This window comes from Gemmatimonadales bacterium, assembly GCA_036500345.1.
In the GTDB taxonomy this organism is placed as follows: domain Bacteria; phylum Gemmatimonadota; class Gemmatimonadetes; order Gemmatimonadales; family GWC2-71-9; genus Palsa-1233.
Map to the genome: position 1 here is coordinate 57672 of DASYCE010000011.1, position 57671 is coordinate 115342.

General features: G+C 65.8%; 45 protein-coding genes (2 of these 45 cut by a window edge). 22 read left to right on the forward strand and 23 right to left on the reverse strand.

The window, feature by feature from the left end; translation table 11 throughout:
* On the forward strand, positions 1-2261 hold the 3' portion of the coding sequence (locus VGM20_05795) for a protein kinase (protein ID HEY4100369.1). It extends 268 nt beyond the left edge of the window; 2261 of the gene's 2529 nt are visible here — the last part of the coding sequence; the start codon falls outside the window, past its left edge; the stop codon is at positions 2259-2261.
* Positions 2262-2453: 192 nt separating this feature from the next.
* On the opposite strand, the gene VGM20_05800 is transcribed toward VGM20_05795, so the two are convergent.
* Together VGM20_05800 and VGM20_05805 are read right to left on the reverse strand one after the other, a co-directional pair.
* Positions 2454-3029 carry a hypothetical protein gene (locus VGM20_05800; GenBank protein HEY4100370.1) on the reverse strand — a complete coding sequence of 192 codons (576 nt, stop codon included), beginning with the start codon at positions 3027-3029 and terminating at the stop codon, positions 2454-2456.
* 28 nt (positions 3030-3057) lie between these two features.
* Entirely contained in the window at positions 3058-3486 is a 429-nt protein-coding gene (locus tag VGM20_05805; protein ID HEY4100371.1) for a hypothetical protein, read from the reverse strand.
* A gap of 180 nt (positions 3487-3666) precedes the next feature.
* Here VGM20_05805 and nadA point away from each other — a divergent pair, with 180 nt between their 5' ends.
* The 5 genes from nadA (at position 3667) to VGM20_05830 (ending at position 8717) form a co-directional block, all read left to right on the forward strand.
* On the forward strand, positions 3667-4668 hold the full coding sequence (gene nadA / locus VGM20_05810) for a quinolinate synthase NadA (protein ID HEY4100372.1): 1002 nt from the start codon (positions 3667-3669) through the stop codon (positions 4666-4668).
* The gene (gene nadC / locus VGM20_05815; protein ID HEY4100373.1) at positions 4665-5543 is read left to right on the forward strand and encodes a carboxylating nicotinate-nucleotide diphosphorylase; all 879 of its coding nucleotides are present in this window, start codon (positions 4665-4667) and stop codon (positions 5541-5543) included. The genes nadA and nadC overlap by 4 nt, the downstream gene beginning before the upstream one ends.
* Positions 5544-5617: 74 nt before the next feature.
* Positions 5618-6172 (forward strand): hypothetical protein, encoded by a 555-nt coding sequence (locus VGM20_05820; GenBank protein HEY4100374.1) that lies wholly within the window; start codon positions 5618-5620, stop codon positions 6170-6172.
* Positions 6173-6235: 63 nt separating this feature from the next.
* Entirely contained in the window at positions 6236-6811 is a 576-nt protein-coding gene (locus tag VGM20_05825; GenBank protein HEY4100375.1) for a hypothetical protein, read from the forward strand.
* 58 nt (positions 6812-6869) lie between these two features.
* Positions 6870-8717, forward strand: coding sequence for a hypothetical protein (locus VGM20_05830; protein ID HEY4100376.1), 1848 nt, complete (start codon positions 6870-6872; stop codon positions 8715-8717).
* 25 nt (positions 8718-8742) lie between these two features.
* On the opposite strand, the gene VGM20_05835 is transcribed toward VGM20_05830, so the two are convergent.
* Positions 8743-9153 (reverse strand): bleomycin resistance family protein, encoded by a 411-nt coding sequence (locus VGM20_05835; GenBank protein HEY4100377.1) that lies wholly within the window; start codon positions 9151-9153, stop codon positions 8743-8745.
* A gap of 128 nt (positions 9154-9281) precedes the next feature.
* Here VGM20_05835 and VGM20_05840 point away from each other — a divergent pair, with 128 nt between their 5' ends.
* Positions 9282-12719 carry a hypothetical protein gene (locus VGM20_05840; protein ID HEY4100378.1) on the forward strand — a complete coding sequence of 1146 codons (3438 nt, stop codon included), beginning with the start codon at positions 9282-9284 and terminating at the stop codon, positions 12717-12719.
* 53 nt (positions 12720-12772) lie between these two features.
* On the opposite strand, the gene VGM20_05845 is transcribed toward VGM20_05840, so the two are convergent.
* Positions 12773-15454: an ABC transporter permease gene (locus VGM20_05845; protein HEY4100379.1), complete on the reverse strand. Its 2682-nt coding sequence runs from the start codon at positions 15452-15454 to the stop codon at positions 12773-12775.
* A gap of 155 nt (positions 15455-15609) precedes the next feature.
* Here VGM20_05845 and VGM20_05850 point away from each other — a divergent pair, with 155 nt between their 5' ends.
* Both VGM20_05850 and VGM20_05855 read left to right on the forward strand, forming a co-directional pair.
* Entirely contained in the window at positions 15610-17313 is a 1704-nt protein-coding gene (locus VGM20_05850; GenBank protein ID HEY4100380.1) for a M28 family peptidase, read from the forward strand.
* Positions 17314-17384: 71 nt separating this feature from the next.
* Positions 17385-18089, forward strand: coding sequence for an isoprenylcysteine carboxylmethyltransferase family protein (locus VGM20_05855; GenBank protein HEY4100381.1), 705 nt, complete (start codon positions 17385-17387; stop codon positions 18087-18089).
* 119 nt (positions 18090-18208) lie between these two features.
* Here the strand turns inward: VGM20_05855 and aroH are convergent, their stop codons facing one another.
* From aroH to VGM20_05895, 8 genes are all read right to left on the reverse strand, one after another.
* Positions 18209-18610: a chorismate mutase gene (gene aroH / locus VGM20_05860; protein ID HEY4100382.1), complete on the reverse strand. Its 402-nt coding sequence runs from the start codon at positions 18608-18610 to the stop codon at positions 18209-18211.
* A complete protein-coding gene (locus tag VGM20_05865) occupies positions 18607-19158 on the reverse strand; it encodes a prephenate dehydratase domain-containing protein (GenBank protein ID HEY4100383.1) in 552 nt (183 codons plus the stop codon). The genes aroH and VGM20_05865 overlap by 4 nt, the downstream gene beginning before the upstream one ends.
* Positions 19159-19401: 243 nt before the next feature.
* Entirely contained in the window at positions 19402-19800 is a 399-nt protein-coding gene (locus tag VGM20_05870; GenBank protein ID HEY4100384.1) for a hypothetical protein, read from the reverse strand.
* A gap of 59 nt (positions 19801-19859) precedes the next feature.
* Complete coding sequence (locus VGM20_05875) at positions 19860-20243, reverse strand: VOC family protein (GenBank protein HEY4100385.1); 384 nt, start codon at positions 20241-20243, stop codon at positions 19860-19862.
* Positions 20244-20294: 51 nt separating this feature from the next.
* Positions 20295-20846 (reverse strand): DUF4199 domain-containing protein, encoded by a 552-nt coding sequence (locus VGM20_05880; protein ID HEY4100386.1) that lies wholly within the window; start codon positions 20844-20846, stop codon positions 20295-20297.
* A gap of 120 nt (positions 20847-20966) precedes the next feature.
* On the reverse strand, positions 20967-21419 hold the full coding sequence (locus VGM20_05885) for a LuxR C-terminal-related transcriptional regulator (GenBank protein ID HEY4100387.1): 453 nt from the start codon (positions 21417-21419) through the stop codon (positions 20967-20969).
* The gene (locus VGM20_05890; protein ID HEY4100388.1) at positions 21419-22438 is read right to left on the reverse strand and encodes a hypothetical protein; all 1020 of its coding nucleotides are present in this window, start codon (positions 22436-22438) and stop codon (positions 21419-21421) included. The genes VGM20_05885 and VGM20_05890 overlap by 1 nt, the downstream gene beginning before the upstream one ends.
* A 29-nt stretch (positions 22439-22467) precedes the next feature.
* Entirely contained in the window at positions 22468-22803 is a 336-nt protein-coding gene (locus VGM20_05895) for a Uma2 family endonuclease (protein ID HEY4100389.1), read from the reverse strand.
* An 899-nt stretch (positions 22804-23702) separates the two neighbouring features.
* On the opposite strand from VGM20_05895, the gene VGM20_05900 reads away from it, so the two are divergent.
* The 3 genes from VGM20_05900 (at position 23703) to VGM20_05910 (ending at position 26544) form a co-directional block, all read left to right on the forward strand.
* On the forward strand, positions 23703-24452 hold the full coding sequence (locus tag VGM20_05900; GenBank protein ID HEY4100390.1) for a hypothetical protein: 750 nt from the start codon (positions 23703-23705) through the stop codon (positions 24450-24452).
* A 120-nt stretch (positions 24453-24572) separates the two neighbouring features.
* On the forward strand, positions 24573-25349 hold the full coding sequence (locus VGM20_05905) for an N-acetylmuramidase domain-containing protein (protein HEY4100391.1): 777 nt from the start codon (positions 24573-24575) through the stop codon (positions 25347-25349).
* A 94-nt stretch (positions 25350-25443) separates the two neighbouring features.
* On the forward strand, positions 25444-26544 hold the full coding sequence (locus VGM20_05910) for a hypothetical protein (protein ID HEY4100392.1): 1101 nt from the start codon (positions 25444-25446) through the stop codon (positions 26542-26544).
* A gap of 21 nt (positions 26545-26565) precedes the next feature.
* On the opposite strand, the gene VGM20_05915 is transcribed toward VGM20_05910, so the two are convergent.
* From VGM20_05915 to VGM20_05925, 3 genes are all read right to left on the reverse strand, one after another.
* A complete protein-coding gene (locus tag VGM20_05915) occupies positions 26566-27867 on the reverse strand; it encodes an ATP-binding protein (protein HEY4100393.1) in 1302 nt (433 codons plus the stop codon).
* Between the two features lie 22 nt (positions 27868-27889).
* Positions 27890-28558, reverse strand: a complete 669-nt coding sequence (locus VGM20_05920) for a response regulator transcription factor (protein ID HEY4100394.1) — start codon at positions 28556-28558, stop codon at positions 27890-27892.
* A gap of 90 nt (positions 28559-28648) precedes the next feature.
* A complete protein-coding gene (locus VGM20_05925; protein ID HEY4100395.1) occupies positions 28649-30691 on the reverse strand; it encodes a hypothetical protein in 2043 nt (680 codons plus the stop codon).
* A 65-nt stretch (positions 30692-30756) separates the two neighbouring features.
* Between VGM20_05925 and VGM20_05930 the strand changes: the two genes are divergently transcribed.
* The 5 genes from VGM20_05930 (at position 30757) to VGM20_05950 (ending at position 38769) form a co-directional block, all read left to right on the forward strand.
* Positions 30757-31521 carry a sigma-70 family RNA polymerase sigma factor gene (locus VGM20_05930; protein ID HEY4100396.1) on the forward strand — a complete coding sequence of 255 codons (765 nt, stop codon included), beginning with the start codon at positions 30757-30759 and terminating at the stop codon, positions 31519-31521.
* An 83-nt stretch (positions 31522-31604) separates the two neighbouring features.
* Positions 31605-32408 carry a hypothetical protein gene (locus VGM20_05935; GenBank protein HEY4100397.1) on the forward strand — a complete coding sequence of 268 codons (804 nt, stop codon included), beginning with the start codon at positions 31605-31607 and terminating at the stop codon, positions 32406-32408.
* A 116-nt stretch (positions 32409-32524) separates the two neighbouring features.
* Complete coding sequence (locus VGM20_05940) at positions 32525-34033, forward strand: Ig-like domain-containing protein (protein HEY4100398.1); 1509 nt, start codon at positions 32525-32527, stop codon at positions 34031-34033.
* Positions 34034-34071: 38 nt separating this feature from the next.
* Complete coding sequence (locus VGM20_05945; GenBank protein HEY4100399.1) at positions 34072-35700, forward strand: Ig-like domain-containing protein; 1629 nt, start codon at positions 34072-34074, stop codon at positions 35698-35700.
* Positions 35701-35730: 30 nt separating this feature from the next.
* Entirely contained in the window at positions 35731-38769 is a 3039-nt protein-coding gene (locus VGM20_05950) for a CHAT domain-containing tetratricopeptide repeat protein (protein HEY4100400.1), read from the forward strand.
* Positions 38770-38793: 24 nt separating this feature from the next.
* On the opposite strand, the gene VGM20_05955 is transcribed toward VGM20_05950, so the two are convergent.
* The 3 genes from VGM20_05955 to VGM20_05965 all read right to left on the reverse strand — a co-directional run bounded on the left by VGM20_05955 (position 38794) and on the right by VGM20_05965 (position 44698).
* On the reverse strand, positions 38794-39480 hold the full coding sequence (locus VGM20_05955) for a hypothetical protein (GenBank protein HEY4100401.1): 687 nt from the start codon (positions 39478-39480) through the stop codon (positions 38794-38796).
* An 18-nt stretch (positions 39481-39498) separates the two neighbouring features.
* Complete coding sequence (locus tag VGM20_05960) at positions 39499-41385, reverse strand: M1 family metallopeptidase (GenBank protein ID HEY4100402.1); 1887 nt, start codon at positions 41383-41385, stop codon at positions 39499-39501.
* A gap of 391 nt (positions 41386-41776) precedes the next feature.
* The gene (locus VGM20_05965) at positions 41777-44698 is read right to left on the reverse strand and encodes a PAS domain S-box protein (protein ID HEY4100403.1); all 2922 of its coding nucleotides are present in this window, start codon (positions 44696-44698) and stop codon (positions 41777-41779) included.
* A 402-nt stretch (positions 44699-45100) separates the two neighbouring features.
* Between VGM20_05965 and VGM20_05970 the strand changes: the two genes are divergently transcribed.
* A complete protein-coding gene (locus VGM20_05970) occupies positions 45101-45604 on the forward strand; it encodes a carboxymuconolactone decarboxylase family protein (protein ID HEY4100404.1) in 504 nt (167 codons plus the stop codon).
* Positions 45605-45681: 77 nt separating this feature from the next.
* Complete coding sequence (locus VGM20_05975; protein HEY4100405.1) at positions 45682-46599, forward strand: hypothetical protein; 918 nt, start codon at positions 45682-45684, stop codon at positions 46597-46599.
* A 45-nt stretch (positions 46600-46644) separates the two neighbouring features.
* On the opposite strand, the gene VGM20_05980 is transcribed toward VGM20_05975, so the two are convergent.
* From VGM20_05980 to VGM20_05990, 3 genes are all read right to left on the reverse strand, one after another.
* Positions 46645-47355 (reverse strand): DUF4397 domain-containing protein, encoded by a 711-nt coding sequence (locus VGM20_05980; protein ID HEY4100406.1) that lies wholly within the window; start codon positions 47353-47355, stop codon positions 46645-46647.
* Positions 47356-47487: 132 nt separating this feature from the next.
* Positions 47488-47991: a hypothetical protein gene (locus tag VGM20_05985; GenBank protein HEY4100407.1), complete on the reverse strand. Its 504-nt coding sequence runs from the start codon at positions 47989-47991 to the stop codon at positions 47488-47490.
* Between the two features lie 112 nt (positions 47992-48103).
* Positions 48104-49228, reverse strand: a complete 1125-nt coding sequence (locus VGM20_05990; protein ID HEY4100408.1) for a succinylglutamate desuccinylase/aspartoacylase family protein — start codon at positions 49226-49228, stop codon at positions 48104-48106.
* A 131-nt stretch (positions 49229-49359) separates the two neighbouring features.
* On the opposite strand from VGM20_05990, the gene VGM20_05995 reads away from it, so the two are divergent.
* From VGM20_05995 to VGM20_06005, 3 genes are read left to right on the forward strand one after another with little or no spacing between them, the layout of a single operon-like run.
* Positions 49360-50070 (forward strand): SDR family NAD(P)-dependent oxidoreductase, encoded by a 711-nt coding sequence (locus VGM20_05995; protein HEY4100409.1) that lies wholly within the window; start codon positions 49360-49362, stop codon positions 50068-50070.
* Positions 50071-50074: 4 nt separating this feature from the next.
* Positions 50075-50584, forward strand: coding sequence for a hypothetical protein (locus VGM20_06000; protein ID HEY4100410.1), 510 nt, complete (start codon positions 50075-50077; stop codon positions 50582-50584).
* 36 nt (positions 50585-50620) lie between these two features.
* Entirely contained in the window at positions 50621-53812 is a 3192-nt protein-coding gene (locus tag VGM20_06005; GenBank protein ID HEY4100411.1) for a protein kinase, read from the forward strand.
* An 18-nt stretch (positions 53813-53830) separates the two neighbouring features.
* Here VGM20_06005 and VGM20_06010 read toward each other — a convergent pair whose 3' ends face one another.
* Positions 53831-56008, reverse strand: a complete 2178-nt coding sequence (locus VGM20_06010; GenBank protein HEY4100412.1) for a tetratricopeptide repeat protein — start codon at positions 56006-56008, stop codon at positions 53831-53833.
* A 136-nt stretch (positions 56009-56144) separates the two neighbouring features.
* Positions 56145-57671, reverse strand: partial view of a CocE/NonD family hydrolase gene (locus VGM20_06015; GenBank protein HEY4100413.1) — the 3' portion only. The gene runs 276 nt beyond the window's last position; only the last 1527 of its 1803 coding nucleotides appear in the window; the start codon falls outside the window, past its right edge; it ends in the stop codon at positions 56145-56147.

Sequence of the window (57671 nt, forward strand, 5' to 3'; positions counted from 1 at the left end):
ACGATGTCGGCGATGTCGACGGACGGCACTTCCTCTCGATGGAGTATGTCGACGGTGAGGATCTCGCGTCGCTGCTGCGCCGCATCGGCCGCCTCCCCGAAGACAAGGCGGTGCAGCTCGCTCGGCAGATGTGCGCGGGGCTCGCCGCCGCGCACGACGAAGGGATCCTGCATCGCGACCTGAAGCCCGCCAACATCATGATCGACGGTCGCGGACGAGCGAAGCTCACCGACTTCGGACTCGCCGGCGCCAGCGTCGGTATCGCCGGCCGCGATGCGCGCGTAGGAACGCCGGAGTACATGGCCCCCGAACAGCTCGAAGGCGCAGAACTCACCGTGCGCACCGATCTCTATGCGCTCGGCCTCGTGCTCTACGAGCTTTTCACCGGCAAGCCCGCGTTCGAGATCCGCAGCGACTACGAGCTCCTCGCCACACGCGGGTCGTTGCCCAGCAATCCGTCGTCGCATGTATCGGGACTCGATCCGGTGGTCGAGCGCGCCATCCTCCGTTGCCTCGAGCCCGACCCGGCGCGGCGTCCGCAATCGGCTGCACAACTCGCGGCCTCACTCCCCGGCGGCGATCCGCTGGCGATGGCGCTTGCAGCCGGCGAAACGCCGTCACCCGATCTGGTGGCGCGAGCCGGCGGAGAGGGAACGCTGCGGCCACGGATCGCAATCTCGCTCGTGGCGACAGCGCTCGTTGCCCTGGCCGCGATCTGGTACGCCGAGAGTCACGTCATGGGCACTCAGAACATGGTGCCGCTCCCGAAAGCTCCCGAAGAGTTGCGCATTGATGCGCGCGCCGCACTCGCCGCCGCGGGATACACGCTGCGCCTCCCCAACTCTGCATCCGGTTTCCGCTACGACAGCGGGTACTTCGTGCATCAAGAGCAGAACAACCACTCGCTGCAGCGGTGGAAGGGACTCGCCACCGTGACGCCGGCACCGATTTCCTTCTGGTACCGCGAAGCGCCGAGCGCTCTGTCGCCGATCGGCAATCGCGGATATGTCGACAACTTCAATCCGCCGTCGGTCGAGCCAGGGATGACAACGGTCGAGCTCGACCCGTCGGGACATCTGACTGGGCTCGTTGCGGTGCCGGCAACGCTCGCAGAGACGCCGGGTCCGTGGCGCGAACCCGATTGGTCGCCCCTCTTCGCGGCCGCCGGACTGGTGGAGAATGAATGGCAACCGGTCGACCCGATCTGGCCACCAACGAGCAGCGCCGACATCACCCGAGCATGGACCAGGGGGACGATGCGGGTCGAGGCGAGCGCGTTTCGTGGACGGACCACTTCGTTCCGCAGGATTCCGGAATGGGTGCGACCGACCACGGTGACGCCCGCTGACTCGCCGTTCGAGGCGATCGCACTTGTAGCGGGTGGTCTGCTTGTGCTGATGATCATTGGTGGAGGGGTGCTCGCGCGCCGCAATCTCCGGCAAGGGCGCGGTGATCGGCGTGGGGCGTTCCGTCTCGCGGCCGCAATTGCGGTGCTGGGTGTGGCAGTTGACGTGTTGCGCCTGAACACCGCAGCAGCAAGCACATTGCAGGTCTTCATGACCAGCGTCGAGATCACGTTCGCAATCAGTCTCCTGGCATGGATGTTCTACATCGCCGTGGAGCCGTACGTCCGCCGATTCTGGCCGAACACCCTGATTGCATGGAACCGTGTGCTCGATGGCCAGCTGCGCGACCCGATGGTCGGCCGGCACATCCTCCTCGGCGCCCTCGCCGGGATGCTGATCACCCTGCTGGACCTGGGATCGCACCTCTTCGTGCCGGTGCCGGCAAGCGACATGCTCAACCTGCAGACCGCCAACCCGATGCCGTGGGCCTCGGCCCATGCGTATCTGGCCGGCCTCCTGACCATCCCCGAATCGTCGATCTTTTTCTCCATTTTCTTCCTGGTATTTGTCTTCTTTTCACGACTGATCCTGCGCCGACCGTGGATTGGCTACATTGTCGCCGGGATCGTCTGGATCCTCCCCTTAATTGGCTCTCCGGGATGGCACGTTGCGGTGGTCTCCGCGGCTCTGGGCACGATCATCGGACTGCTGGTGCTCATCAGGCTGGGTCTTTTCGCAGCGGTCGTGTCCAGTGTCTTTTCGTCATGGTTTTATGTGTCGCTCACCACCGATGTGCATGCCTGGTTCTTTTCGGAATCGGTGGTAACGATGCTCCTCTGCGGTGCGCTGATTCTCTACGGCGGCTGGATCTCCCTCGGCGAGCAGAAGCTCTTCAAGGAGTCGCTGCTGAGCTAGGACGGCGACACTAGTACACGTTCTCACAGTTGAACATCCAGTGGATGCCAAACTTTACGCCGACTCGGTATTTGTGGGCGGACATGTCGATCAGGTGCGGGAACGGATGACGCACCACATGCTGCCGGCAATTGGCAGGTGGTTTGCGAAGGACTCAGGTCGCTGAGCGGGAATGCGGAGCCGCGCAATCTGCTACGGACGCACCACCAGCAACTTCGCGGAAGTCATGATCGAGGCATCGGTGGGCGCCGCAGGAAATCCGTTCGTCTGCGCGTACTTGAGCGATGCAGGACTCGCCACGATCGTGCCGGCGCCGGTGGCGATGACGGTCTGCCACGAGGCGTACAGATCGAAGATTCGCGACCCGATCAACCCTGAGGCGATCCACCGCGGCAACTGGCGCGTTTGCAGTCGCACCGGCCCCGTCAGCGTGCCCCACGCAAGGCGCGCCGGGTAACGGGTACTGTCCATCCACGCGCGCGGCAGCCATGCCGCCATCACCAGCGTCGTCACCGCGCCGACCCACATCGAATCGACGGCGAAGTTCATCGCAACCGCAGGGGCGCTGCGATCGGGGAGCGGCAGCCGGTGCAACACCGCCGCGATCTCGCGCGGAATGCCGATCGCGGAATCGCTGTTCGAGTACGCGATGGCGAACGATTCGGCAGCCCCACCCAACTGGGCTTGAGCATTCCCTCGCGCTGGCAGAAGAGTGCAGATGGTGAGAGCGAAGTACGATCCGACTGCGATCCCATCGACCAGTCGCATTGCGCGAGCCCGTTGCGGTCTCATGAAGTCACGGAACGGTGATCGGCGCCGAGAGTGACTCGTTCGACGTCCCGTGCGAAAAGACGAAGCTCCAGCCGACCACCACGCGAACCGTCGCCCCCGGCGTCAACGGCTGCCCCGGAATCGAAAAGCTCATCGACTGCGTGGGCGGGAGCATGCCGAGCACGAGCGCACATTGCCCCCAATTCGTGACCGTCTTCCATCCATCCGGGGTGAGTTCCTGGACCGCTCCCTCGCACGCACCGAAGCCGACGTCGGCGGTATCGTGATTCGTCATGGTGAAGTGGACGGTGTAACCGCTGGAGTCGTGATCGACGCCGGCGATTGCCGTGGCGACGCCCGCGCCGGGGGTCCCGGGATTCACGACAGGTTCGGAACTGCACGCGGCGGCTGCCAGCACAATCGCGCCAACGGCGGCAAGACGAATTGAGTGCACGAAAGCTCCGAGGTGCGGTTGGTATTGATAGTACCGCGGCGCGATGTCTGCCGCGAGGGCCATCGGTAATGCGGGATTATTTCGCCACCCGTGCCCCTCATCCGCGATCGCCTCCAACCTCCTTACCTTTCCCCGTCTCACAGTTCTCAGGAGCGCTGTCCGCCCCCGATGTCCACTCCAATGCCAGCCCTCGACTACACGGCAGACGTCGCCCGCGCCACCGACCCGATCCGCGACCGCCTCGCCCACCACTACTCCCCCGACCAGTGGCAACGGCTCGCTCCGTATATCCACGAGATCAATCGCCTCAAGGCGGAGAAGCACGCCGTCGTCCTGGCGCACCACTACATGACGCCCGACATTTACTACGGCGTCGCCGATGTCGTCGGTGATTCGCTCGCACTCGCCCGCGCCGCTCCTTCGCTCGACGCCTCGATCATCATCCAGGCCGGCGTCCGCTTCATGGCCGAGACGTCGAAGATCCTCAATCCCGGCAAGACCGTCCTCCTCCCCGACACGATGGCCGGCTGCTCCCTCGCCGAGTCGATTACCCCGGCCGACGTCGCCGCACTCCGCCGCGCGCACCCCGGCGCTCCGGTCGTCGCCTACGTCAATACCTCCGCCGACATCAAGGCGGTGAGTGATATCTGCTGCACCTCCGGCAACGCCGTCGCGATCGTCGACTCCCTCGGCGCCGACGAGGTGATCATGATCCCCGATCGCTACCTCGCCCAGTATGTCGCGACGCAAACCTCCGTCACCATTCACACCTTCTCCGGCGCCTGCGAAGTCCACGAGCGCTTCACCGCCGCCGATGTCACCCGGTTCCGGCGCGACGGGGCGCACACCGCCGTCCTCGCCCACCCCGAGTGCCCGCCCGACGTCCTCGAAGCAGCCGACTTCACCGGCTCGACCGCGCAGATGATCTCGTGGGTGCAGCGCACTCGGCCGGAACAGGTGGTGATGATCACCGAATGTTCGATGAGCGACAACGTCGCCGCCGCCAACCCGGGCATCGAATTTCTCGGCGGCTGCCGCATCTGCCCCCACATGAAGCGCATCTCGCTTCCCAAGATCCTCCACTCGCTCCGCACCATGACCACACCGATCGAGATCGACCACGCCGTTGCCACCCGTGCGCGGAACGCGGTGGAGCAGATGCTCGAGCGGTCGCCACGATGATCGATCCGGCCGGTCCAGGCAAGCTCGGTCTCGACAAGCTCGACCTGACCTCGATCGAGCCGCTCCTCCGCCGCGCCCTCGAAGAAGACCTCGGCACCTGGGGTGACATCACCACCGACAGCGTCATCCCGCCAGAGACCCGCGCCCACGCAGTGATGCGGTCGCGCGCGCGGGGAGTCCTCTCAGGTGGCGAAGCAGCGGCGGCGATCTTCCGCCTTCTCGATCCCGACACCACGATCGACGTCCATCTCGCCGACGGCTCTCCGCTAGAACGCGGCTCCGGGATCCTCACCATCGATGGCGACGCCTGGGGAGTTCTCGGCGCCGAACGGACTGCGCTCAATTGCGTGAGCCACCTGTCGGGGATCGCGACGGCAACGCGGCAGATGGTTGACATCGTCGCCGGGACACACGCCCGCGTTTCGTGCACCCGCAAGACGAATCTCGGCCTTCGCGTCCTCGAGAAGTACGCGGTGCGCTGCGGCGGTGGCGTCAATCATCGCAGCGGACTCTACGATGCGATCCTCGTCAAGGACAATCACATCGCGATCGCCGGCGGAATCCGCATCGCCGCGACACGCGCGCTGGCAGAACGGCGCACCGACATGCAAGTCGAGATCGAGGTCGATTCGGTGCAGCAGCTGCAGGAGATCATCGACCTTCCGATCGACGCAGTACTCCTCGACAACATGCCGCCCGATCTCCTTCGCCACTGCGTCGAACTCGTCGACGGACAATTCACCACCGAGGCGTCTGGTGGCGTGACCACCGCGACGATCCGCGCGATTGCCGAAACCGGCGTCGACGTGATCTCGATCGGATGGCTGACCCACAGCGCGCCGGCGCTCGATATCGGACTCGATATCAGCACCTGAGCGTATCTTTCCCCGGCACCAGCGACGGGACAGCCACTATTCGAATCTCCATTGCCGCAATCTGCTGTGTGATCGTGACACCGATCGGGGCGCTGCGTGCCCAGGCAACGGCCGACGCCGGAGTGCAGATCACCGCGGCAATGGCTGCGTCCAGGATTCAAACTGGCGACCACGCGGGATCGAAGGGGCTCTTCAATGGCAGAATCGGATTCCGCGTTGCCCGTTCGCTCTACATTGGCGTGAGCGCCGGCTCGTGGGTGACCGCTGTCAGGCTCGGCCGGTGCACCCCTGGATGTGGCGAGATCTTCTCCGGGATCGCCAGCGCGGTTGCCGCGTCTTCATATGCACAGTGGTACCCGTTTCGCGACGCGCGCGCTTTCGTGCGCGGCGGAATCGGATTCGCACACGCCACGACCTATACACCCGTTCAAGCCTTCACCGACCCCATGCCACTTGCGGAGGAGAATCACATCCGCCCGTCCATTACCAGCGGAATGGGCGTCGACCTCCCCGTGTACCATCGTCTGGCAGTTACCCTCTCGGTGGACTACACCCGAATACTTGGCGCACTACCGTCCGCGGAAGTGCGCAGTCTGGTGATGGCTGGTTTCGGATTGACGCTGCACTGAATGCCAATCTCGTCAGTGTTCAAACAACGCCAGCGCAGTTCGGCGGCGAATCGATCGGCCGTGATGGCGATCGCTGGCATGGTCGCGGCCTTCGCCGCCCCGCTGACCGGTCAGAGAATCGCCACCGACCCCCGCGTGCAAGGGACCCTTTCAGTCAACATCGTCTGGAATGCCGTCAATGACGGCGTGGGCGCGCGGGCTCCGGGACCGAAACTCGGCGAACAACGATTTGGCGGGCGCATCTCAGTGCGTGTGGCAGACGGCCTCTACGTCGGCATGAGCGAAGCATCCTGGCAATTCAATTTCGCCCCTCAGCGCCCCGGCAATCCCATTGACGCCGTTAGTACCGGGGTTAACATCTCGCCGTACCTGCAGCTCTATCCATTCCGGAATGCCAGGATCTTCGGGCGCGCGGGGCCCGGGTTGGCAGAGACGTGGGCATTCGATGGCGCGGGATCGACGGTTCGAGCCTTCGAGGCGGATCGCCTGACGCTGTCAGGCGGGATCGGAGCCGACCTGTTGCTGCGCCCGGGCCTCGCGCTGACAATCTCTGCCGATTACGTCCGCCTTGTCGGAACGATGAACCTCGCCGAAGCAAGATCGGCGTTGATTGCCGGGGTCGGAATCACGGTGCGCTGATCAGTCCTGTGCGATCCTTGTTCAGCTTCACTACGCATTGCATCCAGGAAACCTCGACATGCCAAAGACTCATTCATTGCGATCGGCAGTGGTCATGCTGGCGCTGGCGACTGCGGCCGTCGTTCAGGGCTGCAGCTCATCGAACGACGACACTACCACGACCGGCTCGATCGCGCTCGCGCTCAGCGCGTCAAGTGCCGCTGTCGTGCAGGGCGGCTCTACCACCGTGACCGGCACGATCACCCGGACCGACTTCACCGGCGCCGTGGCTGTGACAGTCGAGGGGGTCCCTACCGGCGTGACCGGCTCTGCGGTCCCATCCGGTGATCAGGCAACTGTCACCATCAACGTCGCCGGCACCACCACACCGGGAGTGTACACCCTCACGGTGCGCGCGCACGGGACCGGACTGTCGACTGACGTCACGAAGACATTCACGCTCACCGTCACCGCCGCGCCGGCTTCGACATTCTCCCTTGTCAGTACTCCGACCTCGTTGAGCGTGGCGCAGGGCGCCACCAACGCGACCGGCGGCGTGAAGGCGACGCGAAACGGCGGGTTCAGCGGGACGATTACCTATTCGCTGACGAGCGCTCCGACCGGCGTGACCGCGACCTTCACTCCGACGTCGACGACCGACAGCACGCAGGTCTCGATCAGCGCGACCAGTGCGATCACGCCGGGAACCTATGCCGTCCTCATTCATGGCGTCTCAGGTGATTTCCAGGTCTGGACGCCACTCACTGTCGTCGTGACCGCGGCGACCGGCGGCGGGGGTAACGTCCGCCTCGACTACAGCGGCTGCGCAGCCTTTTCGAAACCGGTCTGGGTCGCGTTCCAGGACGGCAGCGGCGCCTGGACGCACGTGACCGGCACCGGCGACGTCTACACCTTCAACATCGCCTCCGCCAAGGGTGCCGTCGCAGTCGTCTCGCCGATTGACCTGGAATTCAGCACCGTCGTGACCTACGGCTCGCAGGCGGAACTGACCAGCACCACCGGCGGCTGCGGCACCTCTGCGACCGTCAAGTCGGTCAATGGGTCAGTGACGGGGCTCGGTACCGGAGACATCGCCCGGATCTCCCTCGGCAACAGCTCCGCGAGCGTGACGACCAACACGACCTTCACGCTCCCGGCGGTGCTCGCCGGCACCTTTGACCTGGTGGGATATCGGCGGAACGCGATCACCCCGGGCACCGGAGATCGCGGACTTCTCCGTCGCGACCAGAACATCGCGGCCGGTGGCACCCTCGCCGTGGCGGACTTCGGTGGCGCGGAATCGTTCGCTGCAGCCACCGCCAATGTCACCGTGACCGGCGCCGGCGCGGGAGATCAGATCGCCCAGCAGCTGAGTTACTCCACCGGTTCGACGTGCACCGGCAGCTTGCTTTACTCCGTCGCCGGGAGCACCGCGACGACGTTCGCGATCTTCGGCGTGCCGTCGGCACAACAGCGAGCCACAGACTTCCATTTGCTGACGCTGTCGGACGTCAGCGGATCGATCGGGACACGGAGCGTGTCAGTGAGTTTCCACACGATGGCAGACAGGACGATCGCATTCGGCGCGCAGCTCGCGCCGGCCGTCACCGACGTGACCGGCGGCCTGGCGTACAAGCGATTGCAGGCCGTGCTGACACTCCCGGCCGACTACAACATTGCTACGATGGACTATTCGAACGCGTCGGGAAACTTCATCTCGGTGACTCAGACCGCCGGCTACCTGAACGGCAACACCGCCGTCACGATATCAATGCCCGATCTTTCGGCCGCATCGGGACTCGAGACGTCGTGGTTCCCGGCAGCGAGCGGCGCGGCGACCTACGACGTTGCCGGGCTGTTTGCGTCGACGAACTCGTGCGTCGACGGCGCAACCAGCAGGTTCACCTCGGTGACCGGCACGATGTAGCGCAGCGCCGATCGCGCAACGATTCCTACTCTTCCTTCAGTCCCTTCCCCACCCGGAAGACATGCCCGTCCGGGTGGCGGATGTTCATCTCCCGCACGCCCCACGCCATGTCGCGCGGCGGCGACGTCACTTCGATTCCCTGTTCCACGCAGATCGCGTGGAAGGCGTCGACGTCGTCGACCCACCAGCTCATCCAGCACCCCTTGTCCTGCTGCTCATCCTCCCACGTTGCAAAGGTGGTCGTGTTGTTCCCTTTCCCTCGACCGCCCTGAGCATCTCGACAGAGAAAGATCTCCCACGGACCTGATCCCACCGCACCAAACGAGGTCGGGTCGCCCCACCGCCACAGCTCCTTCCAACCGAGCCGGGCAAACCACGCGAACGTGGCATCGATATCCGAGACGTTCAGGATCGGCGTCAGTCCCTTGACCAGCATGCAGAGCTCCTGGTTTGATGCAATGGTGGACCGCGAATCTACTCTCCGGCTTGCGGCGTCATTCCTCTCCGGCGATAGTACGGTATCCCCCAACACGAAATCCCCGAACGACTCTGTGAGGCCCCACGATGTTGAGGTCGTCCGTCGTCTCCCCCCGTCCCCGCCGGCTGTCACGCCGGGCACTCCTCACCATCCTCGCCGTGCCGCTCCTCGGCGCCGCCGCCGTGTCATCGATGCGAGCGCCGGTCGAGCCGTCGCTCTTCGCCGGCCTCAAATGGCGCAACATCGGGCCGTTCCGCGCCGGTCGCGTCAGCGCCGTGACAGGCGCGGTGGGAGCACCGGGGGTCTACTACATGGGACTGCCGATTGGCGGCGTCTGGAAAACGACGAGCGCCGGAGTCACCTGGTTCCCGGTCTTCGACTCGATCAAGGACGTATCGTCGATCGGCTCGGTCGAGGTGGCACCGTCGAATCCCGACATCGTCTACGTCGGCACCGGCGGGGCAAACGAGGGGAATGGCGTCTACAAGTCCATCGACGCAGGCAAGAGCTGGCAGCACCTCGGCATGGACCAGACGCGCGCGATTCCATTGATGATCGTTGACCCGAAGAATCCTGACGTGGTGCTCATGGCGGCACTCGGAAGCGCCCGCACGCCCGACGGCAATCGCGGCATCTTCCGCACCACCGACGGTGGGAAGACCTGGACCCGCACCCTCTTCGTCGACTCGACGACCGGCGGCCAGGACCTCGCGTCGGCGTATGACCATCCCGAAGTGATTCTCGCGACCACGATCCGTCGCGGCGGCGGACGTGGCGGCTTCGGCGCCGGTGGTGGCGCGGCGGCCGCAGCTGGCGGCGCTGCAACGGCGGGAGGCGGGCGCGGACGCGGCGGTCGCGGTGCTGCTGCCGGCGCTGCCGGCGCTCCAGCCGGCACGGGGACCAACCTCTACAAGTCGACCGACGAAGGGGTCACCTGGAAGGAGATCTCCGGCAACGGATTGCCAACGCTGACCGGCCGCGTGAGCGTCGCGGTGGCGATGCACACCAACGCGCAGCGGATGTTCCTGATCGGCACCTTCGGGCTCTATCGCTCCGACGACGGCGGCAATTCGTGGCGCCGGATGGCCGAGGGTGATGTGCGTTCCGGCGGCGCGGCGCGCACCGAGGCGAATGACGCGCGCATCGTCAATGGCCAGGGGAACTACACGTCGGGTGTCTGGGTCAACAGCAGCAATCCCGACATCGTCTACACCATCGCGACGGCGGCGTTCATCTCGAAGGACGGCGGCAACACCTTCACCGGGTGGAAAGGCGCGCCGGGCGGCGACGATCCGCAGGTGCTCTGGATCGATCCCACCGACGGCAGGCGGATGTTCATGGGGCTCGACCAGGGCGGCACCGTGTCGCAGGACGGCGGTGACAACTGGAGCCTCTGGTACAACCAGCCGACGGCGCAGATCTACCACATCAGCACCGACAATTCGTGGCCGTACTGGATCTATGGCACGCAGCAGGACGCCTGTGCCGTCGCCGTGCGCCCTCGCGGCGAAATGGGCGAGATCACCCCGCTCGACTGGCTTCCGAATCCCGGCAACGAGCGCGGACCGATCGTCCCCGATCCGCTCAATCCGAAGATCATCTACGCCACCAACCTGACCGCCGGGATCATGAAGATCACTTACCCGAGCGGGCAGTGGATCAACGTCTCACCCAATGTCGACACCACGCTCGACCTGCGCTGGAACAACGAGAATCCGCTGGTCTGGAATGCGACCAATCCGCACGAGCTCTTCGCCGGCTTCCAGTACGTGATGTCGACGGTCGACGGCGGGGCGCATTGGCGCAAGATCTCTCCCGATCTTGGCGTCGCGAAAGGCGAAGCGCCAGCGGGCCGCGGCGGAGCGGCGGGCGCTGGCGGTGCTGCAGCGGGACGTGCCGCGCTCGGCGGAACCCTCAATGCGATGTCATCGTCGCCGGTAGCACCCGGCGTGCTCTGGGCCGGCACCAGCAACGGCCTCGTCTGGGTGACGCGCGATCACGGCGCGACGTGGCAGGACGTCTCGATTCCCGATGTACGCGGTTCGATCTCGTCGCTCGATGCGTCACACCTCGACGCCGCGACGATGTACGTGGCACTTCGTGCAGCCGGCGAATCGGGCCCGTCGTTCTATCGCACGCACGACTTCGGCAAGACATGGACGAAGATCGTCAACGGAATGCGGACCGATCAGATCAGCGGCAGCTTCGCCCACGTGATTCGCGCCGACCCGAAGAAGGCCGGACTGCTGTACGCCGGGACCGAGAGCTCGATGTACGTCTCGTTCGACGACGGCGACAACTGGGAATCGTTGATGCTGAATCTCCCGAACACGTCGTACCGGGACATCGTCATCAAGGACAACGATCTGATTGTCGCGACCTACGGCCGCAGCATCTGGATCCTCGACGATATCTCCCCGCTCCGGCAGATCACGCCGGCGATCGCGTCGGAAACGGCGCATCTCTTCAAGCCCGGCGACGCGATCCGGGTGCGGCGCGAGATGAACGAGGACACGCCGTTCCCGCCGGAAGTGCCGCACGCACTGAATCCACCGCCGGGTGCGATCATCTACTACTACCTCGGCCATCATCCATCCGGCGACGTCACTGTGCAGATTCTCGATGCCGCGGGGAACGTCGTACGCCACTATTCGAGCGCACCGATGGCGTCGGATACCAATCTGCCGCCGCAGGTTCCGCCCTACTGGCTCAAGGTCCCTGAACCGCTCCCCACCGACGTCGGCACGAACCGGATGAACTGGGATATCCGCTACGACGATCCGCCGGCGTTCAGTCACAGCATGGATCCGTACTACACGCTGAACGCAGCACCCGGTGAGACGGTGTACCACCCCGAAGGGCCGCTCGCGCTGCCCGGCGTATACACCGTCAAGCTCACGGTCGACGGGAAGAGCTACACCCAGACCGTCACCGTCAAGAACGATCCCCGCTCACCGGCAACGCTCGCCGATCTCCAGGCGCAGCACGCATTGCAGATGAAGCTGTACAACGGCGCCCGGGAATCGTGGGACGCGTACCTGCAGGTCGCCACGATGCGAAAGGCCGTCGCGAATCTGGTGCACGGCAATCCGTCGGGCGAAGTCGCGACCGCGGCGGCGAAGTTCGACGCGACACTGGCACAACTCGGTGGCGCGGCAGGGATCGTGGACAACACCCGCGGCAACGCGTTCCCGAAGGGCGCCGCTCCGAACTTCGCGGCGATCAACGGCAAGGAGGGCGGCGAGAACGTCCTCTTCTCGATGAACGGTCAGTTGCGCACCAACGATTCGGGTGACAACCCGCCCACGGCGCCGATGCTGCACGGCTGGGTCAACGTCTGCACCGACATGCGTAGCACGATTACCACGTGGAAGTCGATCAACGAGAAGGATCTCGTTGCCTTCAACGCAGTGCTGACGCGCAACAACATGCAGCCGATCGCGGCAGCGGCGACGTCAGAACTCCCGATGCCGACCTGTATCGCGGCGCCCTCGGCCGGGGGGAGAGGCGCGAAGGGGAAGTAGTCTGATCCACGACGTGTCAGGCCGCCATCGATTGGCGGCCTGGCGCGTCCGCTTTACTGCTCCCGCAATGCATCGACCGGATCGACCCGCGCCGCCCTCCACGCCGGAACCACCGACGCCAGCAGACCGGTGAACGCCAGCAGGAGGACTGACCCACCGAGCGTGATCGGATCTGTCGCAGTCACACCGTAGAGAAATGATCCGAGGAGGCGCGTCCCGGCAAAGACCAGCGCCAATCCGCCCGCCACGCCACCAAGAATGATCCACGACGCTTCGCCCACCACCATCCCCAGGACCCGTTGTCCCCCCGCACCGAGCGCGATCCGGATGCCGATCTCACCTCGGCGCTGCGCCACGTTGTACGACATCGTGCCGTACAGTCCCATCATCGCCAGCAGCAGCGCCAGCAGGCCGAAGAATCCGGAGAGCAACGCCAGGAGGCGCGGCCGCGCGAGCGAGTCATTGATCTGCTGCGACAGCCAATTGAGCTGCAGCGCGATCTGCGGATTCGCTTCGGCGGCAACGCGACTCACCTCCCGGGTGACTTCTGTCATCGGCCGCGACGTCCGGATCTCGTAGGTATAACTGCTGGTGTTGTTGTTGCCGACGCCCATCGGGTAGTAGCCCTGCGCTCTCGGCTCCTCGGTGACCTTCGCATACTTGGTATCCTCGATCACGCCGATCACTTCCCACGGCACCGACAGAGAGTCACCGTCCGGCGTCCTGTAGGTGCGCCCGAGCGGGGAGAGCGTCCCGAACATCTTCTTTGCCATCGTCGTGTTGATCACCACGACGTTGTGATGGCTGGCGATGTCGGCGTCGTTGACGTCGCGCCCGGTCAGGAGCCGTGTCCCCATCGTCGCGAAGTAACCGGGGCTCACCTGATTGAACCACGCGAGCGAATCATCGATGTGCTGTGGGCTGTACCCCGGAATGTGAACCAGGTCATTCCACCCCGCGTGTCCGACTGGCGTCGTCCACGACATCGCGGCATTCGACATCCCCGGCAGCATGCGGATCCGATCGAGAATGGCGACTGGTTCGGTGACCAGCCGCTCTCCCTTCCAGCCGGTGTTCCCGAAGTCGAGCGACGCCAGGACGATTCCGTCGCGAGTAAAGCCGACATCGGCGGTCATCAGCCGCTGGAAGGAGCCGACGAGAAGGCCGGCGCACGCCACCAGCAGCAGTGAAATCGCGACCTGCCCGCCGACGAGCACATGTCCCAGTCGCCGCCGCCGGTCGCTCCGCACCGCTCCGCCGCTCTTCATCGCCGATTGCGGATCGGTCTGGGACGCGCGCCACGCGGGAAGCAGTCCGAATCCCACCCCCGCAACGACGGTGATCACCACCGCGAACGCCAGCACGCGCTGATTGGTGGAAAGGTCGATCACGACCGGGCGATCGCTGGTCGACAGCATCGTCACCAGCAGGCGCGTCGCCCAGTGAGAGAAGACCACGCCGAGCACAGCACCGGCCGCCGCCAGCGTCAGGCTCTCGGTGAGGAGCTGGCGGATCAGCCGCCGATGGCTTGCACCAATGGCGAGGCGGATCGCCACCTCGCGCTGACGACTCGCGGCCCGCGCCGACAGTAGCGCGCCGATGTTGGCGCATGCGATCAGCAGGACGGCGCCGACCACCGCCATCAGGATCTCCAGCGCCGTTTCGAAATTGTCGCGCAGCCCCGAAGCACCGCCCGCAGCGGAGCGCGCCGAGAGCGTCCCTTTCAGATAGTCCTGCTGGCCGCCCTTGTCCCAATCGCCGGGGACCGTCGCCTGAAAGACGGCGGGGGCGATCGCATGGAGCGTCGCGTCAGTCCGCGCGAGCGACTCACCTGCCCGCGTGCGTACCATGACCTTGAGATACCAGCGCGATCGCCGGGTCAGCACCTTCGGATCACCGGTGAGGATCGGCTCGGCGCAGAGCGGCGCATACAGATCGGTGCGCTGGCCGACCTCGAGGCCGGTGAATCGCGGATCGGCGACACCGATCACCACCGCCGGATGACCTTCGATCGGAATCGCCTTGCCGACTGCCGCCGCCGCGCTGCCAAACCGCGCCCGGGCAAAGGCGTCGCCGAGGACCGTGACGAGCGGACACCCGGGAAGATCGTCGGCCGCGGAGATCAATCGTCCCGCAACGGGCTGCACGCCGAGGCCGCGGAAGAAGTCACCCGACACGGTGCTTGCGGCGGTCGGTTGCTCGATTCCCTGCGTGGAGAGGTTGAACGATGCAGACGAGTACGCGAAGACCGCACCGAACAGCGAGTCGCGCGCGCGGATCTGCTCCCAGAGCGGGTTGGTGAAGGTGTAGTCGGGTTTGAGTCCCTTCCCCTGATCGATCAGGGAGAGCTCCCACGGACGCGTCACCGGCAACGACCGAAGTGCCACGGCATCGATCAGCGAGAAGATCGCGGTGTTTGCGCCGATGCCGAGGGCGAGCGAGCAGACGGCGACCAGCGTGAACGCCGGTGCGCTGCGGAGCGTGCGCAGGGCGTACCGGATATCGGCAAAGACCGACTCCAGCCAGACCGCCGTGTCGGCGTCGTGCGCCGCTTCCTTCTGCTTCCCCCGGTTGCCGAACCGCCGTCGCGCCTCGGCGATGGCATCCTCGCGGGGCATTCCGCGCGCGACGAGTTCATCGGTGAGTTCGGCGAGATGGGTGTCGAGTTCGACATCGAGCGACCGTGACAGCCGGTCGCCGCGGACGGCATTGGCGAGTCTGGAGAAGAGGCTCATCGATTCCTCGGGGTGTCCGTCATACCTGTCTAGCTATGTATACAAGACACAGTGTACCGCCAAACGGTTGGTGAGGGAAGGGCGCGCCCCAGCGCGATCCGCGCTATGATTCTCCGTACACCCGCACCCCGAACCACACCCCGGAGTTCTTGCCGATGCGCATTCTCGTCCGCGCCGCACGGTCGTCGCTGGTCGCGATCTCCACCGCCGTCCTGATGGTACCGCTCGCCTCGCCGCTCGCCGCCCAGGAAAAGGTCGACGTTCCCACCATCGAACGGATCAAGACGGAGGCGATGCAGCACTCGCAGGTCATGGACCTCATGAGTTACCTCACCGATGTCTACGGCCCACGCCTCACCTGGTCGCCGCGCGCCCATCAGGCCGGCGACTGGACCGTCGAACAGCTCAAGAAGTGGGGCGTCGCCGACGCGCACCTGGAGCCATGGGACACGCCGAACGGGATCGGCTGGCAGAACGAGCGCTTCTCCCTGCAGGCGATCTCTCCCAACCCGTTCATCATCGCCGGAGCACCGCGGGCGTGGTCGGCCAGCACCAGGGGGCGCATCAGCGGCCCCGCGATCCGCATCGATGTCGGCTGCCTCGCCGAGCTGCAGCAGAAGTACGACGGCAAGCTGAAGAACGCCTTCGTGATGTTTACCGCACCGACGGAAGGGCCGGTGACGGAGTTCACGCCATATGCGACTCGCCGCTCCGATTCATCGCTGGCGGCGATGGCCGCGGTTGATCCCAGCGCTCCGGCGCCAGGCCGTGGCGGAGCGGGACGAGGCGGCGCGAACGGTGCGGCGCAGCCTCCGCTCTCGCCTGTTTGCGAGCAGGCGGCAGCGCAGGCTCCTGCGGGTCGCGGTGGTCGCGGTGGCGGCCGCGGATTCAACGTCAACGGCGACACCACGACGCAGCGCTGGCTGGAGAAGCAGGGGGTCGCCGCCATCCTGATGAACAGCCGCGGGACCGGCGGTGATATCGCGACCGACAATGGCGCGTCGCGCGCGAAGGGTGCGCCGGAAGTGCCGTTCGTGCACGTCGCTACCGAGGGGTACGGCCGCGTTGCGCGGATGCTCGAACGCCATGTGCCGGTCGTCCTCGAACTCGAAATGATCAACCACTTCTATCCCGCCGATTCCACCTCGTTCAACATCGTCGGCGACATCCCCGGCACCGATCCGCAGCTCAAGGATCAGGTCGTGATGATCGGCGGCCACTTCGATTCATGGCATTCGGGGACCGGAGCCACCGACAACGGCGCAGGCTCCGGCGTGATGCTCGAGGCGATCCGGGTCCTCAGGGCGCTCAACCTCCAGCCGCGGCGGACGATCCGCATCGCGCTCTGGACCGGTGAAGAAGAAGGGCTCTACGGCTCGTGCGCCTACACCAGGAAGCATTTCGGCTACATCGACTCGACGTCGTTCCATCCGACGCCTGAGTGGTCGAAGCTTGCGGCGTATTTCAATCTCGACAACGGCAGCGGCAAGATCCGCGGCGTCTACGATCAGGGGAACACCGCCGTCGGGCCGATCTTCGAGGCCTGGATGGGGCCGTTCAAGACGATCGGGATGACTACCACGACGATCAGCAATACCGGATCGACCGACCACATCGCCTTCGACAATCTCGGACTTCCCGGCTTCCAGTTCATCCAGGATGGGCTCGACTACGGCAGCCGGACCCATCACACCAACCAGGATGTGTACGAGCGCCTGCAGCCCGACGACATGATGTTCAACTCGGCGGTGCTGGCGGCGTTCGCGTGGCAGGCGGCACAGCGCGACGAGCCGTTGCCGCGCAAGCCGGCGCCGTTCTCGCCGGGCGGGCCGCGGACTCGCGGACAGTTCTGCATGTAGTCGACACGGCTGCGCCTCGCGCTGCAACGGCGCGAGGCGCGCAGCCGTGATCTTCGGCAACCGATAGCCCAATGTCCCGATTGATCATCAAGGGGTTGATCGGCGGTGCGGTTCAGGTCGCCATCTATGCCGCAGCACTCCTGATCCCCGCGGGAATCGTTCACGGCGGCACCTGGTACTGGCCGCGCGCGCTCCTCTTCTTCCTGCTCTATGCGATCGCACTCGAAGCGTCGGTCGTCGTCATGGCGATCGCGGCGCCGAACAGCCTCGCGGCGCGACTCACCCCGCCGGCAACGGAAGCGCAGCCGATGGCGGACCGCGTCGCCACTCTCCTGCTCGTGCTCGCGACGCTCGGCTGGTTTGCATTCGTCGCCGTTGACGTCTTCGACCTGAAGTTGCTGCCGCCCCCGTCATGGGGTGTCTCCCTGGCCGGCGCCGTGGTCTCGTTTGCCGGATTCATCGTGGCCGTCACGGCGATCCATCAGAACGCCTTTGCGATCCCGATCGTCGAGGATCAATCGGCGCGGGCGCAGGTGGTGATCACCTCAGGATTGTATGCGTACGTGCGGCACCCGATGTACCTCGGCATCTTGATCTTTCATGCGGGGTTGGCGCTCTGGCTGGGGAGCTATGCGGCACTGCTCGCCGTCGGCGTGATGGTCCTGATGCTCCGGATCCGCATCGGTATCGAAGAGACAACGCTGCGACAGACACTTCCGGAGTACCCGCAATACATTACGAGAGTGCCCGCGCGCCTCGTCCCGGGGATCTGGTAGGAGGGAGTCACTCCGGCCCGACAGCCTCGGCGGCACTGGTCATCTACGCGTACAACTTCCTCCCATTTCATCGCGGTGTCTGATCCGCGAAGAATGAAGCGGGAAGTTCGAGAAGCGGGTCACTCTCGCCCCACCAGATCCGGCCGCAGCGCCGCGGCACCGCGCAGATACACCGGCCGCACCGGCCCGCTCCAGCATCGCTCCGCATGCACCAGGATCCTGAGGCATCGCGGCAGCGCCCCTGGCACCGCGATCTCCGTGGCACAGAGGAGCGGCACTCCTTCCCACCCCGCGAATCGTGCCGTCGTCGCCGGAAACGCGGCGTTGAGATCGGGCGTCATGGTGAACACGGCACTGATCATCTGCTCCGGTCCGATCCCGTTCGCCGCCTGAAGTTCGTGAATCAATTCGGCGACGGCCGCGGCAATCGCCGTCTCGCAATTCTCCTCGACCGTGATCGCACCGCGGATCGCCCGGACCGACGGCACCCGCAGCCATCGGCGTAACCATCGATCGATCATCTCGCGGCGCCCGGTGCGATGACCACGAACGCGGTCCGATTGTCTCGCGCATCGGCGATATCGCGATAGAGGACCTCGAGACCGTGATGCTCCGCGGCGCGTTCGCTCGCCACCGCCGCTCGCGTGTAGTTTCGATCGAGACTGATCCGGCGCGCCGATTCGGCGGTGTCGTCGGCCACTTTCGGCGTGAGCCGATGCGTCGCGAGAAAGCCGACGCATTGCTTGAGCGCTTCCGGATGGCTCTCGACACTCCGGATTGTGCGGACGGCGGTCCCCGGGAGCGCCAGCAGGCAGAGGCAGATCGGGAATTCGAATCGGTCGACCTCCTCGAGATCGGTTGCCGAATGGAGCGCTGCCCGGCTCGTCTCGATCTCGCCGATGGTGGAGTTCCAGACGGGCACCAGTCCCAGGTCGGCTTTCCCGCTTCGCACCGCGCGAACGACTCCGTCGAAATCGGCGAATCCTGTCGCCCTGGCGCCGGCAATCCTCGACTCCGCGGCGAGTTGACTGAACGCACCGACACTTCCCTGATATGCGACCTTCGGCACCTGCTACCCCTTCCCCATGTCCAGGACAAAACAAAACGGCCCTCTCGTCAGTGAGAGGGCCGTCGGCTGGTGCGGACTGCTGTGAGTGTCCGTGCTAGCGCCGAGCTCCCCCTCCCATGACGGGATAGAGGCGATAGCTAAATGCGAAATAGCGCACGGCAGTCATCATGACATACGATAGCAGGAGACGGGAAACCGCGTCAAGGTGATCGGGGTTCGAACGGATGCCGCGCGAAGACGATGTCAGAGATTCCCCTCGCAGAGAAAACCCTCCTGATCCGGTCCGCAGACCGGCGCGCGGGTCGGACGCCGGATTGGACAGATCTGCGAATGCACCAGCTGGAATCGGCCATCCCAGAATTCGACGAACGCTTCGAACCACCGCGCGGCACCGAGATAGTCGCCGTCGAGATAGATCGTGCCGCTCGGCGCGATCGGCTCTCGCGAATTGCGCTCGATGATCGGCACGCTGAGCGACAGCCGCTGACCCCAGTGCAGCTGATGTTCGCGATCGCGGAAGATTCGCACCACGCGCCCTTCGATCCGCCCGGCGCGGGCGTCATCGCGCGAACCGGTGCGGCAGAGTTGCAGATGCATCTGCGCCTGCGCCCGGGCTCGCTGGTACACCTCTGGCGCCATCATCCGCGAATCATCCGCGTCATCGAGGGGTCTCCTGGATCATCACCCGCGAATCGCCCGCGTCATGAAGCCGCCGGTTCCCAGAGCTCGACCTTGTTCCCTTCCGGGTCGATGACCCATCCGAACTTGCCGTATTCCGAATCCTCGACCTTGTCGAGGACGTTGTATCCCTTCTCGCGCAGCGCCTTCACCAGCCCGTGCAGGTCGTCGACCCGGTAGTTGATCATGAACGGTGCCGAGCTCGGCGCAAACTGATCGCTCTGCTGGGAGGCGATGTTCCAGGCGGTCGTCCCCGCGACCGGCTTCCCCGCGTCGTCGACCCAGTCGAACGCTGCCCCGCCCCACGGCTGGACGTCGATGCCGAGGTTGTCGCGATACCACGCCTGCAGCGCCTTCGGATCGTTCGCCTTGAAGAACACGCCGCCAATGCCGGTGACTCGTGCCATCGTCAGATTCCTCGCATGGGTTGAATTCGAAAGAAGATCCCGCCATCCCGATCAGCTGCTCGTGGCACCGTCCGGCTGCAACACCTCTTCGCGCCGCTTGCGGCTCAGCGCGAACGCCGACACCAGCGTCAGCACCAGCCCCACCGGAAGCGGCTCCATCGTGGTGTAGGCAACGTTGACCACGGGATTGCGGTACGATGTGCTGAACGACGCCATCTGCTGTGAGATCGCCGCCACTTCGGCGTCGCTCTTTCCGCTGCTCTTCGCCTTGGCGACCGCCTTCGCGGCGTACGTCTCGGCGAAGTTCGGCATGAACCTGTAGTAGATCACTTCCCAGGTGCCAACATAGCCGGCGACACCGATCAGCATGATCAGGAACCCGACCTTGAACGCCCGCCCGAATCGCACCGACCCGCCGGCCACGTTGTCGCGATAGGAGCGGATCCCGAAGTAGATCATCAGGAAGGCGATCACCATCGTGGTGTAGCCGACCGCCAGCCCCTGGTCGAACTCGACGTCCTTCCAAACCAGCATGGTGACTGCCAGCGTGGCCGAGAGGATGCCGGCCGCGATCAGGCCGAAGGTCAGGACGATCTTGCGCATGAGGGCTCCGGAAGTGGTCAGGAGCGGAGAGGATACGAAACGAACGGCGGGTTGGCTATGACCAGAAAGGATGATTTGGTCGATCTTCGGGGATTTTCATCCGATCGGGTGACGGAATCGTCACGGAATGAGGCGGAGCGCCTTCCCCTGCTGGACCGCCTGGGTGCGGCGCCGGGCGCCGAGCTTCTCGAAGACCCGGCCCGAATGGGTCTTCACCGTGTTCTCCGAGACAAAGAGCTTTTCGGCGATCTCCCGGTTGCTGAGGCCGGAGGCGATCAGTTCGAGTGTTTCGAGCTCTCGGGGGGTGATCCCCAGCGCCGTGATCCGGGCGTCGTCGCGAGTGAACTCCGCCGGCGCGGGGACCAGCACCTCGACCTCGCGGACCACGACCCGCTCCTTCTTCCCAGTGATCCGGAGACCGAGCCAGACGCCAACTGAAGCGAAGATGATCGCGACGAGCCCGCCGTAGATCTCGACCGAATGTTCGATGACAATCCAGCGAAACTCGACCGCCTGGAGGATGGCGATGACGATGGCACCGGCAACGCCGTAGAGGAGGACATCCTTTCGCATCAGCGCTGGTTGCCCACCTTCGGTATCCGTTGCGTCGCCCCGGCCGGCGCTCCCATCCCCGCCGGCAGCAGGATCGCCGTTGCCGTGCCGCCCGCGTCGACCTCGAACTCCAGTGACGACCCCGATCGCACCTGCCGCATGAAGAACCTCGTGGTGGACGCAGGGAGCAGCACGAACGGCTGCTGGGTGCCGACCCGCAGGGTGAGATGATCGCCGTCACGTGTCACGACGAGGCTCGCCCCATTGAACGTATAGCTCCCGGCCAACTTGTCGAGTACCGCCGGCGCGACCGCCACCACCTGCGCGGCACGGGCCGCCGCTTCGGCCTGGGAATCGGCGACGAGGAGGTGTGCGACAAAGCGCTTGACGTCGATCGAATCGACCCGGCGTCCGTCGACGCTGTCGGCGGAGTGCCAGCTGAGGACATGACCGGCGCGGTCGACCTTGATTCGGGTGGTTCCCACCACCGCAGAATCCGAACCGATGAATCGCGCGGGGAGGAGTTCGATCGCGCTCGCGCGGCCGGCGCTCAGGCCGGTGAACGGGATGGTTGTCGTTCCGATCCGGGCTGCGCGCATGCGGACCAGGGCGAGCTCCTGGCCGAGCATCGAGGCGCCGAAGGTGGGAAATGCGCCGCCCGGCATCGCCATGCGCCGCGTCAGAGGCCGGGCGCGGCCGGTGGTCAAGGTGAGCGAGTCGGTCCCGAATGTGAGCGAGTATTTGGCTTCGCCGAGTGGGAGGGTTCCGCTGCCGTTCGACAATCCGACCGCCATGTCGTACTGCATCGGGAGGCCGTCGGCGCCGAGGGTCAACGAGAAGTCGTGCACCTGGACCTGGCCGAGGTTGTTGATCCAGACACCGGAGACATGGTTCGCGACGCGCGAGAATTGCTCGAGCGAAACGGTGTCCTTCCCCTCCACGACGATGAATGTGGTGACGTGTCCGGACTGTGCCGGGAGTGATGAGGCGGCAATCGTCAGGGCAACGATAGGGGCACAGGTCAATGAAAGGCGGCGCATGATCGGTCCGTTTCTGGAATGGGCCGGGATCATATCGTCTTCACTCGGACGGGATGTGCGAGCGATGTGCGGGTCTTGTTCGAAGGCGTTGGCTCGCCGCCGGGGCGTCGGAACTCGCTACCGTGCCCCCGCTTCCCCCCACGGGGCAAATCGAACGAGATGTCGGACGGGGACATGAGCAGCCACTCGATCCCATGATCTACCAGGTAATTTCCCAGCGCGAGATAGAGGCGTCCGACGACGACCTGATGGCGGTCCCTTGGCGTCGGACTCACCAGCAGCTCACCGTGGACAGTCTCGTAGCGCTTGCCGTCGTCGGGCAATGCGCGCACGTCGTCGGCCGTGAACCGCTTGATGGGCGCCATGGACATAGTATCTGCTCGGCGCGGGTGAATGGGCAAGTGAATGACACGCCCAACGGTACCGGTCGACGCCGCCGGACTCGCTTGCGCCAGATCATCAAACCAACTCGCCCGGGCTGTCCCGGGCTGCATTCGACGACCGAGACCGTTGTGCCGATGACTGATCCGAAAATGCCGGCAGCGAAGACCGATCGACCGGCTCCGCATCGAGGGTGCCGCACTCCAAGTACCCCGCGCCGGCAAACGAAACCATCGCGGCAGACGACGAGACCACTACGACGTAAAACAACACCGGATCGCCGACCGGCCAATACGCTTCGCACGCCAGCCAGTATTCGCGACATCACGACGAATCCAACCGCACCCACGCCCAATACTCTTCTGCTGACGACGAGTGGTTCCGCGTCGCCGACGGATACTCCTCGCCGCACGACCACTCCTCCGAGTCGGGGGGCCGATACCCTTTGACCGGGACCCGGTACTCCGCGTGCGGGAACAGATACTCCGCTTCCACGAACAATTACTCCGCGTCCGGGAACGAATCCACCGGTTCCATCCCCGAAAACCTGCCTGAGAAGGCCGATTTCGGTCCCTCCGAGAACGATCGACAGGCGGCCACAACCGGCATGTTGTCGTTTTTTCGTACAACTTTCGCCCCTCGGCACCCCCAAAAACCCCCAAATTGTCCGAAATCCGGACAACTTGTCCTGAAATCGTACAATCAGTCGCGACACCCCACTGAAAGGCCCGTCAAATCAAGGTTTTTCTGTGGCACGCCGCCTGCTTCTCCCCCGATCCATCGACGCGGTGAGTTCACACAGCCCGCTCGAGTTTCCTCTGTCAGTACATCTGATCACGGGCCAGAAGGCCCAACTCGCGCTCCCCTGCGCAGGAGGTGGACGATGGACGGCAAGACTCGCAGGAAACTGACGATGGCTGCGACGGTGATCGACTTCATCAAGCAGCAGCCACCCTCGACCGACGCCGGCTTCACCGCGCTGGTCACCGATCTCGAAGGGCTGATCACCCGTGCCGACGAAGTCGCCCGGCAACAGCAGGACGGATTGACGGCGCAGGCCGCCGCAACCCGCCGGCGCAACGAGCTCCGCCGCCGGACGCTTCGCGACCAGACGCGCTACCTGGTTCGCGTGGCGGAGCGCACCACGGCGGCAAACGCCGAGTTCGCCGGGCATTTCGTGATGCCGCCCGACCACGGATCGATCAGCGCATTCCTCACCGCGGCGAAGGCGGCGCTCACCAAGGCGCAGACACAGAAGGATCTCCTGCTCTCGTCCGGGCTCAATGCCACGGCGCTCGATGACCTTCAGACGTCGATCGATTCTTTCGATGACGAGACGGTGCGCCAGAACGACGCCCGCCACGATCACATCAGCGCCCGAATCGAGCTTGCAGAGATTGCCGCACAGTGCGTCGCGGTGGCGAAGGCGATGGACGGCTTCTACCGGCTGGAGTTCGCCGACGCTCCCGAGAAGCTCGCCACGTGGCGCTCGGCGAGCGCGGTCGTCGGCCATTCACCGCGGCATCCGGCGGCGGCGCCTGCGCCAGCGCCCGATCCGGCGCCGGCACCGGCACCGGCACCACAGCTGGCGACACTCCCGGCGCTTTCGACTCGGTCGGACCCCAAGGCCTGACGCCCCCTCAGGCCGGTTCCCCGCGTTCCGGCTTCCGTACTGGCAACACTCTTGCAAACGGATCCAGTGCGGTTGCCGGGCGCGTGGGAACGCTCCACCCTTCAGGAGGAGGATCTCTCGATGACGACGTTCAATGCGCAGGGCGATCCGCTCAGCACCGACGCCTTCGAACACGCGCTGGCCATCATGGATATCGACGCGGCAACACTGTGGGCCGTGCTGCACGTCGAGACTCGCGGCTTTGGCTTCCTGCCAAGCCGCCGGCCGGTGATCACCTTCGAGCGCCAGGTCTTTCATCGCCTCACCGACGGCCGTTTCGACGCCGACCATCCCGAGCTCAGCAACCCCACGCCGGGCGGCTACATCGGCGGTGCGGCGGAGTACGCGCGCCTCAACAGCGCATCGACGCTTGATGCCAGCGCCGCGCTGCAGAGCTGTTCGTGGGGCATCGCGCAGTTGATGGGGTTCAACTACCAGTACATCGGCTACACCAGCATCGACCAGATGGTCGAACAGCTGGTCTGGAACGAAGACGAACAGCTCTGGTCCGCCTCGGCGTTCATGGAAGAGGAAGGTCTCGCCTATTCGCTCCAGGAACACGATTGGGACGATTTCGCCGAGCGATACAACGGCTCCGGCAGGGGGTCCGAGGGATACGCCGCGAAGCTGGCAGCGGCTCATCAACGCTTTCAGTCACAGACGCCTGACCTCGATGTCCGCTTCGTGCAGGTGGCGCTCTTCTATCTCGGCCTCCATCACGGCCCGATCGACGGGATCATGGAGCCGCGCACGCGATCGGCGCTGATGACCTTTCAACGGCGCTGCCGACTTCCGGTCACCGGGACGGTGTACCGGGGTGTCGCCGAGGCGCTCGACGCGGCGGCATTCGCGGCGTAACGCCTCAAGCGGAACCGTTGGCGGCGTATCTTTCGAGCAGGCAGCTTCGCTGCAGGCCGCGCTGGCGCGCCATCCTTCCACAGTCGAGGCTCTGATGCGGATCCAGCGCACGTTGTGGTTTCCGGTCTTCGCGGTCACCGCGATCGTCGCCGTCGCGATACCGCGTAGTGCGCGTTCGCAGGCGCCCGCGCATTGGGCACTCAGCGCAATACCGGTGACATCGATCGGCGTGGTGGAAGGAAGTACCGACGACGAGCTCGCCAACGTCAGCGGTGCCCGGCGCCTCGCCGACGGGCGAGTGATCGTCGCCAACGGCAAGCCGCTGGAGTTGCGGGTCTACAGCGCTGCGGGAAAGCTGGTCCAGCGCATCGGACGCAGCGGCGACGGCCCGGGTGAATTCCGCGGACGGCTCGATTTCCTCCCGGCCGGTGGTGACTCGATCCTCATCTACGATCAGGCGAGCCTTCGGACCATCCTCTATTCACCCGGCGGCAAACTGCTGCACGAGTGGCCTGCGAAACAGGGCGGAAGCGATCGCGGAATGATCGTCTACCGCCGCGCCCTCGCTCCGGCGATTCCACCGCAGATGAATCACTGCTTCCGCCAGTTTGCCTCGACACTGCCGCTTCTCGATCCGCCGGCGCTGCGCACCGTCGTCGCCGATGACAATGGACATTTCTGGGTGCGCATCGACAAAGACAATGCGTTGACCGCGTACTCGACGAACGGACGAATCCTCGGTGTCGTCCGCCTTCCGCCGAGGTTCGAGGTGTACCGGATCGATCATGGTTATTTCACCGGTCTCACCCTCACCGACGATGATGTCGAGGAGGTCCAGGTCTTCCGGCTCGCGACGGTGCCGGCCTCGCCGGTCGGCGCGTGCGGCACTGTCGCCGACTCGTTCGTGCGGGTGAAGGGCGTGCAGGTGGCGCCGATGATCACTGCCCTTCGCAACGCGATGACTGCCGGCGAGATGGCCTACAGCAATTACGGGTCGTATGTCTCGACGATCGATTCGATGCCGACCCTCAAGGCGCAGCTGCCAAAAGGGATGACCTTTCGCATGCTCCGCTCGGGCCGGAAGGGGTGGGCGGCGATCCTGTTCGATCAGCATTCGACGCTGACCTGCCTCTTCGGATTATCCGACGAAACGCCGCCGGGATGGGCCGATGGAACGATCGGCTGCAGCGACTGAAGGAGATTGCGAAGAAGGAGTTCAGCTTCCCCGGGGCGCGGTTCGATCTGAGGCGAAGCGAACTCTGACGACGGTTCCCTCCCCTACCGCCGACGCGACGTCGATCTCGGCGCCGTGCGCGTCAGCGATCCATCGCGCGATCGCGAGGCCGAGTCCTGCGCCGCCGACCGATGGTTCTCCGCCGGCGTCGCGCGATCGTCCGCGGTCGACCCGGAAGAATCGTTCGAAGATCCGCGGCAGATCTTCCGCCGCGATCCCGATCCCGGTGTCCGTCACGATGACCGACGGCCGTCCGTCGATATGCCCCACGCGAAGCCGCACCGTCCCGCCGCGCCCGGTGTACTTGAAGGCGTTGTCGAGGAGGATGAGGACGAGTTGTCGCAGCAGGTCTGGGTCACCGACGATCTCGACCTCGTCGAACTGATCGAGTTCGAAGGCGATCCCCGCCGCTTCGGCGAGGGGCCGCGCGGCATCGGCGGCATCGGCGGTCAGGTCGTCGAGAAAGAGCGGCTGCCGCTGCACCGGCCGTTCGCCGGCATCGGCGCGCGCCAGCACCAGCAGGTCATCGAGAATGGTGCCGAGACGGCGGCTTTCCGACGCAATGCCGTCGAGGGCCGCGATATAGCGTTCCGCGTCGCGAGGCTGTTGCACGGCGACTTCCGCACCGGTGCGGATCACTGTCACCGGGGTGCGCAGCTCGTGAGCGGCGTCCGACATGAACGCGCGCATCCGGCTGATCGATCGCTCGATCGGCGCAGTCGATTCCCGCACCAGGAACGATCCGCCGATCGCGATCAGCAGCAGTGCCACGAGCGCGGCACCGCCGAACGCCACGATCAGGTCGACATCCTCGTCGTGGAGTTCGGCCGCCTCCGATGTCGCGACGGCGACTGCGACGGTGGAATCGTCGAGGCGGAAGCGCTGCTCCCAGACGCGAAGATTCGGTTCGACTCGTCCACGTTCGTCGGTCCCGGCGGTGTGGAGATAGGCACCGGTGCTGTCGGCGCGCGCGGCGAGAACCTGCACCCACGGTGGCACTGTCCTGGGCGTGATCGGGTCACCAGAGGCGGTGAAAAGGAAGACGTTCCGATCGGTGAAGCGAAGCGTCGCCGCACGCTCCACGAGCGATGCGCCGGCATCGGCGGTGGAATCGACTGAGCGGGCGGCACGCTCGACGGCCGCGACGCGCTGCCGCAGGGTGCGGCGCAATCGGTGATCCATCTCGACCTTGATGGCGAGAAAGAGCCCGGTGCCGAGGATGAGCAGGGTGGCGGCGAGTGTTCCGACGTACCAGATCGTCAGCCGACGCCGGAGGAACGCCACGCCGCGGCTCGGCGCGCCGGTCCTAGGTTCCAAGACGATAACCGGCGCCGCGGATCGTCTGGATCAATGCGACGCTGTGGCCGGCGTCGACCTTCCGGCGCACGCGCGAGATCAGGACGTCGACCATGTTGGAGAAGGGATCGTGGTTGTCGTCCCAGATGTGCGCCGCGATCTCGGCACGCGTGACCACCTTGCCGACGTGGAGCGCGAGGTACTCGATCAGGGCGAATTCGCGTGCGGTGATGCGGAAGGTCACGCCCGCGCGGGTGCCGGTGCGGGCGTCGAGGTCGAGGACCAGATCGGCGACGGTCACGACCCGCGGCACCAGCTCCGGGCGGCGGCGGGCGAGGGCGCGGATCCGTGCCACGAATTCGGGAAAGGCGAACGGCTTGGTGAGATAGTCGTCGGCGCCGGCGGTGAGGCCGGTCACACGATCGTCGACGGCGTCGCGGGCGGTGAGCATCAGGATCGGCGTCGAGATGTCCCGCTTGCGCAGCTGGCGGCAGAGATCGAAACCGCTTCCGCCGGGGAGCATGACGTCGAGGACGAGGACGTCGTAGGTGCCGACGGTGGCGCGAAGGCGACCAGTCGAGAACGAATCGGCCTGCACCACCTCGATCTGCTGATCGGCGAGGCCGCCGGCGATCAGCGCAGCGAGGTGGGCATCGTCCTCGACAAGCAGGATCCGCATGGATGGAGAGTCTAGCGGCCGGATCCTTACGGCTCAATGACCACGAACGACGGGTGGCGCTGGCAGGCGGCGTGAGGCGCCATTCCATCGCTACTTGCACCCCGGCATCCTGAACGCCGAGATCCGCGACGCCTGCGTGGTCGTCCCCGCACGCACGTAGGCGCCGACGTGCCAGATGGTGCAGTCGTCGTCGGGATCGACGGCGGTCTGGGTGTAGTCCTCGAACCGAGACGCGGTCTGCGATCCGGCGCCTTCGATCACGGTCGCTTCGGCGAAGGTCATCTGTCCCTTCGGATCGTTCGGCTGCCGTCCGGTGAAGCGGATCGCGGCGTGGTGCGGCAATCCGCCGAACGAATAGCCGAGCCCGATGTTGCCGAACCTGTCCATCGCGGCACTCGGCAGCCAGCGGTAGAGCGAATCCGCTGCGGTCCCTGGCGCATACGTCCCCTGCTGATAGAGACTCAGCGAGCGGTCCTTGTTCACCCGGAACTCATACCAGCGGACGCCGCCACCGTTGAGTGACGTGTTGACCGAATGTGCCGCGAGGACATGTTCGACATTGCCGATGCGCCGATAGGTGACGCGTGCCATCAGCTTGTCGCCCTGCGAATCGAGGCGGGTGTTGTTCTCGGGCTGCGGCACGCACTGCTTGAGCTGGCCGTCGCAGAGGAAGTGGTACGGTGCCACCGGAATCAGCACGGGGCCGATCAGCTTCGTCTGCGACGGATCCTTCCAGTCGACGTGGAATTGCCAGGAGTAGATCACCGAATCCTCGAGAACTCCGCGCAACTGGCTCCCGCCGGCAGCAAGGACGGGGACCGGTGCACCCGGTGGCGGCAGCGTCTTGCCGTCCATATCCGCCATGTTGAGGAACGGAATCCCGTTGACGATGATGCACTGCTCGGTGGCGTTCTCTCCCTTGAGCATCCTGGCGCGATCGGCGACGCAGGCGTGCTTCTGGATGAAGTTGTCGCTGGTGCTGGTCGGGATGTAGTAGCCATCGGGCCAGATCGCCGGACGGGGATAATCCGGGAAGTACGGGCGGATGAACTCGTAGCGGTAGTACGAACCAAGGGGATCGGACGACGTGCTCACGGCGTAGCACATGCCGTAGGTGCCGACGGTGGTGTCGTTCGGTGGCGGCGCGCCATTCGGCGGCAACTGCGGCCGGGGAGGCGGCACGCGTGCGCGACCACCGGAATCGCCACCCCTGCCACGCCCACCGCGCCCGGTGGTATCACCGGCGCGACCTCGACCACCACCACGCGCGGCGGCAGCGGCTGCCGCGGCCGCGAGTGTTGCGGAGTCCGGCGCTTCGAGCTTGACCGCTGCACCAGGCTGGCCCTTCTGTCCCGGCCAGTTCTCGTGCGGGACGCCGATCTCCGGGTACGGCTCCTGATTGGCGATCTTCTCGTAGCGGGAGAAGAGCGGCACGACGAAGAGCCAGCGATCGGCGAGCTGGTCGTAGCGCACCACGGCGTCACCGCTGCCGCGCGTGTCGCACTGACCGCCGAATCCCTTCCAGATCTGCCGGACGTTGACCGGACCGTAGATCACCTTGCCGGTGGTATCGAACCTCGCCTTCCCGGTCTTCGGATCGGGGCGCCCCTTCTTGGTCCAGATGGCGATGCCGCCGCCGTTGACGATCGCGACGACGTGGTTCGGCCCGACGGCGAGCGAGTAGTCGAGACCGCCGCGACCCGGACCTTCCGGGCCGGCAAATCCGGAGCCTTCCCCTTCGAAGTTCGCCACCATCCGCGCCGCCGGCTTGGTCCCGGCCCGGGTCTGCTCGACCTTCGCGGCCCCTGCAGGAGAGACAATCGTGATCGGCTCGACCGGCTGCTGCTGGCGCTGCTGGAAGGCGAGTTCCGTTTCGGAGCGGGGCGCCAGCGCGTCGGCGTGCTGATCGGGATCGAGATCGGCCGCCTGCCCCACGCGATCGCGTGGGTCGACCGTCATCGACGCGAGCGCAACCGATGTGTCGTGCGCCAGTGACGCGTGCGTCGCAGTGGCGCTCAGTTCGACCGGAGGCGTCGGGAGTGGCGCTTTCGTCCTGAGCGCGGCGTAGGCGCTTCCCGACAGCACGAGGGTTGCGAGTACGGCAACGGCAATGTCGCGAGACCGGATCGCCATGAGGTCCTTCTGGGGAGTGCGGAGGTCGAATTGGCGTCAAGGGGTATTGTATAGTAGCCTCATCCATGGCCGAGCCGAGCCTCGATCTGCTGCGCGAGGGTGACATCGAGGGGGCGTGGCGTCGCTTCATCGATGACTATCGCCGGCTGCTGTTCAGTGTCATTCGCCGGTTTGCCCGTGACCCCGACGAGGCGATGGACCTGTTCGCCCATCTGTGCGAGCAGCTTCGCGCCGACGAGATGTCGCGGCTGCGCCACTTTCGTGATGACGCTGGCGGTTCGGCATCGTTCTCGACGTGGCTGGTCGTCGTCGGCCGCCGCCTCATCATCGACTGGTATCGCAAACGCGACGGACGCATTCGCCGTGCGCCGCCGCGCGATCTCTCCCCACTCGGTGTTGCGATCTACACCCAGGTGTTCATTGCGTCGAGGTCGCATCGCGACGCCTACGAGTGGGCGCGCGCCCACCTCGATCCATCGCTCACCTACTCCACGTTCCTCCGCGAGTTGCGGGTGGTTCACCAGGCGGCCTTCCGGGAACCGGCGGGGAGCGTAACTCGCGCGGTGCTCGACTCCGCCGAAATCGATCCGACGCCAAATGCCGAGGAGCTCGTCCTCGCGGATGAAGCGGCGGAAGCGCTCGGCGACGCCATGGCGACGCTCGATCCGGCGGTCAGGGCTGCGGTGCAGCTGCTGATCGTGGAGGAGATGACGGCGGGCGACGTCGCCCGGGTCGTCGGGTGGCCCAATGCGAAGGCAGTCTACAATCGCGTGTATCGTGCCCTTGCGGCTATTCGAGCGCGCCTCACCGCGGAGGACGCGAAGAACTGATCGCCCGCTCCCCGGCGGAGCTCTGAGCAATTCCGCCCCCGCCGTCCGTGTCACGTCAGCATATCCGGTCAACCCGTTACGGAATGCCGACCACGATGATCGCCGATCGATGCCCCGCCGAATCCGACCTCCTCATACTGGCGCTTCGCGCCAGGTATCCCGGTCGCGACCTGACCTCCGTCGAGCGACACGTCGCAGCGTGCGGCAGGTGCCAGGCGGTCGTCCTTGAACTGCGCCGATCGGTTGAATCGATCGCAGTGTCGCGCGGGTCCGAACTGGAAAGCAGTGCTGGCTGCCTGGATGTCGCTGCCGTCGCCGCGCTCGCGGATGGCTCCTTGCCTTCGGCTCAACGGACCGCGGCTATCGCGCATCTCGCCGTCTGCGCCCAGTGTCGGGCTGAACTCGCCGAGATCTCATCGGCGCTGCGCGACCCCGCGATCGACGCCGCGATCCGCCCGATTCGCACGAGACCGGCTTCGACTCGTGCTCGGTTCGCGGGGCTGGGTCTCCTTGCGACTGCGGCCGCCGCGATCCTCATCGTCGCCGTGCGCAGGCCGCAGCAGGCGATCGCCCCGCAGCTTCGCGACGACGCGCTGCCGGCGATCGCACCGGTTGCGGTCGCGCCCGAAGGCGTTGTCGCGGCATCGTCGGCGTTCCGCTGGTCGAGGGTCAGGGGCGCCGACCTCTACCACGTCACGATCTTCACCAGCGACGGAACGATCGTCTGGGAGGGGGAGACCGGTGACACCACGATCGCAGCGCCGGCGACGGCGGGGCTGCGACGGGATGTCGACTACTTCTGGAAGGTCGACGCCAGAACCGAATTCGATCGCTGGACCGCGTCGCGCATGATGGAATTCCACCTGATCCCGGGCGGTGCACGGTGAGCGATTCCCGACTGGGGATGCGCCGGCAGTTGCGCTGCCCGAGGTGGACACGCGCTGCGGTGGTGTTGCTGGTGTCAATGGCCTGCAGCGATACCGTGGATACTCAATCGCCCACGATGCATTCCGACCCGGTCCTGGCGGCGGCGCTGAACGTCACGATGACCGCCGCCTCAGGCGATCAGCTCGCCTACGTGGCGCTCACTCCCGAGACAATCGATGCCGGCTCGACTGCGACGATCACCGATCGGGCATCCGGCGTCGAGCGAAGCGTATCGGTGGTCAATGGCGGATTCGATCCGGTTGCGATGCCCGCGACCACGGGCGACACGCTCGTCGTCCGCGTGGCGACGACTGCGGGGGAAGCCATCGTCGCTGCAGTTGTCGCGCGCCCGCATCCGCCGCATGTGGTGCGCGTCGATCCACCGAAGGATCAGGTCGACGTTCCAGTGAACACCCATCTCACCATTGTCTTCAGCAAGCCGGTGAACGCCGTCACGCTCACATCCGCAACGGTGCAGCTGCGTGAGGGTGCCACGGCGGTTCCCGGAGCGATCGCGGTTGATCCAGCCACACCATGGCTGGTGACGTTCACGCCGGACCAGCCGCTCGTCGCGGGAGCGACGTACACACTCGCCGTGACCGGCGCGATCGCCGATCCCACCGGCCTGACGCTCGATACGCCGACGACGATTTCGTTCACGATCGCCGACGCGGTTCCGGTCGGCTCAATTGTCGTCACTCCCGATTCGATCGAATTCACGGGAAAGACGCAGCTCGTAGCCACGGTAAGGGACGCCGCCGGGAATCTGCTCACCGGTCGGTCGATCACCTGGTTATCGAGCGACACCAACGTCGCGTCGGTCGACTCGACCGGATTGGTCACCGCGGTGCCGCAGGTCATGGGAAGTGTCTCGATCACCGCAACGGTGGGTGGGCACACTGCCAGCGCCGCGCTGAAGATCGATTGCGCCGATCTCGCCCTCGAATGCGTGACGGGTGTGTTTGCCAGTGGCGTGCGCACGATCAGCGGTACCATCAGTCAGATGATGCCGGATGGCAGGACGCAGCCAGCGGCTAACGCGACCTACTTCTTGTGGTTCTTTGTCCGGAATATCCCGCGCGGCACTTCTTCATCCTACGTTCGCGGACCGCGGCAGACGGACGCGAATGGCCACTTCACCGCGGACAGCGTTCAGGACGGCCGGGCTGTCGCCACGAGTGTAGTGGGATTCGATCAGCCGTGCGCGGTCGTCGCGAACACCATCGGGCGGAACGCCGTGATGAACATCACGGTCGTCGATCCGGCACATCCGCTACCACAATTCGCCACCGGACAACCCGTCGTCTCGGGGACCGTCAGCCGGACGCTTGTGGACGGCACCATCGTGCCGGTGATCGGTGCCGCGATCATGGCCACCAGTGGCACCGATTTCAACGGCGACAACACCACCGTCGCCCTGACGCATTCCGATTCCAGCGGCCGCTTCGCGTTGTGCAGCCTGCCGTTCACGGATCCTTACTACGGACCGACGATCCAGCTCTGGACCGCAAAGTCGGCGTCCGGACCGTTCACTCCAGCGGTACAGGTGACGGGACCCGGCGCCGTGGACATCATCGTCCCGTGACACGAACGCAACCGCCATCCCACTCCTGCGAGGGCCCGATGATCCGGCATCAACGATTTCGCCGCGTGCGGAGCCCGGCATTGGCGGTCTCGCTCCTTCTCGCCGGGGCGTGCAGCAGTTCCAACGACGTGACATCAACCGCGACCGTACCAACGACTGCGGCTCCGACGGGAACTGTCCCCTCCACAGGTTTCGGTCCGGTGTTGGCGGCCGGGCTCGTCGTCACGTCGCAGGAACAGTCAGGGAACTGGTATGCGTATGTCGCACTCAATCCCGGGACAGTCGCCTCCGGCACGATGGCAACGATCACCGACAAGGCATCGGGCGCCGGACAGACGGAACCGCTGATCGACGGCGGGTTCGATCCCGTTGCCGTCCGCGCCTACGTGGGCGACACACTGGTGGTGAGTGTCGCGACCTCGGCCGGTTTGATCACCGTCGCCTCCGTCGTGGCGGCGATCCGTCCGCCGCACGTGGTGCGGATCACCCCCCCCAAGGACCAGCTCGACGTCCCGATCAACACGAATCTGACCATCGTGTTCAGCGGGCCGCTCGACCCCACCACGGTCACCACGTCGACGGTGCAGTTGCGGCTCGGCGGGGCCATGGTGTCGGGGAATGTTCAGGTGAATCCGTTGATGCCGTGGCTGGTCACCTTCAAGCCGAGTCAGCCGCTTGCGACCGATCAGCCGTACACACTGAGCGTCTCGGGAGCGATCGCCGACCGGAACGGTCTCCTGCTCGACGGACCGGTGACGAGTACGTTCGTCACCGCGGATCCGATGCCGGTCGCATCGATCGTGGTGACGTCGCCGCTGACATCGTTCACCGGGCAGCTCCAGCTCACGGCGACCGCCAGGGATGCCGCCGGAAATGTGCTCGCCGGCCAGCGATTTACCTGGACATCCAGCGACACCAGCATCGCGTCGGTCGACCCGACCGGCCTCCTGACCGCTTCGACGTTGATCGCCGGCGTGGTCCAGATCACGGCGACAGCCGGCGGATTGACCGGTACCACGAGCGTGCAAGCGAACTGTGGCGCGACGTGCCTGAACGTGAATTCCAGCGTCGGCACGCGGACGGTCTCAGGCGTCTTTACCGAATTGATGGCCGACGGCACGATGCAGCGGGTGCCGAACATGCAATACTACGCGTGGGTTCAGGTCCCGCATGAGTACGGGTATTCCACCGGGCCGCGATCGGCCGATGCAACCGGCGCCTACCGGATGGACAGCATACCGGACGGCGTCGTGGCCGTCATGGCGCAGCGGGGCGCTCTCGTGCAGTCCTGCATGGCGACTGGGAGTACGGAAGGTCACGACGCCGTCATCAACGTCACCGTGGTCGATGCGGCGAACCCCAAGCCAGAGCGGATGACGACGGCACCGGCAGTTACCGGCACTGTCTATCGGCTCGTCAATGGAATCAAGACGCCAGTTGCCGGCGCACTCCTTCTGTTCGGCACGTGGGTACCTGACCTGATAACTGCCCAAACCTACAGTGACTCGAACGGTCACTACGCCTTCTGCAATCTCCAGTTCAACGCAGTGTCTTCGGAGGTTCCGATAGCCGGGATCTCCGCAGCCGCGCCGGGCAATGAAACAACAGATCAGTGGGGCTCCGTGAGTGTCTCCGGACCTGGGACAGTGGACATCATCGTGCCATGAGCCACTCGATCACGGCAACCGCTCTCCCGCGTGGCGGATAAGTCGTTGCGATCGCAGATCTGCTTCGTGGCGCTGTTCGTCGGAGCGATCACCGGCGCGGCAGCGCAGGCGCCGGCGTCTCCCGACGCGCTGCGTCAGCACCTGGCGCTGAACGATTCGATCACTGCGGCGCTGGTCCGCGACTATCCGGACACGGCACGGACACTGGTCACGCGGCTCTACGCCGAGATCGCCGATCATCCCGGGGCGAGCGCGTCAACCGGACTCGGCGTGCTACACGAATTGGCTGCGGCCTGGGCGCACGTGTGGAGTGATTCGTTCTTCGTGCGCCAGGCGAACCACTTCGAACGGTGGACACCTCCAGAGCGTCGGACCAAGGTTGCCGTTGACTCGCTACGACTGGCTGGAGCCGCACTCATCGCACGCTCCGGGGCCGATGCCGCCGCTGCCCTCTGGCGACGCTCGCTGCTCGTCGCCCGGTCGATTCACGATTCCGCCGGCGAGGCGGCCGCATTCGGAAATATCGGCATCGCGTTCTGGCAAAATGGCAACCTCGACAGCGCGTCGTGGTATACCGCGAAGAGCCGCGCGATGGCATCGGCGATCGGCGACCGCCGGACCGTTGCCAATGCACTGGTCACGGCGGCGAGCATCGAGAAAAGCTCCGGCAATGCTGCAGCGGCCCGGTCGCTCTATCAGTCTGCGCTCCTCGCGCATCAGCGGATCGGCGACGATCGGGGTGTTGCGGCAGATGAAAACGACCTCGGTGTCCTGGCGCGCGCCGGTGGCGACACCGTGGAGGCGCGGCGGCAGTTCGCGGCGGCGCTGCGGCGGAATCAGGCTGCGGGACGCCGCTCGAAGGCGGCCGACAACCTGGTGAATCTCGCGAATCTTGCGCTTGCCTCGAGCAACGACGCCGAAGCGGCGTCGGGGTACGCGGCAGCACTGGAGATCCGGAATCAGCTCGGTGAACGCGCTGGTGCTGCATCGATCCTGGTCGACATCGGCCTCCTTGCGATGCGGCGAAGTGACTTCGACTCGGCCCGCGCCGCCTTCATCGCGGCTGTGGCGATTCTCGATTCGACCGGGCCAGTACACGACGCGGTGGACGCCCGCGTCAACCTCGCCAACGCGGCAGGCGCGGCCGGGGCGCTCCAATCAGCCGTCGAGGTGCTGTCCGCCGCGGACTCGATCGCGCGCCGAGCCGCGGGCCCGGCGATGGTCGCACGAGTCGCCGTCGCTCGGGGCGATCTCGCGGTCACCTTCAATGCCTATGCGGAGGCCGAACGCGACTATCAAGCCGCGGCAAGGGAATTCCAGCTGGCGCACGACACCGTTGCGACCGCGGATGCCGAGGAGGGATATGCTGAGCTGCTCCTTCGCCGCGGCCAACACCGGCGTGCATTCGACACATTGCTGGCAGTTCGCCGGGCACGAGTCGCTACCGGGGACACGCGCGCTATCGCTTCAGCCGATCTTCTTCTTGGGTACACCGCGGCCGGCGCGGGGGACGCGGCAGCTTCCAGTCGCTACCTCGACGCCGCTGACCGGACCTTTCGCATGCTCGGCGACGTTGCCGGGAGCGCGTCCGTCGCGTCAACACGTGGCGACCTCGCGCTCACCGGCGGACGCTTTGCCGACGCGGAGCAATGGTTCAGTCGCGGCCTCAAGGCGCTGGGAGCGAAGCATGCACCGGATCTGGCATATGCACTCCACGACGGAGAGGGTCAGGCGCTCGCCGCGCAGGGGAAACTCGCCGCTGCAGCCGAGGCGAGCCGCCGGGCGATCACCGCGATCGAAGGCGAAGCGGCAGGTCTCTCCGCCGCCGACAGGCGCACCGGCTTTCGCGCGGACAAGTGGGACACCTATCTCCACCTGGCGCTGTTGGAACACAAGCAAGGCGATGACGTGGGCGCGTTTGATGTGAGCGAACGCGTGCGCGGTCGTGAGATGCTCGAACGACTCGACGGGCTGGCCGCAGCTCACTCGCCGGGAGTCGACCGTGTCATCGCGAGCGCGAGTGGTGTCGCCGCCAGGTTGGCGCCGGATCAGGCGCTGATCGAGTACCTCGTGTCGGACTCGACCACGCTCGCCTTTGTCATCCGGCGCGACGGGATGCGGACCATTGATCTCGGCATCGGGCGCCGCACGGTTGCCGCCGCGGTCGCGTTCGCGCGCGAGATGATCAATCATCCCGCGGCTCATTCCACGAACAGACCGTGGATTCCGCCGCTCAGGCGTCTCGACCGGCTCCTCATCGAGCCGATCGAATCGCGGCACGCGCTCGACGGCGTGAGTCATCTGCTGATCGTCCCGTTCGCGGAACTGCACTACCTCCCGTTCGCCGCGCTGGTGACCTCGGATTCCGGGGCGAGGTACCTCGTCGAGCGCTACGACATCGCGTATCTACCGTCGGCTTCGGTCTGGCTCAACGTTCTCGACCGGAGCGGCGCCCCCGATGCAAAGGGGGTGAAGGTCCTGGCGCTTGCACCGCGCCCCGCGGCGTTGCCAGGCTCCATCGAGGAAGTCCGCGCCATCCGGTCGATTGTTGGTGCGTCAACGAAGGTGCTGACCGGAGACGCCGCAACCGGCGCGGCCTTCAGGGTCGAGGCGCCGCGGTTCTCCGTGATTCACCTCGCGACATTCGGCGTGCTGAATCAGCGCAACCCGCTCAATTCGTACGTCGAACTCGCCGGCGCAGGCGGCCGATCGCAACGCCTGGCGGTCCACGATCTCGTTGGCGTGACGCTACATGCCCGCCTCGTGGTGTTGAGCGCCTGCGAGACGGCGCTGGCGTCCGGCACAGAGACGAACGTGCCCGCCGGAGATGACTGGACGGGGATGGTGCGGGCGATGCTCGTCGCCGGCGCTGACAATGTCCTCGCGACGCTGTGGCCGGTGCAGGACCGTGCGACACCGGCGCTGATGGCAGGGTTCTACCGTGAACTCGTGGCGGGGCGCCCGCTGCCGCTCGCCGTGGCGCTGGCACAGCGCGCCGCGATCCACGACCGTCGCCGCGCCGATCCCGCCAGCTGGGCCGGGTTCGTACTCGTCGGCACGGGACGATAGCGAACCGAGCCGGCGGTTGGGCGTCTAGTTCGTGCCCGACATCGCCGGTGTGCCGTCGGACCACTGGCGCACCGGAATGAGGAGGGTGCGAACGCGCGGATGCGGCAGATCGTCGGAACCATCGATGACCGGCGCGGAGAATCCGCCGGCGCCCCAGATCGATGCCGGGACATTGCCGTCGAAGTAGAACATCAGGTGCGGCATCCAGTGCGTCGCCGGCGTACCGATCATCTGCTGGTGCGAGGTCATGTACGCCATCGCTCCGGGCGCCGGGACCGGGAATTCGCGTGTCACGTAGGCGCGATCGGTGAGGGTGGCGATCTCGCTGGTGGTGCGCCCGGCCAGGACCCACTCGACGCGCTTGCGGATGCCGGGGAGGACGCTCTGGGTGGCGGCGGCGTTGAGACAGTGCGGCGCGCGGCCTCGCGGATCCCAGAAGCCGGGATCGTTGAGCCCCGCAGAGAACGAGCGAAGGACAAAGCAGGTGAAGCCATTGCTGCCGCGCACTGCCTCCTCGAGCCCCTTCCGCGTCATCACGAGGATCGTCGCCGAGTCGGAGATGTTTTTCGGCGCCGCCGTGCGCGCCAGGGCGATCTCCGTGCTGCGATTGGCGATGAGGTACGGCGTGAAATCGCGACCCTGCGCTGCGGCGCTCATGGCGAGCGTCGAGACGGCGACAAACGTGGACGCGACTGCGGTGCGGATCGACATGGCGCGCTCCGGGAAAGGTTACTGCTTCACGAACGTCGCCTGCATCATGCTCACCCACCCGTTGGGATCGAGGGTGACTTCCGCCGGTGCCGCGGCAAGCGGGAAGGTGAATTCGTTGTGCTGTTTGTCGACGATGACCTTGAGCGGGCCGGGAGCACCCTGGGCGGCACCGCCAGCTGCGCGGCCACCACCGGCGCCTCGAGCACCACCCGCTCCCCGCCCCGCGCCGCGCGCACCGGCAGCACTGGCCGCGTCAGCAGCTGGCGGAGGAGCCGGCGGCATCGTCACACCGATCTCGATCGGCATCCGGAAGAGTCCCTGCGTCTGGGTCTGATCGAGAGTGACGCGGAGCGTTTTCGCGGTGGAGTCATAGTGCCACGACCCGGTCATCTGCAGGATTCCGCCACGATTGAGCCATTCGGGGAAATACCAGCCGAGGTCCTTGCCGTCGTCGGGGCACGCGGGATTGGCGGCGCAGGCGTCCTGCATGGCGTGCCGGAAATCGTCGGTGCTGGCGTTCCTGTTCTGGAAGCGCGAGTAGTAGAGACGGATGCCGTCCCAGAACGGCTCGGTGCCAAGAACGCCGCGCAGCATGTGCAGCACCTGCGCCCCGCCCTGATAGACCTGCGCGTTGTTGGCGATGACCTGCGAGATGTTCGACAGGTTCTTGTGAACGATCGTCGATTGCGGATTCGCCAGCGCATAGCGCATGGCACCTGCCGCGCTCCGCTTGACGCCATCGAGGTAGGCGTCGTGGCCATCCTGGTATTCCTGGTAGAGCAGCGCGAAGTAGGTCGCGAAGCCCTCGCTCAACCAGACATCGTCCCAGTCGCTCTCGCTGGCGGAGTTGCCGAAGTACTGATGGGCCATCTCGTGGGCGAGGAGTTGCCGGCCGGGGATGCCGTTGTACCCGTAAAAGATGTCGGAGGCGAGTTCCATTCCGCCGCCGACCGTGTTGGCTTCGACCTGCGCCAGTTTTTCGTACGAGAACGGGCCGATGTGATCGATGTAGAACTCGAGGATCGGCTGGGTGTAGCCGCCGAACCCCTTGAAGGTGTTGTCGTGCTCCTGGGGGAAGGCCCACGACGACATCGCAATGCCGTGATACTCGCCGAAGTAGTCGACGGCGTATGGTGCTGCGGCGAGCGAGAACTCCCAGGTCGGAATCGGGACCTTCTCGTCCCAGGTGGTGCGGCGCATGCCGTTCGGCAGGTCGATCTGCTGGGTGAGAAGGCCGTTGGAAATCACCTGGTACTTCGCCGGCGCGGTGACGATCGTCGTCTTCGGCGCCTTCATCGAGATATGGTCGATCGTGGCGAGCCAGTTGTGCGCCAGGTTGGGCCAGTCGTTGCTGACGAACGACCGGTCGCCGTACTTGTTGTTGGCGATGCGGAATCCGGTGGCGGGCGTGCCGTGGTACGCGAGCGAGAGCGACAGGTGCTCTCCCGCGCGCGATGACGACGGGAAGGTGATGTGCAGCAGATCGCCGCGCTGCGTGTACGTCAATGTCCGATCACCCTCGGTGACCGCCGTGACCGTCATTCCGGTCGTCGCAGCGCCACCTCCACCATTCGCCTGCCCCGACAATCCCCCCGGCCCGGCGCGGCCGACACACGGATCGCCCGGCTCCGCGGCGGGGGCACCCTTGGGGCGCGGGCCGCAGAGATCAAGGTTCAACCCGGCGATGCCATCACGTGACAGGTCGAGATCGACGATTTCCTTCATGCTGATTTCGTCGCTGCTGTCGCTCAGCGTGACATCGAAGGTGTAGCGGGTGATCCTGATTCCCGGTTGGCGCGGGTAACTGTCCTGCGCCGGCGCTGTCTGCGCCATGCTGATGAGTGCACCGAGCACGGCAGCTGCGGTCGATGCATACCGGACAATCCGATTCGGATCGGTTGGCACGGGATCCCCTGGTTTGGCTGGATGGTAGGTGTTCGAATATGCTGGCGCAGACGGTGGCTGACAACGCGCCGGGCGCTCGGCATCGGCAGGCCGCGTTGGGCGGACTCTATGGCGCGCCGCTCCGAATCGGCAGGGCGCCTGGGCCGGCCTTAACCGCTCGCCGCGCCGTCCGGCCGACGCGCCTGCGCGCGGTCGGCTCGGCGGCGCAAGAGGCTCGCGAGTTCAAGGCCGGCCGGCGACGCCCCGATTCGAAGCGACTCCGCGAAGAGGTGTGGGATCTCTGTGAAGAAGCGCACTGCTCGATCGTCCGCCTCATGACTATTCCAAGGATGATCGATGAAAGAACTCGAGCCGCTGGAGCGCGACAGCGAAACGCAGTGACGTGTGAAGATCAGCCCGACGAGCTGATCGGCCCGTCGAGCGCCGATCGGATACCCTCCAGCAGTTCGTCCATCGTCCACGGCTTGGAGATGAACGGGATCCCCGAAGGCATTCCGGCACTGGATCCAGCCTCCGAGCGAGCGTAGCCGCTCGCCACCAGGAATCGGATCGCACCGATCTCGCTGGACGCCCGGCGATACAATTCACCGCCGCCCATCCGCGGCATCACCAGGTCGGTGAAGACGAGATCGATCGCCGACGATCGTTCGTGCAGCAGTCGCAGGGCAGCTTCTCCGTCCTCGGCAACAATGACGGTATACCCCCGCGATTCCAGGATCCGTTTCGCCACCCGCCGCAGCATCTCCTCGTCATCGACGATGAGTACCGTCTCGTGGCCGCGGTAGTCCGGCTTGCTGTCCGTGGCAGCAACGGACGCTACGTTCGCGGCACCGGCGGCGCCGGGAAAGACGAGACGCACCGTGGTTCCGTGGCCCAGTTCGCTTTCGACATCGACAAAGCCGCCGTGCTGCGTCATCAGGTCCTGCACCATCGCCATGCCAAGCCCGGTCCCGACACCGGGGGGCTTGGTCGTAAAGAATGGATCGAAGACGTGCAGGCGCGTTTCCGGCGTCATGCCGGTGCCGGTGTCCTGTGCGGAAACGCTGACGAAGCGACCGAGATCGGATGCCCTTCCTCCGGCGCGCCGCCGCCCGTCCGATCTCGCCACGATGAACCGGAGGTCGCCGCCACCGGGCATCGCATCGCGGGCGTTGGTCGCGAGATTGAGGAGGATCTGCTCCACGGCGCTGGGATCGACGAGCGCCATCCGATCGCCGCCCTCGAAGACCACGTCAACGGTGATGCTGACCGGCAGAATCCGCCGCAGCACGCCGGCGACCCGCTCGGCGATCTGGCCGAGATCGGCGGGACGCACCGCGAGTTGCGCCACCCGCGAGATCCCCATCAGCTGCTGGATCATCGCCTTGCCGCGCTCGGCGGCGCTCTGCAGGTCTCGCAGCTCATCGCGGTGCGCCTCCGCCGCCATGGCATCGAGCAGCCCGGCGTTGGCCATGATCACGGAGAGGATGTTGTTGAAGTCGTGCGCGATGCCGCTGGCGAGCATCCCCACTGCTTCCATCTTCTGCGCCTGGCGCAGCTGTTCCTCGAGCACCTGGCGATCGGTCACGTCGCGCGCGTGGATCACCAATCCGCTCACGCCCGGGACGTTGACCATGTTCCACGTGGCCACTTCGACGACGCGCCACGTACCGTTCTTGTGCCGCATTCGGCATCGCAGCGGGGCGTGCGCGGCTCCGGGCTCCACCGCGCGCCCGAGCGCCTGCTCCATCGAATCAAGATCCTCGGGGTGGATCAGGTCGCGGACGTTCCCTCCCCTCCAGTCGTCCGGGGCAAAGCCGAGGAGTGCCTTCGCCGACGGACTCTGGTAGCGGATGCTGCCGCTGCCGTCGACGATGGTGATCAGGTCCGACGAACTTTCGATCAGCGAACGAAATTGCGCTTCGCTCTCCACCAGGCGCGCCTCGGCGGAGGCGCGCTCGCGGGCGTTGGCAAGCGCCTCCATTGCGAACGACAGATCCGACGCAAGCGCCACGAGCAGGTCGATATGCTCGTCGTTGAACCACTGCGGGTCGCGTGCGTAGATGGCGAGGGTATGCGTCACGCGATTGCCGGTCGTGATCGGGAAGCCGGCAGCGACGCGATATCCCTGTGCCAGCGCCCGGTCGCGCCATGGGCCGTCCCGCGAGTCGGCCGCGATGTTCCGGCTCACGAAGGGGATGCCGGTTCTCGCGGCATCCCCAGAGGGACCCTGCCCGTCGCGGTCGTCGTCGATGCCGAAGTGGTAGCTGCGGACCACGTCGATTCCCGATCCGGCGCGCTGCGACATCGGGTCGATCCGTCGCTCCTCCCAGTTGACCGATCCGGCCCACGCCATCGCGAAGCCGCCGTCGTCGACGATGATCCGGCAGGCGCCGTCGAGAAGTTCGAATTCATCGTGTGCGCGCAGAATCAACTCGTTGACCCGCGTCACGACGACGTACAACCGGTTCAGTCCGGTCGCCTCCTCTTCGGCGCGGTCGACGCGGCCGCCGATCACGCGCGACGCAGCGTACACCGCGGCACCCATGACCGCGACCGAGAGCACGGTGTTGAGCAGCGAACCGAATGCCGGCGAGATCCCGGCGAAGAGCCGAACGGTGAGCACGTCGGTGCCGATCACGATCAGCACCGTCAGCGGAAGGAACCAGCGCGAGAGTTGCGCGCGCACCGACGGGCCGGCAAGGATGCGAGTCGGCCAGCTTGCCGGTCCCGCCGCGGCGATCGCGGCAATACCGAGCGCGAGTGTGGCGAGCGCCGACCAGAGCGAGACGGGGCGCAGGGTGCCACGAAGGAGGAGCGGCACCTCGTACAGCTGACTCAGCGCGACGACACCGCCGATGCACGCCGGCACCACGGCGAATGCCCCCGCCGACCGGCGCCAGCGATCGCTGCCGAGCGCGATGATCGCCGCCGCGAGAAAGGCGAGCGTCGGGATGCCAAGGGGATTGGTGGACCGCCCCGCCATCGGCGGAAGGAGCGCGAACGGCCAGAGTTTTTCGATGTCGAACGACGAACCGGTCATCGTCGCACCGAGCGTTGCGACGACCGCGACGACAACAAGGATTCCGACGACCAGCGACGCGCGCCGGGTGAACCGCGATTCCGGTGCGCGAACTTCGAAGAGGAGCACGATCGCGATGAGGAGGACGAGGAGTCCGACCCATCCGGCCGCGGGAGGCGCATTGGGCGGGTAGAGCGGGAGGATCGAGATGCCCGGGATGCGATCGACGACGGCGAGCACGGCGATGATCGCGGCGATCGATGCGCCGGCGGTCGCCACGGTCGTGAAACGTTCATCCGTCGCGTCGGCCATCGTCCCTCCCAACGCTAGTATACGGACCAGAGCGGCAGTCAGGAAGACACGGTTCGCGCCGCGACGAATCGGCAGGGCGCCGATTGCGTCCGAGACCGCGCCGAATCGGCAGGGCGCCGATTGCGTCCGAGACCGCTCCGAATCGGCGGGGCGTCTGGGCCGGCCTTAACCGCTCGCCGCGCCGTCCGGCCGACGCGCCTGCGCGCGGTCGCCTCGGCGGCGCAGGAGGCTCGCGAGTTCAAAGCCGGCCGGCGACGCCCCCGATCCGAAGCGGTCAGCGAAGATCCAGTTGTGGATCCCGATTGGTCCTGCGCGTCACAGCAACGGGCACCCAGTCATTGCTGCCCCCCCGATCTCGAAACGCAACCATCGTCATCACGCGATGGCAGGAAGGACATCACAGTGCAATCACGAATCAAGAGCCCGGTGCAAACAATCCCCGGCTCGCTCGAAGCGCTCCGAAAGCTGAACGATGGGGCGATGCAGACCGGCGTTCCGGCAACAACACTCCTGCTCGTGGCGATCCGCGCGAGCCAGATCAATAGCTGCAGCGTCTGCACCGACATGCACACTCGCGAGCTCAGGCAGCTGGGCGAGAACGAGACGCGACTCAACATGATCGCGGCGTGGCGCGAAGCGCCGTATTTCACCGACGCCGAGCGGGCGGTCCTGGCGCTCACCGAAGCGGCGACGCGGATCGCCGATCGACCCGACGCCGTCACCGACGCAATCTGGGACGAAGTGGCGAAACATTTCGACGAACGCCAGCTCGGCGCCATCGTGCTGGCAATCGCTTCGATCAATGCGTGGAACCGGCTCAACGCGGTGACGCGGCAGATCACCGGTGAGTGGGTACAGCAGTGGATCGCGCCACCGGGTGGCGCGGCAGCGGCGAAAGCGGCGTGAACCACCGCTGAATCCGCCATGAGAAATGCCGGACGCGGATTGACAGAAGAGATCGCGAGATCAATTGTTTCGGTTGAATGGCCCAACCGCTCCAGCGTTTCATTTCGAGGCTCACGCCGGTTGCCCTCGCCGCATGCGCCAGCACGTCGGAGCAACCGGCAGCGCCGTCGGTCCGCCAATTCATCACACCGGCGGTGGCAGCGCAGCTCGATGCGGCCGGGCATTTCGTCATCGGCGCGCCGAATGGTGCCGACGGGATCGCCGCGACGCACGCCGACTCGCTCGCGGCGATCGCGGCGGCGCAGTTCGGGCCCGACAATGCAGAGACGCTCGACGCCGAGCATGGGGGAGTGATCGCCTTCGACTCCGTCGCGGACTGTGGGCGGACGTACTATGCCCAAACACCATTCGCGCCCGACGAAGTCGCGCTCGATCCCGCTGTGCGTCGCGCCTTCACCTCATGGTGGGGAGTGTCGCTCTGTCAGGATGGTCAACCGGCGTTGAGTGTTGCGGTCTCGGTCGCGGCGAACGACGTCGGCATCATCAACGACTCGATCACATTTCCTGCGAACGGCGCAGGAGATGAGTTCAGCAGTATCGGCATTCCGGTGACGTGGGCGGGTCCAGTGCCTCGGTCGCCCGAAGACGCCGTGATCGCGATCGGCGAGACAACCCGCGTGCTGATCGATTCGGTGCCGCAGCTGGAATCGCCGTCTCCCGATCGCGGGCCTCCGCAGGCCGCGCTCTGGCGTGTCGTCCTGGTAAACCCTGTCACGGTCCAGGGGACAACGACCGGATTGTATCTCACCACCAGGGTGCTGTACTACGGGCTGACGGCGTCGCTCAGTGGTGACGTCGACAGCGTATCAATCGCGATTCCGACGGGCAACCAGCCCACGGATTACACCGCAACACTCACCACGGGCGGAACCGTCACCATCCCGATTCTCCCGGGCCACCCGGTCTACTTCGAAGCGGCGACAATCATCCGGTGATCGCGGGTCGACGCCGCCCGGCGTCAACCAGTTCTCCTGTCGGTGCTACGGATTCACGACCACGAACTTCACCCCGCCACCCGGCTTGTCGACTACGAGCACGGTGCGCAACGCCCCCTCCGGAACGCTGAACGCGTCGCTGGCGCCCAGGGTATCGGGCATGCCAGGGTTGGGGCCCGCGTTGGTCGCGACGGTGTCGGAGACCAGCACATTCCAGTTGCCGGGGGTACTCTGCAGATAGGGTGAGATGGTGCCGTAGAGGAAGGGAAATTCGACGCGAATCGGCGTGCCGAAGTCGGGCTGCGTGCGCCAGATGTCGATCCGGCCGGCGTTCTGCGCGAGGTTGGCGACACGGACCTTCGTTGCACCAGCCGGGACGATCGAATTGGTATCCGCCATGATCGCGGGCGTCAGCCTTCCACCGGAATCGACGGCGACAGCGAGGACGAGCTTGTTCGGAGCGAACTCCGCCATCTGGGCGTTGCCGGCTCCCCCGCCAACCGGCCGGAACTCGACGAGGTGCTCGCCGCTGTCGACGGCGAAGACCGAGGAGATGACACCCGTCGCGAACGACGATGATGACACCGGCGCGCCGTCGACAAAGACTTGCACCGCCGCGACTGCCTGCGAGCCGTTGACCACCCGCAATTGTCCGCCGGTTCCGCCGGTCACGACTTCAGTGCCACCTGACGAACATGCGGCAACAAGCAGCAGCATCGATATCGATATCGTGCCACGTTGGTTACGCGAAATCATCGATCCTCCGAGTGCGGGTCCGTGTCCCGGTTGAATCTCGGTAACCGCCGCGACGGTGTCCACCATCCGGCCGACGTGGGGCCGTTCCGAATTGCCGGCCCAGACGCCCTGCCGATTCGGACCGGCCCGGGATCAGATCTTTCCGAGCGCAGCCTTCGCGAGGGCGAGTTCCACGCCCTTCTTCGCGTCGACCGACATGGCCGCGTCGTAGACGGTGGCCTTGAAGGCGTTGGCCCCCTTCTTCACCATCAGCATGACCTGGGTTCCCTGGATGAGGAAGTAGCTGTCGTCGCCGACTCCCGCGGAGCTCATCGAGTTTCCCTTTGCCGCAGCCGCGACCTGCGTTGCCATCCCCTTGGCGCCGTCGAAAAACGTGGCGGGCTGCGTGTTGAGGGTGACGACGGTCCCCTGGGCGGTCCAGGTGCAGGTCTTCACGAAGGTCGGCGTGACGTGCGTCCCCTGGCCAACGGTCTTGCCGGCGGCGGCTGAGACCTGTGCGACGGTGACAAGGGTGCAGGCGTCGAGCTGGGCCGGCGCCTGGGCCTGGGTTCGCGGCTGGGTCTGACCTGCGAGTGGCATCGCCGCGGCCACGAGGAGTACCACGGCGGAGCGCGGAACGGAGCGGGGCGGGATCATCGGACAACTCCTTCGCGGGATCGTCAGGAGGCGGCGGAAAAGAATGTAGCTCTGCAGACAGATCCGGGATGCCGCTGCGGATTCGCGACAATGATCCGACCGGACGCGACCGCTAGTCCCCGCCGCGACCTCCGCCCCGTCCCCCTCGCGCCACCGGCGCCTTCCATGGTTCGACTCGTGGGAGAACCGGCAGCACTTCGGCGAGGACGACGCCGCGCCGCATCGACGGCACACCGTGCACATACACCACGAGGCCGGCGATAGGCGACTCGACATCGCCGGTCTTCTTGCCGAGAAAGTCGGTCGTGTAGCCGAGAATTCCTCCCCTGGCGATGACGGAATTCGGGCGCGCCACGGCGAACCAGACGCCGTCGCCCTTGGCCGCGATCCGTGGACCGGAGCCATCGAGGTAGATCACCCGACCCCTGGCTCGAGTGGCGGGACGCGCCAGCATGCCAAGGGCGGCGAGCATGTTGAGTGAACCGTTGATGTCGGTGGTGATGTCGGCCGGCGTCACCATTCCGCTCCGTCCGGTGCCGACGAGGAGGACTGTCTGATCACGAATGACGCCCTGCCCCGCAAGGGTTCCACCGGCACGCGGCGATGACGGATCGCGATCGGTGATCAGGATATGATTCACCCCGAAGGCACGCGCGAGCTTGACCGCTTGTGAATCGGTCGCGCGACCGGTTCGCACCGCATCAACGAACGGCGCACCGACATCTTCGTCAAGATCACCGCCATGGAAATCGACGAGCACATTGGCCTGCGCCACGACCTGCTGGGTCAGCGCCCACATGGCGCGTTGGCTCTGGGTTCCGGTGCTGTCGCCGGGATAGCCGCCGACCATCGTCTTCCTGTCGACCGGATTGATCACCGGCGTCATCGAGGTGAATGACGGCACATTCACGACCGGAACGATGATCACCGTCCCGGCGAGCTTCGCCGGATCGATGCGCGGAATCAGCCGTTGCATCGCGATTGACGTGGCGTACTCGGTGGCGTGGGTCCCGGCGATCAATGCGACAACCGGACCGGGCCGGGCCCCGTGCACGACGGCAACCTGGATCGTGAGCGCAGAGTCGACACCGGCGGGGATGTCGAGGACCCCGGTCGCGGTCGTACCGGGAGCAGCGTGGGCGGTGCCGACGATGAATGTCGATCGGTCGGCGTGCTGGGCGCTCGCAGCCGACGCGAGGAGGAGTACGGCACCGGCGGGCAGAAGGGAGATTCGCATGGGCGAGAATGCTAGCTGCGGGCCCGCGCGATCTCCATCGGCACCCGATCGGGGCAATGCGCGCCGCCCCGGCAAGCGACTTCAGGGTGCATATTTGGCGATGCTGTCGCCGATCATCCGGGAGATGCACGATGCCTGAAATCGCTCTCATCACTGGCGCCGCCGGCGCGCTTGGCTCGCAGCTGGCGCGCACTCTCGCCGCTCGCGGCGACAAGCTCGTCCTCGTCGATGTGGAAGCGGCGCGACCGCGCCTCGAATCAGTCGCGAAAGAAACTGGCAATGCCGCAATCATCGCCGGTGACATCGCACTCGATGCCACCTGGAAGGACGGGCTTCCGCGAGTGATTCGCGAGCTCGGCGGCGCGCCGACGATCGCGGCGCTGATCGCGGGAACGTGGCGCGGCGGGAAGCCGCTGCACGAAGCGACCGACGACGAGACATGGCGGACGGTGATCGACACCAATCTCGAAACAGCGCATCGCTCCTTGCGCGCCATTCTCCCCGCAATGGTCTCGGCGAAGCGCGGCAGCGTGGTGATGATCGGCGCGCGGGCGGCGGTGCAACCGTGGACCGCCGCCAACTCTGCCGCCTATGCCACAGCGAAGGCGGGGGTCGTGGCACTGGCGAAGGCGGTCGCCGCCGAGACACTGGAGCATGGCGTCCGAATCAATGCGGTGTTGCCGAGCACGATGGACACGGCGGCGAACCGGAAATCGATGCCGAACGCCGATCCGTCGAAATGGGTGTCACTCGAGTCAGCTGCAGGAGTGATCGCGTTCCTGCTGAGCGACGAGGCGCGCGACATCAGCGGAGCCGCAGTGCCGGTGTACGGACGGTCGTGACGCCGTGAACATCGCCGCCTTGTTGCTCGCCACACTCGCTCTTGCGGGCGCAGTCGCAGGCCTCCTGGTGATGATACGGCTGATGAAACCGCTTTTCGTCTTGCCGAATCTCCTCGACGATTCCGATATGTCGCCCGAACGCCGCGATGCGGTTGGCCGGGCCGAGAGAGCGGTGCGTCGGGGGATGCGTTTGGTGCAATGGCCGGTGATCGCGATCACGCTCCTCACCGTCGTCATTTCGGCGCATGCAGGTTCGCGTTGGGCTTCAATCGTGGTTCTTGCTCCCGGACTGTCCATCGCCCTTGTGTGGCAGACTGTCGGGATGCGCCGGTGGTGGAAATGGGCGATCCAGCAGGACGCCGACATGTTGCTGGTGGAAGAACTGGCCGAAGAAGCGCGGATGATCAGTCCGCGTACTTCCTGGTTTGGGCGTCGGGCGCGCCGGACGTGGATGCGACTCCCCGAGCCCCAGGACAAGCCGCCCCAGATCGACGCCGATCCCACGTATTATTAGGCCCATCCTGATTTCAACCCGACCTCGGCAGGGCCTTTGACCGATCTCCGTTCGCGGGTGCAGGAGTCGCTCGCCCCGGCGTACACCCTCGAGCACGAGCTCGGCGGCGGCGGGATGTCCCGCGTCTTCGTCGCCACAGAGCAGCGGCTCGGCCGCAAGGTCGTCGTCAAGCTCCTCTCTCCCGAACTTGCAGCGACGCTCTCAACCTCGCGCTTCGAACGTGAGATCCAGGTCGCTGCGTCACTGCAGCAGGCGAATATCGTCCCGGTCCTCGCTGCCGGCGATGTCGACGGCCTGCCGTATTACACCATGCCGTACATCGAGGGCGAATCGCTCCGCGCCCGGCTGAGCCGGGGACCGCTCCCGACCAGCGAAACCGTGAGCATCCTCCGCGACGTGGCGCGTGCGCTGGCTTACGCGCATGCTCGCGGCGTGGTGCACCGCGACATCAAGCCCGACAATGTCCTCCTCTCCGGGCACACCGCAGTCGTCACCGACTTCGGGATTGCCAAGGCAATCGCGGCGGCCGCCGAGGGACCGACCGGCGCCACGCTCACTCAGCTGGGGACGGCGGTGGGTACGCCGGCGTACATGGCTCCGGAGCAGGCCGCCGGCGATCCCGCGACCGATCACCGCGCCGACATCTACGCCTTCGGCTGCCTGGCGTACGAGCTGATCGCCGGGCGGCAGCCGTTCGCGGGGCTCCCGCAGCACAAGCTCCTCTTTGCGCACATGAGCGAGATGCCGCAGGCAGTTGGTGAGTTGCGTGCCGATTGTCCACCGGCACTCGCCGCGCTGGTGATGCAGTGCCTCGCCAAGGACCCCCTGTCGCGCCCCGGGAGTGCAGACGAATTGCTCCGGCGTCTCGATGCGGTCGCGTCGCCGGCGTCCGCAGCGGCGCTTCCCTCGATCCTGATCGGCGGGAGGCCGACGCTCTTCAAGGTGATCGTGGCGTATGCCGTCGCGTTCATCGTTGTTGCCGTTGTCGCGCGGGCGGCGATCATCGCGATCGGTCTCCCCGACTGGGTCTTCCCCGGCGCGCTGATCGTCATGGCGCTCGGCCTGCCGATCGTGCTCGTCACGGCGTACACGCAGTACGTCGCGCATCGCGCCGCGAGTGCGACACCGACCTACACGCCGGGTGGCACGCAGTCGCTGGGCGGGGCCCATGGTACGATGGCGACGCTGGCGATCAAGGCGAGCCCGCATCTGTCGTGGCAGCGGACTGTTCGCGGCGGGATCATCGCGGTGACCGCGTTCACGCTGATCGTTGCCGGCTTCATGACGCTGCGCGCGATGGGGATCGGGCCGGCGGGGACATTGATGGCGTCAGGGAAGCTCGCGTCAAACGCCCGAATCGTCGTCGCGTCGTTCGATGCCCCAGGTGCCGACTCCTCGCTCGGCTCGACGATCGGCGAGGCGGTCAAGACGAATCTCGCCGAGAGCAAGGCGGTACGTGTCGTGCCGACATCGGCAGTGGTCGCCACGCTGGAGCAGATGCAGCGCCCCGATACCGCCAAAGTTGATTTCACGACCGCACGTGAGATTGCGCAGCGGAGCGGTGCCAAGGCGGTGGTCGCCGGAAGTGTGGTCTCAGCAGGAGCCGGCTACGTGATTACCGTGCGGCTGGTCAGCGCCGAGACCGGAAATGATCTCGCGTCGTTCAGCGAATCGGCAAAGGACGCGGGCGACCTGATCCCGGCGATCGATCGTGTCACGCGGAAGCTGCGCGGCAAGATGGGCGAATCGCTCAAGTCGGTGCACGACGCGCCGCCGCTCGAGCAGGTGACAACGGCATCGATCGGCGCTCTCAAGAGTTACGCCGAGGGGCTCCGGCAGAACGACCAGGTCGGCGACTACGTCACCGCCATCCAGAGTTTCAATGACGCCATTCGCCAGGACAGCAACTTCGCGATGGCGTGGGTCCAGGTGGCGTATTCGCATTACACGATCGGCGGTGCGGCGCACACTGCCGCGGGCAACGCCGCGATGACGAGGGGCTTCCAGCTGCGCAATCGGCTCCCCGACCGGGAACGTTACAACGTCGAGGGAGCCTACTACCTCACGGTGCTGAATGATCATTCCAAGGCGATTCCGGCATTCCGGCGCGCGGTCGCTCTTGATTCAACCGACCTGGACCCGGCCAACTCGCTGGCCGTTGCCTATTCGGACGTCAACGATCACGACAACGCGGTTGCGATGTACGGGCTCGCGCTGCGTGACGATTCGATGAACGGGACGCTGCTCAATAACCTGGCGCAGGAATATCTGATCCAGGGTGACCATGCTCACGTCGATTCAGTGTTGAAGCTGTTCGCGTCGCGCCACATCGCCTTCCCCACCGGTCCGATCCGGTACAGCGATCTCTGGAACCGGCATCAGTACGATTCCGCAGAAGCACTGGCCCACGTTGGCGTCGACAGCGCCGGCACTCCCCTCGGCAAGGCCAACGCGGAGGGTGGGGTCCAGGTGCTGGCACGACTCAAGGGAAGATTGCAGGAAGCGGAGCGGTTGACGCTCCAGACGACGGCGATGCGGGCCAGGTTTGCCGCCGACACCGCCAGTCCGTATGACATCGCGGCGTTTCATGCGGTCGACGATGGGCTGCTGCGGGGCGACGTCAAGCGGGGCGTCGCGGACCTCGACGCCGCACTCCAGGCAAATCCGCTCGGATCGATTCCGGCCGCGAAGGACAACAGTACGGCGCTGGCCTGGGACTATGCCATGCTCGGCGAACCGGCCAAGGCCCGGGACGTGTTGAACAAGTTCGTGGCGAGGGCCGATTCGCAGACGGCCCGGGAGAATGCGAACGGCGTGCTGAGGACGCGGGCGCTGATTGCCATGGACGAGGGACGGACCGACAGTGCGATTGCGTACATCCGCAAGACGACGATCGCGGCGGATGGCATGCCGACCTCCGATTGCCTCTGCGTTCCCTACCTGCTCGGGATTGCGTACGATCGAGGCCACAACGCCGATTCGGCGAGGAAGTATCTCGGCCAGTATGTCGACCGTCGCGGCGCCGGCGGATACAACCTTGACCCGCAATTCCTGGCGCTTTCACTGCAGCGGCTCGGCGAGCTCTACGAGCAGGCGGGCGACACGAAGCGCGCGATCGATTACTACACCCGGTTCATCGATCTCTGGAAGAACTCGGACCCGGATCTGCAACCGCGGGTGAACGAGGTGAAAGCGAAGGTCGCGGCGCTGACTCGCGGGAAGGGGTGATCGCGTCGGCCACGACGATCAGTGCGCCCGCCGGAGCCCGGCTATTGCCTCTGCGTTGGATGGATCGATCGCCAACGCCCGCTCGAACCAGTTGATCGCCGCCGCGTTCTGGTGCCGCGCCAGCGCAAGATCTCCCTCCGCCGCGAGCACGTCTGCATCGTTCCCGTTGAGCGCAATCGCGCGCCCCAGATAGGCGCTTGCGGAGTCGAGTGAATGCGCGTCGAGCATCGCCCGCGCGGCGAAGAACAACACTCGTTCGTCGTGATCGCCCAGCGCCACCCCCTTCTCCGCTTCCTGCATTGCATCGGCCACCCGTCCGGCATCGGCGTACGCGAGTGACAGCAATGCATGCGCCGAACCGGCACCGGGCTGTCGGCGGGTGAGTTCCTCGAGCACCGGAACCGCCCGAAGTGCCTGATGTTCCTGCAACAACAGTCCGCCGATCAATCCGAGCAGATCGTCGCGCGACGGATCGACCGCGGCGGCTTGTTGAAACGCGATGATGGCATCGTCGGTCCGCCGGACCATGAGGTCGAGCTGGCCCAGCGCGAGAAGCGTCTCCACCCGCGGCTCCATCGACGCCGCGCGGCGCAGGGAGATCAAGGCCGCGGTGGTGTCGCCCGATGCGAGGAATGCCCCACTGAGCGCCACAAGGAGCGTGTCGTTGCCGAAGCCACGCGGATAGTGCCCGAGGATGCTGTCCGCGTCACCGTACCTGCGATGGACGAAGTCGTTAGCGGCGACGCGCAGGGTTGCGTCGGCATACGTCGAATCGAGCGCAAGGGCATGCCGGTAGTCGGCGTCGGCTTCATCGGCGCGCGCGACGTTACGCTCGGCGATCGCGACGCCGAGGTTGTACCAGGCACGGGCATTGTTGCGAAAGACGACGGTGGCACCGCGCCACAGTTCCTCCGGCTGGCGCCAGGTCTCGCTGCGACGGAAGGTGCATGCGGCGAGCGCCACCACAGCGATAGCCCCACAGGCAGGCGCGATCGCCGGCAGAGTCACCGTGGACTGCTTCCGGTCACGGATCCAGTCCGTGAGGGCCACCGCCCCGATCACGAGCAATACGATGACCGCCGCGAGCGGGAGATACATGCGCCGCTCGGCACCGATCTCCGTGGCGATCGGCACGATGCTCGATGAGGGAGCGAGGATCGCTAAGAACCAGACGCCGAGGAATGCGAGCGGCTTCAGTCGATCGGCGCGAAACCATGTGACGATGGTGGCGACGAGGAGGATCGCGATGACCACGAGCCCCGGGACGGCGGTCCCGCCGGTGATCGGCCGGGATCCGTAATCGATGGTCAGTCGAGCCGGCCAGATCGCCAGCCCCAGATAACGGGTGATGATCCACCCCTGAGACGTCAGATACGCGAGCCATGAGATCGGCGCGCGAAGTCCCGCCCAGGCGCCTCGTGGTTGCCCAAGTTGAAGCGCAATGAGGATTCCCCACGTCGCTGCGAGACAGGCGTAGAACCGGCGCCGGTTGCGGAGCAATGGGGCGGTCAGGTCATGCCAGGCGTCGAGGCGGAATGCGCGGTCGTAGAGGACGACGACGAGTGGTGCGGCGATCATCACCTCTTTCGATCCCATTCCGAGCGCGCAGGCGATGACGCCGACGACATACCAGCGGTGGTCGTGGGCCTCCCAGGCTCGAATCGATGCGTAGACCGTCGCGATGAAACAGAACCCCATCAGGAGTTCGGTCCGCTGCGTGATATAGTCGACGGCATCGGTCTGCAGCGGATGGATGATCCACGCCGCCGTGATCGCCAGCGCGAGCCCATCAGCGCGAGCGCGCCAGCGTTCTGCCAGGCGGGCGCTCTGCAACGTGCGGCGGATGATGCCGAAGAGGAGCAGCGCCGTCGCAAGATGAAGGAGCAGATTCGTGACATGGAAGACGACAGTGGCGTTGCTTCCGCCAACTCCGACGACGGCGCCGATCGCCTGATCGATGGCGAGCGACAGGTTGGCGACCGGCCGGCCGCTTGTCGCGGTGTGAGGCGACGGTGACAGCGGACCGCTGAGCGGCCAGAGATGCTGAATGCTCGAGTTGCGCTGGACGGCATTCTGGTCGTCGAAGACAAAGGGCGCGGTGAGCGCGGGAGCGAACGCGATCGACGCGAGGACGAGGACGGCGCCGAGTTGAAGCGTGAAACGCCGAATAGGGGGCAGTGGCGAAGATCGCTGCATCGTCCGTCTGGCAAGGGGCGGCTCGCGGAGCCGGCGGACTCCGCGATGCGACAGAGATCGAGTACCGTGCCGGCACGGTAAATATGCTCGGGAGGTGGCGCCGGTGCGATTGGCCGCACCTGGAGACCGGGCGCCGCTACGGGAGCAGCTGCAGGGTGAGGTGCGACGGCGCGGCCCGGGTGTGCCAGATCCGCTGTTCGGCGGACTGGAAGTCGCTCGGTCGCGCGTCGAAGATGTTGTCGATGAACTGCTGCGGATTGCGATCGTACAACGGGAACCAGCTGCTTTGCACCTCGACCATCATCCGGTGGCCCGTGACGAACCGGTAGTACTGCTGGTGCAGGTCGACGTCGAACGGGATGATGCGATTGGACGGGATCGCCACTGCGTGATCGAACCCCTTCCAGTAGCGCCCCCGCACGATGTCGGCGTTGACCATGAGTCGGTAGCCGCGTGCGTTGCCGCTGTCGGGAAAGAGATCGATCAGCTTGACGACCCAATCGGCGTCGGTGCCGCTCGTCGATGCAAAGAGGTGTGCGGTCACGTTCCCTGCGATGACGACGTCGTGCTCGAGTGGTGCCGATGTCCAGGTGGCGAGATCACGGCGCGCGCCGAGAAACTGCTGGTCCTGCATCAGCCACTTCTGCCAGCCGCTGCCATCCCGATCGTGTGGCAGGTACGGGACCGGTGAGGCGGGGTCGGAACGATACGAGAGATACCCGCTGTCATCGGACCGCGTCGCGGCCGCGGAATCGAAGCGCAGCACGCCGTTGGCGGACAGATAGATGTTCCGGTCCTTTGCCTCGGCCGGCGGCCATTGCTCAAGCGCGCGCCAGCGATTCGCTCCCGATTCGAACAAGGTCGCGGCGGCGAAATGCCCGTCACCGATGCCATGCAGATACCAGGCAAACCACGGGCGTTGTACGGCCGCCCTGAACCACGTCGCGGTGTTGCTGTCGAGTGCCATCGGTCCGACCGAGTCGGCCCGCGGGCCGAGCCACGCATTGTGCCACCATGGTCCGAGGACGATGTGCACCAGGCCGCTGGCGTCGTGCTTCGACATGCCCTGATACAGCGCCTGTGGTCCGAAGATGTCCTCCGGGTCCCACCAGCCACCGACGATCAGGGTTGGCACCGACGCGATCGTGTCGATCCGCTGGAGCGCCCGCGATTGCCAGTATTCGTCGTCGGTCGGATGCGCCGCCAGTGCCTGCCAGAACGGGAGTGCTCCGACCCCGGACGCCTTGGCGATCGCGGTGAGGGTCTGCTGATGGAGATAGAAATCGTACTGATCGTTGTCTGGTACAGACGGATTCCGATTCCCGTCGACATACGCGGCGAACGCCACACCCTGCGTCTCGCGAAACGCTCCCTGGTGGTAGAAGTCGTCACCGAGCCAGGTGTCGCCCGTCGGTGCCTGCGGCGAAATCGCCTTGAGGGCAGGGTGCGGATGGATCCCGGCCATCGCCGCGAGCCAGCCACGGTAGGAGCTGCCAAGGACGCCGACCTTGCCGTTGTTGTCGGGGAGATGATGGATCAGCCAGTCGATCGTGTCGTACGCATCAGTCGATTCATCGACCCCGCCGGAATCGGCGAGCGGGCGATTGACGACGAACGTTCCGCCGGACCGATAGCGGCCGCGAATGTCCTGCACGACGAAGAT

Excerpts from the sequence above, each read along its gene's own strand:
- nadA (HEY4100372.1), top strand. The coding sequence starts at position 3,667 with ATGCCAGCCCTCGACTACACGGCAGACGTCGCCCGCGCCACCGACCCG.
- VGM20_06010 (HEY4100412.1), bottom strand. The coding sequence starts at position 56,008 with ATGCAGCGATCTTCGCCACTGCCCCCTATTCGGCGTTTCACGCTTCAA.
- VGM20_05800 (HEY4100370.1), bottom strand. The coding sequence starts at position 3,029 with ATGCGACTGGTCGATGGGATCGCAGTCGGATCGTACTTCGCTCTCACC.
- VGM20_05945 (HEY4100399.1), top strand. The coding sequence starts at position 34,072 with ATGATCCGGCATCAACGATTTCGCCGCGTGCGGAGCCCGGCATTGGCG.
- VGM20_05870 (HEY4100384.1), bottom strand. The coding sequence starts at position 19,800 with ATGATGGCGCCAGAGGTGTACCAGCGAGCCCGGGCGCAGGCGCAGATG.
- VGM20_05990 (HEY4100408.1), bottom strand. The coding sequence starts at position 49,228 with ATGCGAATCTCCCTTCTGCCCGCCGGTGCCGTACTCCTCCTCGCGTCG.
- VGM20_05830 (HEY4100376.1), top strand. The coding sequence starts at position 6,870 with ATGCCAAAGACTCATTCATTGCGATCGGCAGTGGTCATGCTGGCGCTG.
- VGM20_05975 (HEY4100405.1), top strand. The coding sequence starts at position 45,682 with ATGGCCCAACCGCTCCAGCGTTTCATTTCGAGGCTCACGCCGGTTGCC.
- VGM20_05930 (HEY4100396.1), top strand. The coding sequence starts at position 30,757 with ATGGCCGAGCCGAGCCTCGATCTGCTGCGCGAGGGTGACATCGAGGGG.
- VGM20_05925 (HEY4100395.1), bottom strand. The coding sequence starts at position 30,691 with ATGGCGATCCGGTCTCGCGACATTGCCGTTGCCGTACTCGCAACCCTC.
- VGM20_05890 (HEY4100388.1), bottom strand. The coding sequence starts at position 22,438 with ATGCGCCGCCTTTCATTGACCTGTGCCCCTATCGTTGCCCTGACGATT.
- VGM20_05980 (HEY4100406.1), bottom strand. The coding sequence starts at position 47,355 with ATGATTTCGCGTAACCAACGTGGCACGATATCGATATCGATGCTGCTG.
- VGM20_05955 (HEY4100401.1), bottom strand. The coding sequence starts at position 39,480 with ATGTCGATCCGCACCGCAGTCGCGTCCACGTTTGTCGCCGTCTCGACG.
- VGM20_05845 (HEY4100379.1), bottom strand. The coding sequence starts at position 15,454 with ATGAGCCTCTTCTCCAGACTCGCCAATGCCGTCCGCGGCGACCGGCTG.
- VGM20_05895 (HEY4100389.1), bottom strand. The coding sequence starts at position 22,803 with ATGGCGCCCATCAAGCGGTTCACGGCCGACGACGTGCGCGCATTGCCC.
- VGM20_05850 (HEY4100380.1), top strand. The coding sequence starts at position 15,610 with ATGCGCATTCTCGTCCGCGCCGCACGGTCGTCGCTGGTCGCGATCTCC.
- VGM20_05910 (HEY4100392.1), top strand. The coding sequence starts at position 25,444 with ATGCGGATCCAGCGCACGTTGTGGTTTCCGGTCTTCGCGGTCACCGCG.
- VGM20_05875 (HEY4100385.1), bottom strand. The coding sequence starts at position 20,243 with ATGGCACGAGTCACCGGCATTGGCGGCGTGTTCTTCAAGGCGAACGAT.
- nadC (HEY4100373.1), top strand. The coding sequence starts at position 4,665 with ATGATCGATCCGGCCGGTCCAGGCAAGCTCGGTCTCGACAAGCTCGAC.
- VGM20_05880 (HEY4100386.1), bottom strand. The coding sequence starts at position 20,846 with ATGCGCAAGATCGTCCTGACCTTCGGCCTGATCGCGGCCGGCATCCTC.
- VGM20_05995 (HEY4100409.1), top strand. The coding sequence starts at position 49,360 with ATGCCTGAAATCGCTCTCATCACTGGCGCCGCCGGCGCGCTTGGCTCG.
- VGM20_05920 (HEY4100394.1), bottom strand. The coding sequence starts at position 28,558 with ATGCGGATCCTGCTTGTCGAGGACGATGCCCACCTCGCTGCGCTGATC.
- VGM20_05855 (HEY4100381.1), top strand. The coding sequence starts at position 17,385 with ATGTCCCGATTGATCATCAAGGGGTTGATCGGCGGTGCGGTTCAGGTC.
- VGM20_05985 (HEY4100407.1), bottom strand. The coding sequence starts at position 47,991 with ATGATCCCGCCCCGCTCCGTTCCGCGCTCCGCCGTGGTACTCCTCGTG.
- VGM20_05835 (HEY4100377.1), bottom strand. The coding sequence starts at position 9,153 with ATGCTGGTCAAGGGACTGACGCCGATCCTGAACGTCTCGGATATCGAT.
- VGM20_05940 (HEY4100398.1), top strand. The coding sequence starts at position 32,525 with ATGCATTCCGACCCGGTCCTGGCGGCGGCGCTGAACGTCACGATGACC.
- VGM20_05905 (HEY4100391.1), top strand. The coding sequence starts at position 24,573 with ATGACGACGTTCAATGCGCAGGGCGATCCGCTCAGCACCGACGCCTTC.
- VGM20_05840 (HEY4100378.1), top strand. The coding sequence starts at position 9,282 with ATGTTGAGGTCGTCCGTCGTCTCCCCCCGTCCCCGCCGGCTGTCACGC.
- VGM20_05935 (HEY4100397.1), top strand. The coding sequence starts at position 31,605 with ATGCCGACCACGATGATCGCCGATCGATGCCCCGCCGAATCCGACCTC.
- VGM20_05900 (HEY4100390.1), top strand. The coding sequence starts at position 23,703 with ATGGACGGCAAGACTCGCAGGAAACTGACGATGGCTGCGACGGTGATC.
- aroH (HEY4100382.1), bottom strand. The coding sequence starts at position 18,610 with ATGATCGATCGATGGTTACGCCGATGGCTGCGGGTGCCGTCGGTCCGG.
- VGM20_05965 (HEY4100403.1), bottom strand. The coding sequence starts at position 44,698 with ATGGCCGACGCGACGGATGAACGTTTCACGACCGTGGCGACCGCCGGC.
- VGM20_05885 (HEY4100387.1), bottom strand. The coding sequence starts at position 21,419 with ATGCGAAAGGATGTCCTCCTCTACGGCGTTGCCGGTGCCATCGTCATC.
- VGM20_05825 (HEY4100375.1), top strand. The coding sequence starts at position 6,236 with ATGGCGATCGCTGGCATGGTCGCGGCCTTCGCCGCCCCGCTGACCGGT.